This is a genomic window from Jeotgalibacillus terrae (genome assembly GCF_016908195.1).
Taxonomy (GTDB): domain Bacteria; phylum Bacillota; class Bacilli; order Bacillales; family Jeotgalibacillaceae; genus Jeotgalibacillus; species Jeotgalibacillus terrae.
Genome location: NZ_JAFBDK010000003.1, coordinates 57672 through 114330 on the forward strand (window position 1 = coordinate 57672; position 56659 = coordinate 114330).

The window sequence follows — 56659 nt, forward strand, 5'->3', positions numbered from 1 at the left end:
TACTGTTGCGCTGACAAGGTCGGCCTGTGCATTGATGTGCTCGCTTGTCCATAGTTCCTTGAACTGTGCTGCGCCTTCGTCACCATAGATTGAACCGATTGCTGCAGTAAATTCATCTGTGTTCATATCTTCAGCCCAAGTCGCAAAATCATACTCAGGTGCGCCTGTTACACCGTTTTGCATACTCATCGTTGCAAGTGCAAAGTGTTCAGCTGCAAGGTTATTCAGTGTAGATCTCAAATCAGCTGCCGGTGAATCTGCTGCAGATCCTTCAAAGTTATCCGGCATTTGCGTTACGATTGCGACTGATAATGCTTTACTAATGTCAAACATTCTGTCATAACCTTCCATGAAGTGAGTGAAATATGCTTCATAGTCACCTTCAACATAGCTGTCAAATGCACTGATAACATCCTGTTCGTGTGCAGTTAATACTTCTACAGCTGCTGCTTCCGGAAGATTACCTTCAGTTGCAGTTGCAAGGAAAGCGCCAAATTCATTCGTAAACTCTTCAACCTCTGCTTCTGCTGCTGCTCTCATGTCAGCGTCATCAGATTTTGCTGCTTCAACAAAGTCCGGTGAGTAATCATTATGATTGACGAAGATTTCTTCAAACTGCTGTGCACCTTCTGCACCGTAGATTGATTCAATTGCCGGTGTCATATCGAGTGCATTTTGATTAAGTGCTGCATAAGCCTGTTCTTCATCTGGTGCATCATTATAATCTTTCACCATTGCGTTCACTGCCAGTACATAGTGTTCTGACAGCAGCTGGTCAAGCGTTGAACGAAGATCTGAAGCCGGTGTAATCGCTGTGGCCTCCCCTGTTGCTGCAAGTCCTGTTGTTGGTGCGATTAATGAAAGTCCTAATACTGGTGCTGCAATTCTCTTAAGTAATTTTTTCTTTTGCATATTTAACTCTCCTTTTCGTTATGATTTATTTGATTTCAAACAGCTAACGAAGAGAGTTTAGTTTTGGATCACTTTTTTTAAAATAAGTTTTTTTATTTTTTCAAAGCACTACTTTTCTGTAAGGAAGGCTGCAATTTTGTACAATGATTTTTCACACCAGTATGCCTGTTAGCACTAGCACCACGCTTTTTTTCATCATCAATAGAAAAGAAGCCCCTCTCAAGGCTTCTCAAATTTCCTTATATAAAATACCTTTTTAACTTCGCCATCACTTTCCTCACATCAGCCGAACCGTCGTGGAAGCCGACGTGGCCATCGGGACGGATGAAAAGCGTACTCCCTTTACTCATACCCAGGTTCTTATCGAGATCCCGGTGGACGTCATAGATGATCGGGAGTTCGTCCCGCTCTGTAATCACTGTGCCGCCTCGGGCCACTAGGTATACTTTCAACATATCCGGAAAGGCCCTGTTTGCTTCTTCTGCAAAATCATATGCAAAATCAATCAGGTCCTGCTCATAGCAGTCAATATAGATCAGACAGACATATCCGAGCCGCTGAATGAGCGGGTAAAGGCGCTCATCCGTGGTACCTTCATTGAATAAAACCTGATCCGGCACCCGTTCACCAGCCTGGATTGCTTTGCGGGAAAGAGATTTATCTCTAAATGAACGATTAATCGGCGTTTTATCATAATCACTGTGCACATGGGAAAGTGCATTGGCAAAGATGGACTGGACCCATCCTTGCTTAAGAACTGCTTTTCCAGACCAGTTTCTCGCCTGGCCAAGCAGTCCTTTCATATGAATCATTTTAAGCTCCAGTGTCGTATTGCGTATTACTTCTCTTGCTACAGGTGCACGTTCTTCATGATACGTATCCAAAAACGGATTCCCTGCGTAGCCTTTTAAAACGGTATCGATCTTCCAGCAGAGATTTCCGACATCCTCAAGACCGATATTCATGCCCTGACCGCCGAGCGGATTATTCACATGGGCTGCATCACCTACAAAGAACACATTACCTACACGATAATTCGGTACCTGCCTGTGAGCTGTACCAAAATAGGCCAGCCACTTTGGATGCTGCACTTTATAAGAGCGGTCTAAAATCGTATCAAGCGTTGTCTGGAGCTCGTGCAGTTTCATTTCCTTTTTGCGCGGTCCGCCCTGTCTTGTCCGGTCAAAGCCGACAACACGGTAGGTTCCATCTTTATAAGGAAAGAACGCAGCGGCTCCTCTGTCATTCAAATGGAGATTAATATGAATTTCCTTCATGTCAGGGACCTCAACATCTCCCGTAAAAAATGTAATCCCTTCATCTTCACCGACAAATGGCACATCGAGCTCTTTCCGGATTTTACTGTGTGCCCCATCACATGCGAGGAGATACTTCGCAAAATAGGTTTTCGTGATGCCATGATGGACGGCTGTTACATAGACGCCATTGTCCTTTTGTGTGACATCAAGCACTTCATGCTCCCTGAAAATTTGTCCGCCTCTTGCATTGAGATGATCTTCAAGGATTTCCTCGATCTCATCCTGGGGAATAATCAATAAGTAAGGATATCTGCTTTTAATATGATACAGTTCAACGTATGATGGATGCTTTCCGGCGAGGTGAAGCTTCGCACCCGGACCGGGGTATCCTCTTTTCAAAAATGGTTTGTTTACTCCGAGAAATTCGAACAGTTCAAGAGATCTTGCCTGTATCCCTAATGCTTTTGATAACACTGAACGCCCCGGTTTTTTTTCAAGGCAGATATAGTCTACTCCGCGTTTTGTCATCACATTTGATGCCATGAGTCCTGCGGGTCCTGCTCCGATAATCAGTACATCTGTTTCGATCACAGCCATGAGACTAACTCCTTTCGTTCAACCTGTGCTGATCTTTCTCTAAAGTTAGCACATCATCAATCTGCTTCACCATTTTAAATACGGAATGGCTCCTATCATACCGATACCCTTATTCAGCGTCATCATGCATCAGGATTCTTCATTATATGGATTGATATGCACAAGCACCTGCTTTACATCTTCATGACGATCGAGCAGCCTGCGCTTCACATTTTTCCCGATACGATGCCCTTCTTCAACTGTCATGTAAGGATCAACACTAATTTTAATATCAATTACAATATAGTGTCCATGGGTTCTCGCGAGCAGTTCATCTACTCGCTCAACGCCTGGAATTGTCATCACAGTCTCGATAAATGGATTTGTTTTTTCAGCCCCAAGCACCTGCTCCATCATGACAGAACCTGCTTCTTTTGCGAGAGAGAAACCGATTTTAATAACAATCAGCGACACCACTAAACCCGCCACAGGATCAGCATAGAGTAAAAAGCTCAGTTCAAACCGCTCACCAATGATCGCACCAAGCACACCAAAGAATGCTGCTATTGAAGACAATGCATCTGACCGGTGATGCCAGGCTTCTGCCATCAAAGCAGAGCTGTCAATTCTTTTTGCAATACGCTTTTTATAATGAAACAGGATTTCTTTAATTAAAATGGAAAATACAATGACAGCAAGTGCAATACTGCCTGGTGCTTGAGGGATTTCACCAAAAAAAACGCCTGCTGAAGAGGAAGCGATCTCTACACCGACGACGACAAGTAAAATGGCGACAATGATCGTGGCGATATTCTCCGCTTTCCCATGGCCATACGGGTGATCTTCATCAGGCGGCTTCTTCGCTGTACGCAGCCCGGCAAGCACTGCCACTGATCCTGCCACGTCTGACGCTGAATGGGCAGCATCAGCGACAAGTGCCCGGCTGCCTGAGATATAGCCAAAGACACCTTTTAATATTGTTAACAGCGTATTTGCCACAATCCCAACCCACGTGGCAAATTCAGCTTCTTTAAACCGATTATTCATGTCCCAACACCACCTGTGCAAATTTGTTGCAGCTTCATTATCCTAACAGACTGCCCACGAGTGGGTCTATACAAACCTTTTTATAGTATGTCACGAGTTTTAGAATCGATAAATGAAGTAACAGGAAGGGAAATATGTTAGAGGCAGGCAAACTTAATGATGATGAAAAAAATAGCCATCCTTTTCACTTTTATTTGAAAAGGATGGCTATACTTCACTTATTTCTCCAAAGCAGCCCTGGTAGAAGCTGCTTTCGCTCTTGCAGTTAATTCCTTTTCCTTCTTCGTAGAATTCAAATACGTATACAGAACCCCAACGAAGAATGCACCTCCGACAATATTGCCGAGCGTAACAACCAGCACATTTTCAACTGCTGCCTGAAACGTGACAAGTGCTGTATGCGGAGCAGTCAGCGCAATTGAAAACAGTGCCATATTGGCAATGCTGTGCTCGTACCCTGAAATAAAGAATGTAAAAACAAATAAAATCATGAGTGCAATTTTTGCAATATCATCCTTTACCTGCAGCGGAATCCACACTGCGAGACAGACAAGCCAGTTGGCAAGAATCGCTCTGAAAAACATTTCAGAATAAGGCAGATTCATTTTCTTTTCTGCAGCTGTGATCAGATATGATTCTGAAGGATCCATTGTGGCAAATAAGCCGGTCATGATAATTAATCCGGTGAAGAATAAAATACCGACCAGGTTGCCCAAATAACATGCGCCCCATACACGCAGCGTATCCATCCAGTTTGTCGTTTTCTTCATCGCACCGACAACCATATACATTGTATTGGATGTAAACAGCTCAGTCTTTCCGTATAAAATCAAACAGAATGCAACACCAAAGAAAATTGCATTAATAAAATATGTTGCCGGTGACGCTGCTTCATAAAACGGCTGCGCCAGGCGAAACGCCATCACAACGGCCATTCCTACATACATACCCGCAAGCATTGCGCGAACGATATAGTGGTTCGGCTGTTCTCTCAGTAAATCTCTTTTTAAAGTGGCTGCGCCTAATAATTTCTCTATTGTAGACTGTTCCATCCTTCACCATCCTGCATTCTGTGTAAAATTTGTGATTCAATTCACAGATCAGTGTAAAGGGGTAAGCGCTGCCAGTACAATAGGGTTTATTATTTTCAGATTAGCAAGTTATTTCCGCTGTAAAACCTGTTTTACAGCGCGCTCAGCTGACCAGAGCGCTCCTTCTAAATGACCACCGGATGTAGCTGAGGTTTCAGTCCCGGCAAACATCAGCTTTTCATTCCATTCTCCATCTATTTGAATCGGCTGATACTGCGGAAAATCAGTCAGCGGCCGTCCATCCTGATCTGTCGCAGTATCAGCATCCAGAGACCAGTCCTTATATAATAAAGCTGCAGGCTGACCTGCCTCTTCACCATAAAGCCGTGTCAGCTGCTCAATGACTAGCAACCGTATTTTTTCCTGACCCAGCTCACGACGCTGATCTGCTGACAGGCTGAAAAAACCAAACAGCGCACCGGCTCCTGTCTCAGGTGAAGCATCATGAATTTCCTGAAGCGGTCCCACCCAGCTCATCGCCTGACCTGAAAGACCGGCTTCACGCCAGAACGGCTGGTCATACACTGCAACGACTTTTGCCTGCCCTGCCATCAAGGTTGGCAGATCGGGAATTTGTGGAAGATCAGGTGAAAATGAGATGTTATGGATCAGTCGGGGCGGCAGTGCCAGGATAACTGATTCAGCCTCAATAGAATGTGTGTCACCACTGCTTTTTACCGACGAAACTGTTATCGCACCTGCTTCATTTATAAGAATATTCGTCACACGCGTATTCAATTCAATTGTCTGATCAGGTATTGTACTTGCAATCGCCTCTATCAGTGATTGAACACCTCCAACAATCCGCTCAGATCTCTCGATTGAATTCGTGGGCAGTGAATGACGCTGAGCCGGATCAGATTTGGACTGTTCAAACAGCAGTTGACCCGTTGTGTGCTGCGGAAATGTCTTTAATCCAAGTTTCTTTGTCAGTTCAGTGATTATCGGCTCATGCTCCGGCCAGAACCATGTTGGGCCAAGATCAAACCCTGCACTCGCAGCCGTTTCAGTCAGCACTCTGCCACCTATTCTGTTTCTTGATTCAATGATTTGATAGTCAACGCCTGCAGCAGTCAGCAACGAGGCTGCATATAATCCGCTTAATCCTGCACCGATAATGATGACTGGTTTTTTCATATATTGAACTCCCGTCCTTATTCGTACAAATAATGATTTGTTTTGATGGCTTCATTTTACTGATACCACTTTTTATTCACAACGAAAAACACTTGACGAAAGCCTGCGACAGACATTTATCTGAAAATTATGTTAAAATTATCACAAACTTATAAATGGGGGCGCATAATGGGGAAAAGAATATTGCTGTTTATCATCACAAACCTGCTGGTCATAATCACGATTACAACTGTATGGTCTTTTATTGCTTCTGTTACAGATTTAAATTATTTATTCCAGACTGGAGAGCCCGGGCTTGGAATTGACCTTGTTGCACTGGGTGTGTTCAGCCTGCTTGTAGGCTTTATAGGATCATTTACTTCACTCGCCATGTCACGTTTGATTGCAAAATGGATGATGAAAGTAAAAGTCCTGGATCCTGCAGACAGCCTGACAGTCCAGGAACGCGAATTAATTGAAAAGGTCCACCGTTTCTCGCGGGCAGCCGGATTAACACATATGCCTCAGGTTGGAATCTATCCTTCTGCTGAGATCAATGCATTTGCTACCGGACCATCAAAGAAAAGGTCTCTTGTCGCAGTTTCGCAGGGATTACTTGATCAGCTTGATGAAGAAGCTGTAGAAGGTGTAATTGCTCATGAAGTCGCACACGTCTCAAACGGCGATATGGTCACGATGACGTTGCTTCAGGGAATAGTGAATACATTTGCTGTATTCTTCTCACGGATTGTCGCAATCGTATTAAGCCGTCTTGTACGTGAGGAGTTCCGGTTCTTCGTTCAATTTATCGCGGTAATTGTATTCCAGATTCTATTCTCAATCCTTGGAAGTCTTGTAGTAGCAGCCTATTCAAGACACCGTGAATTCCATGCTGACCGCGGTGGCGGGGACTTAGCCGGTAATGACAAAATGGCTCACGCACTGCGTTCATTAAAAGCAAAGGTAAACCGCACAAATGTCAAAGATCAAACAGATGACTCAGCTGTCGCAACGATGAAAATCAGCGGTAAAAGTAATGTTATGAAACTATTCTCTACTCACCCTGACCTTGATGAGCGGATTGCCCGTTTGGAACAGCGATAATTGATGTATGGAAAACTGCCTAAATGGCAGTTTTTTTAATTAGTGAGACGGCGTTATACTATACATGGCAAGCTGCTAAGCTGGAATTCCTTCAACCTAACTCATATTTCCTTCATCCAATCCGTCCTCCTCCACCACTTCCAACTATGGTAAAATATAGATACACTAATCAATTCTGATAAAAGGAGGTAACCTTCACATGCAGAAAAAGAACAAACAGGCACTGTTCTGGGCAGTACTTGCAGTTGTACTATTTGCAATTGGATTTTTCATACTCTAACAACGGAATATAAATGGAGCGTGATGTTGATTTGAATAACAGCAAATTGATCTTAGGGATTATTCTACTTATCCTTTCGATCTATATCATTATGACAGATGACTATCAATGGCTGCCTTTCACCCTCCTGCTACTCGGTATGATCGTTTTTATTAATGGTCTGATCGAGCTCAGACAAAATAAAAAGAGCAGAGCCGGCTATACATATATTGCAATCTTTCTAATCGTTCTTTATGTAGCGATTGATGGGATTTTGCTTCGATTCAGCAGTTAAGATGAGAGCGTGCTGCAGGTGCAGCACGCTTTTTGCATGCAATCCTTCTACTCCTCGCCCCAACCGCATATACTCTCCAGGTAATCTGAATCCACAGGAGGGACAGCTATGTCTCAACAGAATAACCCGTTCAGACGTTATTACCTTCCTTTCAGAGGAATGTTTGATCCATGCCCACCGCTCGGTCCGAAAGTCTTTGTCGTACCACCGAATTTACTAATTGGGTTTCAACCGCCTGACTTCCCTCAGTTTCCACCTTTGGAGGCATTACAAAAAGGCACATTGTGGGAACCGTTCTTCGACTATTATGAGAGCCCCTACCGTAAATAAAGGAGGTTCAACCGATGGAAAAACAGCTGCCAAAAGAATATTACACGAAGCTTGAAGCGATTCAGGCCATTGATTTTGTAATTTATGATCTGGTACTGTACCTCAATACCCACCCCGATGATGCCCAGGCAATCCAGCAGTACAATTACTATGCAGCTTACAGCAGCAGGCTGAAAACCGATTTTGAAGCGTGTTTTGGCCCTCTGCGATTTGGGATGCCTGTGCAAAATCATCAGGAATGGGAGTGGGCTGAAGCACCATGGCCGTGGCAGGTTTAAGCACTTTATCCAGCTTTAGCAGGCAGGTCTTCGAGTCATACGACATCTTGAGAAAATGGGAAAGGGCACCCATTTATCTCAAGCCGCCTTATGTTTGTCGGACCTGAACGCCTGCTTCCGCTTTTACTTTATCCAGCTTCAGGCGCTAGCTGCTCGAGTCATAAGCCACTGAACAATAAAGGGAAAGGTCGCCCTTTTTCGTTCTGTGTCTTATGCTTGTCGCAGCTGATCAAGCGCCTTCCGCTTTTACTTAAGGAGGAATGCGATTTGTGGAGTTATGAAAAAAAGCTGATGTATCCTGTAAAAGTCAGCACGTGTAACCCTACGCTTGCCAAGTATCTGATGGAGCAGTACGGCGGCGCAGACGGAGAACTTGCTGCCGCACTGCGCTATTTGAACCAGCGCTATACGATCCCTGACAAAGTAATCGGTGTATTAAATGATATTGGTACGGAGGAATTTGCTCATCTTGAGATGATCGCGACGATGATTTATAAACTCACAAAAGATGCCACACCTGATCAGCTCCGGGCAGCCGGTCTTGTTGAACACTACGTCAGCCATGACAGTGCGCTCTTTTACAATAACGCAGCTGGTGTCCCATTCACTGCGACCTATATTCAGGCTAAAGGCGATCCGATCGCTGACCTTTATGAAGATATCGCTGCGGAAGAAAAAGCACGGGCGACTTATCAGTGGATTATTGATCAGTCAGACGATCCTGATTTAAATGACGGACTCAGATTCCTGAGAGAACGGGAAATCATTCATGCCCAGCGGTTCAAGGAAGCTGTGATGCTGATTACAGAGGACCGTGAACAGAAGAAAGTATTTTAAAAATCATCATGATAAAAAACCGTACTCTCAGAGAGAATACGGTTTTTTATCATGAGACAGCTGATCAGGGAAGGAGCAGTATTTTCCCAAGCTTGCCTCTGTTTTTGAAATAGACCTGTGCTTCCCTGGCTTGTTCAAGTGGAAAGCGCTTATCAATCACAGGCCTGATCTTTCCATCTGAAATCGCCTGAAGCATATCTTTAAATTCTGGCCGTGTGCCGAGAACTGAGCCGTACATTGTAATATGCTTTAAATACAATGTCCTGAAATCCAGGTTCGTCTGCTGCCCGCCTGCAGATCCGGAAATACAGAATTTACCCCCCTTTTTCAACACTTGTAAGGAAGTCTCAAATAGTGCGTCCCCTACCACATCAAGTACTGAATCAACAGGTCCGCCATTTGCCTGTAAAATATCTTCTGCCAGTTGATCAGATTTATATGATACAACATGAGAAGCACCGAGCTTCTTCAATTGACCGGCATCTTTTAAGTCACCTGTCACTGCAATCACTTTTGCCCCAAAGACGTGCGCAGCAATCTGAATATTTAATGACCCGACACCGCCGTTCGCACCTGTTACAAGCACTGTCTCACCTGGCTTTGCCTGAATTTGATTGACCATATGCCAGGCTGTCAGGCCGCTGACTGAGAACACTGCACTTTCTGCAAAATCTTCAAGGGGCATATCAAAACAAAGCTCTGCCGGCCACACGACATATTCTGCGTACCCTCCGTCATACTCCGATCCGATAAAGGACATATCTTCTGAAATATGTTCAGACCCTTCTGCACCGCTTGATGTGAAAGGAAATAATACAACATGCTTCCCGACCAATGAATTTTCAACTGCGCTCCCCACGCTGACAATCTCACCCGTAATATCAGAACCCGGTATACGCGGGAATTGAACTCCTTCAGGACGCCAGCCCGACTCTTCATCTGTCCCATATGCACCTTCTCTCATCCAGATTTCTGTATTATTGATCGCACAGGCCCTCACCCTTACAAGCACTTCATTCGCTTTCGGTTCGGGAACAGGAATATCAACGACCTGCAACTGATTTTCATCACCATACCCAACAACTTGTACAGCTTTCATTTGCTCATCACCTCTCATGTTTGTCTGCTTTAACTATACATTTCCCTAATCTGCTCTGTATACAAACTTCAAGCGGCACAAGTGCACGCCGAAAGATTATCTCCGTCTGCTGTGATACGATATCTGTGGAAATCATTCGACACAGACAGGGGTATCTGACATGCAAGAAACAGCAAAACGGGGATATACCCTCTTTATACTTTTATATGTCATCATGCATTTTATTGTTTCATTGGCACAGGCAGATTCGCTCTCGACGCTGCTTTCGTTATTCGGTCTTGTGGCATTTGCAACCGGTTATTTCTTTCTGCCGGTAAAACAGGCATCAATCTCAATTTTTCTTTTAGTGATTGGCATTACGATTCACCTGACTTCCGGTACGTCTCTGGTAGAATCAAGTGTTTCAGGCTTTACGGTAATGAGCGGGCTGATTGCGCTTTTACTCATTGTCCCCATCATCAGCTGGGTGCTTGAAGAGAAACCGTATATAGAGTCTGTTATTCATTTTGCTCAAAGGCTGCTGAATACGAGCAGAAAGTTTTATTTCGGTATGATGATGATTACACAGGTTATTTCATATTTCTTATTATTTGGCGCAATTCCAATGGTATATGGTATGGTGAATAATTTCCTGAGTGATCAGAAGGGGGAAGCATGGGAAAATTATAAGGGTACTGCCCTGTTGCGTGCTTTTGCATTAACCACTATGTGGGTTGTCAGCATCCCGAGTTTTATATTTGCAGTAGATGCGCTTGATGCTTCATTAGGATTGTCTATCCTGCAGGGGTTTGTGATCTCGTTGGCAGGTGTGCTGCTGGCAGTGGGGTTATCCTATTTCCGTGAACGAAAATACGGAGTGGATCTGACAGCAGGCATTCAGGAAGAGCTTGCTAAAATTGCAGGAGATCAGAAGCCGGGTGGAAATAAAGATGTCATTGAATTTGTCTTCCTTTTCATTACGCTATTCGGCTCGATTTTTCTGATTAACTCAATCTGGGAAGCAAGTCTTCTCCTGATTATCCCGATCGTCATTATCGTTTGGGTAGTCCTGAACTTTGTCATTCGTAAAAAGCCTCACCACCTCCTTCGATATGGTAAGAATTATGCGAAGAACGGCATTCCAAATAAAGCGCAGCAATTCTCCATTCTGCTTGCGGCAGGATTTTTGATTGATGCGGTCAACCAGTCAGGCTACGGGGAATACATTGTAGATGGGCTGTTCCTGGTGTCAGATGCTGTGCCTTTTCTCAATTTCCTTTGGGTCCTGCCGTTTGTTGTTATTATTCTTGGCTTTATCGGTCTTGGTCCGTTGACAGTTATTGTACTGGTATCAGGGATTTTGCAAGGGGTTGAAGTGCCTTATCCGCCGGAAATTGTCTTACTTGGCATAACTTCCGGAAGCGTCATCTCAATTATGATATCTCCGCTGATTCTGCCTGCAATTGTGCTGAGTTCAGTGAATGGGATCAGTATTGTAAAAAACAGCTTTCTGTTTAATTATAAATTCGCCATTGCGTTTTATCTGATGGTGCAGGTATATTTGCAGGGTTATGTCTTACTTATCTTATAGGGGGTTACGATGAACGAAAAATCAAAGAAATATTGGGAAGAATATTGGCGTGCTCAGGGTAAAGATAAACCTTCATCCGTCACAGCATGGCAGTTCGGTGATGATCCCAACTACCTGGCTCAGCTGGTAATCGACGGTGTTAAAACAGCTACCTGTTCAGGACTCATTTTTTACGAACTTGAACATGAGCCGCTTCCAGCTGTAGATGATTACAGCATCATTTTGAGCAGTAAAGACGAGCCGTTAGCGATCATTCGAACCTCTCAGGTGGATATCATGCCGATGAATGAAGTGCCTGAAGAATTTGCGATTGCTGAAGGTGAGGGTGACAGAACATACCGTTACTGGAAAGAAGCTCATGAGCGCTTTTTTAAGAAGGAATTGAGTGAGGTTGGGCTTGAGTATACAGAGGATATGATGCTGGTGTGTGAGCGGTTTGAGCTGGTGGATGTGAAGAGATGATTGGGCAACAGGAACAGACCGGGTCTTCATAAACCCGATCACACCATTCTTAGACTGGACGAACTTCTGACATTTGAAGACGTCGTCTTTACCCGGACTCATGATTAGCCTGAGTCCGGGTACATTTTTTTAATACTTCATCCAGACTCATATCTTCCATTGAGTCAAGCCTCAGACTGATCCTATCATCAAATTCGAGCGACTTGGTCGTTGGATTGGGTACTGCTACACACGGTATTCCCGCTCTGATTGCTGCAAGTGAACCATTCGGGGAATCTTCAAAAACAATTGCCTCCTCCGGTCGAATACCAAAATGAGATAATACTTTCAGATAAAGGTCGGGTTCAGGCTTTACATGTTTTACATCATCAGCTGTACAGATAAAATCAAAATAATGCTGAAGATCAAGTTTCTCCATATACTTATCAATCCAACTCCTTGAAGAACTTGAAGCAAGTGCTACTTTCAAGCCAAGCTCTGTTGCCCGTGTTAAATACTTTTTGACACCGGCTCTTGGAGATTGGTCCTTCATCAGCGATTCATATAACTGAGCTCTTTCTCTCCTCAAATCTTCTCTTTTGATACCGGGAAGCTTTGATATCACCGGTTCATATGGATCAAAGGTTGAAGCACTCCCTATTCCTTCCATCCACTTCACGATAGGAAATACGACATCATATCTTTTATACAATTTATCAAAAGATTCAATCTCATATGTTTCCGTATCTAAAATCAATCCATCAAAATCTAAAATCATTAACCTGATCACATTTACCCCTCCTGACTGAATCTAGCCACATCTGTAATCATTTATGATAATATTAACATTTTATTCCTTCTCTGACTTGCAGAATAAATATGAACAGCTTGTTAATCTCCTTTACCTCTCCCATTCATTTTCACTTAAAAGGATCCTTTGACAATCTATTCTCTATTAACTTGGCTTTGTTAAAGGTAAATGTTGTTTTAGCACAGCTGGTGATTGTAGCGGAAGGGGACGACTCCAGCAGGAGAAGTCGGACAGGTGAGACCCCGCAAGCGCCTCGCGCTGAGGAGGTCCGGTTGAACCGGAGCCACAAGACGGCTCATGCGGAAAGCGTTCCCCTGGAGCGGAAATCAACAGCCAAACTTAACAAAGCCATTAACTTAAAAAGCAGGATACCAAATAGAATAATGGTTGATTCTATGAACAGTTTGAGATTCAAAATTCTTCTACATTAGAATGAACAGGGATGCGTGTAAGAATTATAATAGTTAAGTAGAAAATCATTTCATATAACTAGACACTTAACTATGCATATTTCTCTCCTCACCATACCCTATTAATATAGGAGTTGTTCCGTTCTCGAATGGCAGGGGTGCACAGTCTTATATCAGCGATACTTAACCTGAAATTGAAAAACCCATGAGATTATGTCTTCTTCTATAGTAAAGGAGGTGATAGATTGTGTCCCACAGAAGAAGACTCCGATGGCTTAAATTTTGTGTACTTCCGGGCTATCGTTGGTGCGGTCCAGGCTGCAGCGGACCAGGTGTCCCAATTAATGCAACGGATGCTGCATGCAAAGCCCATGACGAATGTTACAGAGATACGGGAAATTATTGTGCTTGTGACAAGGCGCTGATAAAAGACCTTTCCTCCATCCAAACACTCCACACAAAAGAAGGCCGTCACGCATGGCTGATTCTCTACTATATGAAGCTGCAAAGATTTTTCACCTGCTGAATTGATCCTGTCCCTGTATAGAATATAAAGCTCATATTTATATGAAAAATTCTGTGAGAGCTGTTTCTAATGCAGGGGCCTATTTTCATCTAACAGGTATAAAGAATTAATTTTATCTATCATATATGAGGTTTGAAACGTATAATTAAGGTACTCTTTACATAATATAAAGGGAATTTTTTCATTTTTAATCACTTTCAATTTAATCTTTAATTCAAGATTATGTTTATAGAAAGATTTTTTAGGTAATAAGACTTATATAATAGAGGAAAACGAGGGATATGTATGGGTGAATTGAGTATGCTATCAGAAAATAATGTCATGGGGGCGTTCAAGAAAAATCTGGCGATGATCCAGTTTGATCTTGATCGCAAAGTAACGTATGTAAATGATCTTTTTGCAGGAGCGGTTGGTTATCTTCCTGATGAATTAATTGGACGGCCTCATCAGGTGTTTTGTTTTGAAGAATTTTCATCTTCGCCTGATTATGAGCGCTTTTGGATAGACTTATCTGCTGGAATTCAATTTCAAGACAAAATTAAACGTAAAAAGCGTGATGGGTCAGTAATCTGGCTTGAAGCAACTTATATGCCAATCTTTGAAAACAGAACTGTCATTGGAGTTGTAAAGGTCGCAACTGATATTACAAACAGACAGCTTGGCGTATCTGAACTCGTGTCTTCCCTCTCAGATGTTTCTGGTAATATGACTGAGAAAGCTGAATATGGTGTGAAGCGCAGTGAGGAATTACGTGAAAGCATTGATCATACATTAGCTTATTCAAGGCAAAACCTTGAAACACTGACACAACTAATGGAGCAGGCTGAAAATATTCAGCAGCTGACATTCGCGATTAAAGAAATTGCCTCTCAGACAAATCTGCTTGCACTGAACGCAGCAATTGAAGCTGCACGCGCAGGCGAACATGGACGCGGCTTTGATGTTGTCGCAAAAGAAGTGAAAAAACTCGCTGCAAAAGTGGAAGAATCGATTCTAACTGTAAGAGGCTCCGCAGAGGGAATTAGTTCCGGGGTAAAAGAAATCAGCGCCGGGACTGAAAAAGTGGAGAAAGTTATTCAGGAAGGTTCTGAGCAGATCCGTGAAACAACCAGCGATTTTCAGGAGCTGAATGAAACGGCTGCCAAAATTGATGAATATGCAAACAGGCTGAAAATGAGTGTTTAATATAGAAGAGTACTGAATGGCGTTTTTAATACAGTACTCTTTTTTTATATGTATTCTATAGTTTTTTATCTTTTACTGACCACAAGTGCCCCTATTCCACTCACAATCATATAAGCTACCACAAACATCCACAGATACATAAGAGAAACCTGTTCATACCCTAAATAAGTAAGGGCTGATAAAGCAATAAATAGAATACCTATGAATACATTCGCAATGACTGCATAATACTTACGCATGTTCAGCATGATACGCTCATCCACTTCCGGCGTCTGATCTTTTTTAGATTTTACAAACACCAGATTAATGATAAAAATGATCACAAAAGCTGTGAAAGCCCCAAGAATCGCTGACCAGTCTGCGCCGCTGAATATAAACGTTCCAAGAATCATTCCTGCTAACCCACCCATTGCCGCAATGGTAAATCCCCATCTTTGCATCTTCTTCTTTTTCATCAAGACTCCTCCTCTTCCAAAATAAATACTTCCTCTATCGGCAGATCAAAATACTGCACAATCTTTAATGCCAGTTCCAGACTGGGATTATATTTATTTTTCTCAATAGCTGTAAATGTTTGCCTTGTAACCTGCAAGTCTTCAGCCATCTTAATTTGCTTAATCCCTCTTTCTTTTCGGATCTGTTGAATATTGTTTTTGACCGGCACCTGTGCTCACGACCTTCCGGATAAAATGTAAATATATCTTTACATTTATGATAAAAGAATAACTCCATAAAGTAAAGATATCTTTACATGTGTTACTTCATTTATTTTATAAACGTGCTGATGACTACAGTAATGAGGATTAGAATGCGTCAACAAACCCGTTATCATCAGATCAACATTAAAAAGCCACTCAGCACATGCTAAGTGGCTCTCTTTTCCTTATTATTGTTTATCATGCAACTTCTTTGGTTCCAGGCTTTTTAAATATGAAATAGACTGCTCCAATTAATAACAAAATACCAATCACTTTTTGTATATCAAGCGGAATAACCTCACTGCTGAATAAACCAAAATGATCAATGGCCACACTAGCTAAGAGTTGACCGATAATCACCATAATCATCGCATTTGTTACACCGATCACCGGTGCTACAAACGGCATAATCGACAGAAAAATCACTCCGAAAATAGCAGCAAGAAGTTGAACTGCAGGAGCATCAACAATACCAAGTATATTGCCCTGACCAAAGAAATTCACGATCAGCGTAAGTATAATTGCACCAGTGAAAAAAGTTAAAAATGCACTTTCAAGCGATCCAATTTTATTACCCAAAGTTCCATTAATAGCAGACTGAGTGCTTAGCCCAATTCCCGCTATCAATGGAATTAATATATATAATAATTCCATTGATAAGCCTCCTGTCAGATAAATACTAATGCAAGCAGCAATAGCCCAATTGCAATAACTCTATTTCTATCAATTGAAATCCGTTTTGTTCCAAGCCAGCCGAAGTGATCGACTACGATACTTGTGAATAACTGACCAATAATGACGACTGTAATTGAAAGTCCTACTCCAACAAAGGTGACACTGATAATCAACAATGATAAGTAAATAACCCCTAACGCTCCACCTGTCAATGTCCATTTTGGCACTTTAAACACTTGTGTCAGATCACCTTTTCCAAAGAATAAAACGCCTAAAAACAAACTCAAAGCACCTACAACAAAGATATAATAAGTACTTTCAAGTTTTCCTATATTCTCTCCAAGAGCACCACCTAATGCTGCTTCTATACTTAACGATATGCCTGCGATCAAAGCCAGCATATATATGGGAAGATTCTTCAAAACGTTCAACTCCTTTATTTGTATATCGATATATACCGAAATACAAATATAATGGAAAATAATAAAGTGGTCAACCGTTAAAGGTTAACCACTTTAGAAAACTTTAAAGCTGTTCTTCAAAAAACTGTATTAATTCAGCTATATTTTTTTCATTACGTCTGTAATATGTCCACTGTTCATAACGTTCCGACTCTAATAAACCAGCCTGCTGCATCATTGACAAATATTGAGATACGGTGGATTGAGACAGGTTAACTTTCGCCTGAATGTCGCCCACACAAACACCGCCTTTAATATTAACCTCCTTTGGCAAGTGAGCTTGCTGAACGGGAAAATATTTCTCAGGTTCTTTTAACCATTTCAGAATATTTAATCGGGTTTCGTTAGAAAGTGCTTTGAAAATACTAATAGGCTCCATAATATCATGTTATATCTGCCAGGATAAAAGTGTCAAGCACAGTGAACCTCCATTTATCCCGAACCATTCCGATCAATTGAAATTAAATATCCCGGCTGCTAGCCCACCCATTTTAAGATATGCAATGGTCCATGCATCGGTTGTTCATTTACATCAGAACCTCTCCCTTTTACACATGCTAATAAATTTCATTTTATAAAAAAGAATCATTCCTATTTACAAATCGTAATCGTTACGATATATTATTCATTGTAATTTATGAAGGAGGAAAACAATGAATAGAAAATGGTTTACTACATTAAGTTTATTAGGTGTGCTGGCATTGGTTGCATGCGGGGATGACAGCAGTAATGAGGGGCAGAGCGCATCAACGGATTCATCTGATCCTTTAACACTTTATACAACGGTATACCCTCTGCAATTTTTCGCAGAGCGTATTGCCGGAAATGAGGCTGAGGTTCAGTCTATCCTTCCGCCTGGGTCTGACTCTCATACATACGAGCCAACTTCAAAAGATATGATTGCGATCGCTGAAGCGGATGCATTCATCATGAACGGGGCAGGCCTTGAAGGATACGCTGACAGCATTGCTGAGGCAGTCGAGTCTGAGGACGTCACGATTGTGGAAGCGACTGAGGGGATTGAATTAAGTGAAGGTTCCCATGATCACGACCACGGGGACAGCCATGATCATGACCACGGCGACTATGATCCGCACGTATGGCTGGACCCGGTGCGTTCAATTGAGGTTGCTGAAAATATTAAAAATGTACTGACTGACATGAATCCGGAAGAAGAAGCATTTTTCAATGACAATTTTGAAGCACTGAAAGCTGATCTTGAAGTTTTGGATGAAGAGTTTTCATCTGAACTCAGTGCTGCTCCCGGCAATCATTTTATCGTCTCTCACGCTGCTTACGGCTACTGGGAAGAAGCTTATGGTGTTCATCAGATCGCTGTGACAGGACTCAACCCAACGCAGGAACCATCTCAGCGTGAGCTCCAGTCAATCGTTGAGACAGCTGAAGAATACGGGTTGAAGCATGTATTCTTTGAACAGAACATCACGACAAAAATTGCTGAAGTTGTAAAAGATGAAATCGGTGCTGAAACACTCAGACTGCATAACCTTTCTGTTTTAACAGAAGAAGATATTGCAAATGATGAAGATTATTTTACACTGATGAGACACAATCTTGAACAGCTGACTACTGCCCTTTATGCTGCACCTGCTGTGGAGCCGGAAGCGCATGATCACGAACACAGCCATGAGCTGGATGAGGAAACACAAAAAATTTACGACGGTTACTTTGAAGATGATCAGATTGAAGATCGCCCGCTCTCTGACTGGGAAGGTGACTGGCAATCAGTCTATCCGTACCTTCAGGACGGAACACTGGATGAAGTATTTGAGCATAAAGCTGAAGAAGGCGACAAAACAGCTGAAGAGTATAAGGAATATTACACAGAAGGTTATGTAACCGGTGTCGATCGTATCGTCATTGAAGATGATACATTTACTTTCTATGAAAATGGTGAAGAGTCATCTGGCGTATACACATATGATGGCTATGAAGTGCTGACATATGAAGCAGGAAACCGTGGCGTACGCTATATCTTTAAACTCGAAGAAGAACAGACTGGCACCATGCCTGGCTATATTCAGTTCAGTGATCACGGCATCTCACCAACAGATGCCCACCACTATCACCTATATTGGGGTGATGACCGTGCCGCGCTGCTTGAAGAAGTTGTGAACTGGCCGACGTATTATCCAACTGATATGAGCGGTGAAGAGATTGCACATGAGATGATGGCGCATTAAGGAGCAGACCCGGGGCTACCGGGTCTGTTTTTTTATGTAGGAAAAATGAAGATTAATATGGAATTGCGTATTGGTGGATGTACTGCACTTTTTCCTTCAGGCATCTTCAGTGCGTGCGGAATTTCTTCAGCCAGTGTAGGAATCCCATCAATCATTTTTCTATTCCCTTCACCTGTCCCATCCCCCACTCCACACACTTCTTAAGGAATTCTTCATTTTTACCCGCACTAATTGTTAAGATTTTCTTACTATACTTAAGTCACAGCCGGCTGCAGTGATATACTTCGGAAAGGGGGAATGCAAGATGACTAATCATACAGTTTTAGTAGTTGATGATGATAAAGAAATTAGAGATGGCATTGAAATTTATCTAAAAAATGAAGGCCTGCAGGTCATTCAGGCAAAGGACGGAATCGGGGCGATCGCAGCACTTGATGAGCATGAAATCCACTTGATTCTGCTTGATATTATGATGCCGCAAATGGATGGCATCACTGCCACTTTTAAAATAAGGGAGCAGCGTAATATCCCGATTATTATGCTAAGCGCAAAAAGTGAGGATACAGATAAAATTCTCGGGCTTCAGATCGGAGCAGATGATTATGTAACAAAGCCATTCAATCCGCTTGAACTGATTGCCCGTGTGAAGTCACAGCTTAGAAGATACGTGACTTTCGGCCAATTTGAAGAAGAAAGTGATACCGTACGCGTGAACGGACTGGTGCTGGATCAGGAGGCAAAACAGGTCACTGTTGACGGTGAACCGGTCAGGCTCACACCGATTGAATTAAAAATATTGTCACTGCTGATGATTCATGCGGGCCGCGTGTTTTCAATAGATGAGATCTATGAAAAAGTGTGGAAGGAACCTTCATTCAACGCAGAAAATACAGTCGCAGTACATATCAGAAAGATCAGAGAAAAAATTGAAATCAATCCGAAAAATCCGAGATATTTAAAGGTGGTATGGGGCATTGGATATAAAATTGAAAAATAAATCACTGCTGCTGGTCTGGCTATTGCTGCTGTCTTACGGTGCGGGGGGCATATTACACGCATGGAATCGTCTTTACTATTTTACAGAGCAGCCTTTCTATTACTGGATTTACCTTGGAGCGTGCCTGACAGCGCTGCTGACACTGTATGTATGGCAGAAGAACATCTATTTTGCTGATCTGCTTGCACCTGAGAAATGGCAGAAAAATTATAACCGGATACCACTCGATGCTGCTGCATTTGTGTTAATCATTTCTTTTTTCATCACAACAACACACTTGGAGTCACCATCATTTATTTCTGCGAGGTACTTTCCGGATATCATCTACTATTTAATAACCTATTCATTATTTGGCATTGTTGTAACAGGCATGACAGTTATACAGATTACATATCTTGTGAGACGGCTGAAGTACGGGTCTGATCTAAAAACTGATTTGCACGATACCATTCTTTTTCGGTCTTATCAGGTCATGAAAGAGGCATTTTTAAATAAACGCACCGGCACACAAGTTGTGCTGATTCTGGGATTTGTGTTTTTTTCCGGCGGCTCTACAGTTGCTGCTATCGTGGGGATTGGACTGAATATTTTCATACTGCCCGTTATCCTTTTACCTATTTTAACAACCGCCTTCATCCTGCTGTTAATCATTTTAAAAAGAACCGGAGACTTTAATAAGATCACTGCTGCAACAGCCGCTCTTTCTGAAGGCAGTGTGACTGAGGATTTGAAAGTCAAAGGGAAATCTGCGCTGGCAACACATGCAGCTCATATCAATCAGCTCAAGCAGGATGTGAATATTTCTAAAAGAGAGCAGGCGAAAAGTGAACGCCTGAAGACTGAACTGATCACAAATGTCAGCCATGACCTGCGCACACCGCTCACTTCTATCATGACGTACACCCAGCTGTTGAAAGATCAGATGCTGACAGATGAAGAACGTAATCAGTACGTTGGTATTATTGATCAGAAATCGAAACGGCTGAAAATGCTGATTGAGGATTTATTTGAAGCGTCAAAAATGGCCAGCGGGAGTATTGAGCTGAGCAAAACAAAGGTGGATCTGAATCAGCTGCTTGAACAATCACTTGCTGAACACAGCGAAGCCATCGAAGAAAGCACGCTTCAATTGCGGGTCACCAAGCCGGATCACCCTTTGCCCGCCCACGTTGACGGTCAGAAAATCTGGCGTGTATTTGATAACCTCATTAGCAATATGATGAAGTATTCTCTTCCAAACACCAGAGTGTATATTCATCTCGAACCTGCCGGCAGCATGAATGTCATCACATTCAGAAATATTTCAGCCTATGAATTAAATGGGAATATTGATGAGTTGTTTGAACGGTTCAAACGCGGGGATGAGTCACGGCACACTGAAGGCTCCGGTCTCGGTCTTGCTATCGCAAAATCTATCATTGATCTGCATGGCGGTGATTTTGACCTTGATGCTGACGGGGATTTATTCAAAGTGACGATCAGGCTCGCTGCCTGAAGTAAATAGAAAGACGGCACAGCGATTATATTCTGTGCCGCTTTTCTGTATCTATATGCCATTTTGCAAAATATAATTGATGAATCCCCTGCTTACTCCTCGTACGAACCCTCTGTTACGATTATCTGATCAATTGGCACAGACTCACCGTTCACCTGCACATCAAGCACTTCATGCTCAGGCTTTGTATTCAGGAGATATGTGTACTGTTGTTCAGCCTCTCCCTGCACTTCCGTTTCTTCAAACTGAATGAAAAGCGTATCATCTTCTGTTTAAAGTCCCGCTTCTACTGAACCAGCAGACCTGAAAGCAATGTAATACGCGTAAGCCTCCTCCTGAACAAACTGTATTCTTTCTTCAGACTGTACAGCTTCCTGAATATGGTCAGGTACGGATTCTACCTCGCTGATACTGAGTGTGGCCTCCTGCTGGCAGGCGGATAAAAAAAGCATAACAAAAAGAGCAGCAGATCCAACAATTTTCATATGACTACCTCCCTCAATGTTCAATACTATGTACTGAATTGCATCAGGTTAATCAAACCATGTAATCCCTTCATCTTCTTTCACCGCTGTATGATAGCTCAGCGCCACTGTTTCTTCATTCCCGTCCCATCTGACAATAAGATCAATCTCTTCAGTGATCCTGTCATCCTCACCTGTGTTAGCACTGATCAATTCTCTTAATTCACTGCTTTCTAGAACCTGAAGAGTTTCTGCATGCGGCTGAAACTTGATGCGCTCGCGGATATCAGTATCAACGACAAAGATCTCAGCCTCTCCTTTAGTGTCTTCCCCAATGTATGTTAACAGCAGTTTATCTTCAGGATGATCCCCTTCATGATTAGCCACATATTCAAGTTCAGCTCTCCAGCTGTCACTCTCCCCCTGAAAAATAAAGAGGGTATAGTAATCCGGATCACCGAAAGTACAGCCGGTTAATAAAAGCAGAGCAGTTAGTGCGAATGACAAGACATTTTTCATTTGAATCTCACCTACTTCTGAACGTTTTGGTCAAATGATCTATCCGTTATCTGACTTGCTATTTAATTCTTTTAATAGACGGAAAATCTCTACATTCTGACGATTATTTCCCTTCAGATATTTCTCAATTGTGATTGAGCTGATAAATAAAATAAGCACAATCGCTATCATTGCAAATGCAGACATCGTTTTTTCCTTCAATATCATTTTTATAAAAGTTCCTAAAAACCCAATTATTACATGTCTATTCTAACATTCGGTGAGCGCCTGCTGATCTCCTCTAAAAAATCATCTAAGGCTGCAGGTGAAATCTTCACACTGCCAAAAACCGCAGTTCGATAAAAAATTTCAATGCTGTCCGAGGACATTGTCAATCGATACCCTGTCACCAGATCATGTGTGCGCGCAATTTTAGTTATATCTTCATAACGGATCCTGCTTCGGAATGGACCCCCTTTAACCAGCAGATAGTCTTCAAATAAAATATATTTAATAGAAAATACTGTCCATAATAGGAAACAGACCGTGCCTACAAAGATTGAAATCAAAATGATGACACCAATTTGGTCAAGCTTATCATCAATGAATATTGGAAACAGTGTCGCTATACCTGTTATGAAGACTGCTATAAACATGAGTACTTTATATGATTGATCAATTTTCGATCGAAAAGTCATGATGCCTCCTCTAAAATACATGTCAATTTCTCCAATAAATTATTTGTTATATTTACTACGTAACAAGAGGCGGCAAGTTTCATCCTGTCTTGTTTATTTTTTAATATCCAGCATAATTCCTCCAGCCTATCTTCCCCATACGTCTTCACTCGTGATAATAGACCCTGATTTATTTATCAAGCGGCACAGGGTAGACGGAGCTTACTGTGCCTTCATAAGAACGTGAATAAAATAACACACTAAAAACCTCCCCTGGTGTGCCCGCTCATCAAAAAACAGATCCGGCACATTGACCGGATCTGTTCTTATAAAGAGTTCTCTCTGCTTTTCGCCTGTACAGCATATAGACCGGCTCTTTTTTTCGTTCTGAGGAATCGGTAAAGCATAATTGCTGCCAGTATCACGATCCCTGCAGTGATATATAATCCGCTAAAGCCGAGTGCGGAAGAAACAACTCCAAGCATGACTGAACCTGTTGCAATCCCAAGGTCATACATAATGAAAAAAGTCGATGTTGCATGACTTGTTCTACTTTTCGGTGCTGACTGAATGGCCATTGTCTGATAAGCAGGAAGCAGCGCTCCGTATCCAAGCCCAATCAATGCTGCTGCGATTAAGAGAAGAATGGCTGACTGAACAAAGCTGAGGAGGATCAACCCTGCAGCGAATAAAAACAGTGATGGATAGATCACGTAATCAGGTCCTCCACTGTCAAAGAGCCGTCCAGTGAAAGGCCTGGATACAATCATCACTACTGCAAATACAACAAAAAACAGGCCGACGTAATCAAACAGATCGAGTGCATTTGCATAGATCGTGATGAATGACATAATTGACGCATATGCAAAAGATGTTAAAAACCCAATCATCGCAATTGGCATCGCACGCAGTTCAATCAGGTCACTCCACTTTATTTTCCAATCAACAGTCACCGCTGAACTTTCTTCTTTTCTCACAAAAAATGAAGCTCCGAATGCGAGAAAGATCGCAGCGGCCAGCACGCCAAACAACTCAATATAATCAATAAATGAAAGCAGCCCAAGCGCTAAAAACGGTCCTGCGACAACAGCAACATTCATTGACATCGCAAAGTAACCTAGCCCCTCCCCTTTACGGTGATCCGGGACAATATCTGCTGCAATAACCATCAGGACAGTCGTTGTTAAACTGAACCAGATGCCATGAAAAAGCCTGAGAAATAATAATGACGTAAAATCTGTTGCCACCAGATAAAGCACGGTCGATATACTGAAAAAGAATACGCTTATCACAAGTGTCCGCTTCTTACCCAGTGCTTCAATGATTTTACCTGCAAAAGGACGCATAATGATTGCAGATACCAGAAACATCGTTGTCATCAGACCAGCTTCTGTTTCAGTTCTTTCAAGACGATCCACTGCAAAAACCGGCAGCACAGTCATCAATGAATAAAACACCATAAAAACTAAAAAATTATTAATCAATGCAATAAAAAAAGGCTTTGTCCAAATCGCCTCATTCGAAATATCTTTCAACCTAAACCCTTCTTTGCTAAAATAGTTTCTATACTAACTATATACTAAACAACTAATTTAATACTTTCAAGCAGGTGATTATATGTATAAAGAAAAAGATGAACATATCGGGATCTATACCAGTCACACCATTAAAGCCATCATCCGTTTTCTCACAACAGAACTGAAGCAATTCGACATCACCCCTGAACAGTGGATCGTGCTAAAGAGACTCGCTGCAAATGATGGCATCACCCAAAAAGAACTCGCCGTCCTCGCAGACAAAGACCGTCCATCCATCACAAGAATTCTGGATATCCTTGAACAAAAAGAACTTGCACGAAAAGAAAAACACCACACAGACAGAAGATCATTCAGCGTCTTTATCACACCAAGAGGAATCGAATTGAAAAACCAGCTCCTTCCCTTCCTCGAAGATGTGTATGAAGATCGGATTCTAAAAGACATTACTGATGAAGAACTTGAAGTATACAGAAGGGTTTTGGAGAAGATGAACAGGAATATTGAGGGCGTATGATATCCAAGTTGGGACAGAGATTATAGCACAGTGAAATATGCACTTCTGGAAGATGTTTTAACAATAAACTGTCCTCAATATGCACATCTCATATCATTTTTACTCCGTCCCCAAATTGACATAGCAGCACTAGAAAAAACGATGCTGTCCTAAAATAGTCAGCATCGTTTTTTTTATCATTATCAGTTTATCAACCAGAACACCACTGCAAACAAAACCCCCGCAAAAATAACGCCGAACAGCAGCTGCAAAAGACAGCTCCTGAATAGCACATCATCATTCCGGGCTTCTTGAGTATCTTTGAATAAGGATGCGAGTCCTGAGGTGAAAACGGCATCCCAAAACTTCCAGCTTTCTTTCCTCTTATCGAGCTTTGCACCTTTACTATCCACACACATCTCCGCCTTCCATACATAAAACGTCATGGTTAAAGGCTAATTCACATCAATTATAGCATGTAAAAAAATGCTATATCAGTCTTGTTCACCATTTTTTTACTGTTATGATAGTCTCTATATTGATCTTTGGAGGCTGATTATGGATTTTACAATCAGACAGAGAAATGGTTTTGATGGAAAGATTGGTGAACTTGTTTCAATGATGACCTATTCCAGAGATGTTCTGCTTGAGGACATTAAAGATTTGAGTCAGTCTGACCTGGATTTTATCGCTTATGAAGGCTCAAATTCGATCGGTTCACTGCTGATGCATATTACTTCAGTTGAATTTGTCCATCAGGTGATTACCCATGAAAATCGAGATCTGACTGATCGAGAAATGGCCCAGTGGAAAACAGCATTGTTTCTTGGTCCTGAAGCAAGTAAAGAGGTCAGCGGAAATCCCGTTGACTACTATATTAATCTACTGGCTGAAATGAGAGAAAAGACGTTATCAATTTTAAGCTCCAAGAATGAAGAATGGTTATTTGAAGAAGACATATGGGGTAACGGCGTTTCCAATAATAAATACTGGCTCTGGTACCACGTGATGGAAGACGAGATCAACCATCGCGGGCAGATCAGAGTAATTAAAAGAATGATGGTAAATAAGAATCAGTAATTGTGAAAGAATGGTGAGACAATTGAGGTTATTAAAAATTCTCTATATCCTGGCGACAGGAAGTACACTTTCATACTACTACAGTATGTACATGCCCAAGGATGGCGTTGTACAGGGCATCCTCTATATTACAGTGGAACTGGGTTTAGCGGTTCTTTATTATTTTGTTTATAGATGGATTTTTGGCCGGTTTGAGCGTCATGAACATGCTGGGGACGAAGGTTAAAGTGCGATAAGATGTGCATCTTAGGGACAGAGATGACTAAAAAGGTCAAGCCTGTCCCCTCCCTGCACATTTCATGCAACTCTAACCTCCGTCCCCAAAGTGCAAGTACCCATGCTAATACTAATACACTCAGCAGCCTACACCCGAATCAACCTGATCATCGTATTAAGCATGACAATCAATAAGACAAACGCCATGCCCGGTGCCAGCACAATCCACGGGGCTGTTACGATATCAAAGACGCTTTGACCGATCATACCGGCCCATTCTCCTGATTTTGATAGAAGTATTTCCTCGTCAAAACTGACTGACCCTTCTGCCTGTCCACCAATATAAATCCGGAACACGCCAAGATGAATCAGTAAAATTAATGAGGCGATGATCTGCTGCAGGAACACGATCGTGAACCGGTTTCTGAGAACAGGGAGCAAATGCCTGATGACAATATGCTTTTTGGTTGCGCCAAGCTGATAAGAGGCTTGAATATATTCATGTTTCAATCCGTCCTGAAATTCATTTGAAAACAGGAGTACTAATGAGGGGACGCCGACAGATGTCAGAATCACGAATTGAATGAAAATAAGCTGTAATCCTCCATCATCGGTTGGAACGGCGAAGAAAACATAAGCCAGAAAGTATACCAGGATAAATGCTGGTACATTGACGTAAGGTGTTAAAAACAGCTGCACGAAATCTTTTATCCGTTTCGGCATAAATGTCAGTAACGCCCCCAGCAACATACCCGCTATCATTCTGACCAATCCCACGCTAAGTACAAATAAAATCGTATACTTCGCCCCGTTCAATATTCTAAGCAGCAGGTCCTGCCCTTTCCTGTCTGTTCCAAGCGGATGATCAAATGAAGGTGGATAGGGATGAGTTAATATTTCTCCTGCCTCATTAGTCTGGTATGATGCAACTTCAGTATCTTCGTTAAAACCCCACTCATAGATAAAGCTTGCCGCGACCAGCAGGAAAAGTGCGGAGGGGATCAGGATCAGTATGTAGGATTTATTCTTCATCAGTCACTAACCTCCTGTGTAGCTTACTAAACAGCCAATTCAGGAGCAGGTAAGGAAGCAGGAATAGCAGGATGGCTACTGCCAGCAGTATACTATCGTTTACCTTATACAATATTAATGTAAAACCCTGAATAACAAATAAATACTCAATCATAATCAGGCTCGAAAGCATGATCCAATAAATGAGACTGAAGTGATTAGTAATAGAAAGCAGCATATTTCTGAGCATATGCACCAGAAATACGTTTGACCTGGTTACCCCTTTAGCATAAGCAAAATCGACGTACAATTTTTCAGACTCTTCATCCTTAATCGTCAACGACATTTTTAACAGCAGAATCGTTGGTGTAAGACTTAAACAAATGATTGGTAACAGATAGACGGGATCCCCGATTCCATACAATTGAAACAGCTTAAAACCAGTCGTCTGATACAAATAAATCACGCCAAGTTGAAACAGGACAATTAATAAAACGTCCGGGATGCAATCCAGCAAAACAAGCAGCCAATTAACCGCCTTTTTCATTCTCCCGCTCAGAAAATGATATCCATATAACATCACGAGAACGGCTGTAAATGAAATAAAAAGTGCGATCATCAATAATGACATTGAATATTGATACGCTTCTAGCAGATAATCAATATTAACCCGAATACCATCAAAGGTTGTTTCTTCGAGCACATAGAAATTGAATAAGCCGATCAATGTTGTACCGATTTCTTTGATATATTCAATGGGGTAAAATCCGAAAGAGTCACCTGCAGCGTTAAAACTTCCCACAAGATAAGGCAGAGAAGCAATGCTGCAAGTGCTGATTAATATAACAATTGTTTTTAATATAAAGCTCATGATTGAACCGGGTGCCTTTTTTAGTTGTGTGGCGATACTTATGTATAGTGGTTCATTTTCCGCCCTGATAGAGAGACGCCTCCTCTTACATCTATAAATTGTTCTCATGTTATAGTGATAGAATTTATTTAACCTTTATACTATAACATGCAATAAATGACTTCATTGCCCTTATTTTCTATTTAATCCTGTTGGATGATCAGCTTCTGTACTTGTCAGTTTCATCAAAAGACCTAAAAAACGGTACCCTTTTAAAAGGATACCGCCAGAAAAAATTATTGAGCTGACAATTCATCTTCTGCAAGCCATTTGTAATTCAGCACAGTCTCTTCACGATCTGTTAGAGAAAAGTCTACCATATAGACAGTTGCATCTTCCTGAACTGAATGAATCTCAGCCATGACACCATACATTCCATCAACTCGTTGTGCAGTGATTTCTACTTCAGCCCCTTCTTCATAAGGTGCTTGAAGTGAACTTGAAAAAGTTTCTTCATCAATTACCCAGTGATAGTCCTCAACCATGTCACCACCATCTGAAGGTTCATAGGAAATACTATATGCATTTGTCTGATAGGCACCAACTACTGTCCCTTCAGCACCTTCCATACCGGGGAAATGAGAAGCATTTATAGTGACTGTATCTCCCTCTGCAAAAGCAGGATCTTCAGCCATTTCTAGTCCCTCAGGAATTTCTCCATCACCGGTAATATCAATGTCGCTGAATGCTTCATTAGGCTGAGGATTTCCCGATTCAGCTGTCTCTACAATGTCTTCCTCGTCTGCTGAAGCTTCTTCGTCACTTCCGCTGCAGCCACTTAAAATCATTGCCGTACTCATCGTAAAAGCTGCTGTTAAGTATGAATATTTCTTCATCAAATCACCATCCAAATTAATCATTTATATTATGTCTTTACCCGCACAGCTGAAAAATATGATTAATTCGGCACATTTCCGCTCTATATCCAAATCAGCGTCTCATCCAGCCGACATCAAACGCCCCACAATTAAAACCAGCACTAGAAAAATCGATAAGGTCAGCGTTACTATAACAGTCAGCACACTTATTATAGGGTGAATTCATTTAGATGAAACTTTATCTCCACCGATACGTAAATGTAAATATAGTTACTACTCTTCAAAAAGGATGTTGGTATGATGAGCAAAATAGATATTCTCCTAATCATTCTTTTAACCCTGAATGCAGGCAGATACCTCACTTATTTGCTTCAGGGTTCAGCGTCTACTTATTACATAATCATGCTCGTATTGAATATTGTCGGTCTGCTCATAGTGGGGCTAACGTTTATGAAAAAAAGACGCCAGGAGACCTGACGTCAGAAGGAGTGAAGGTATGTTTATCACAATCACAGCGATCGTTTCAGCTCTAATCTGGTGTGCAGTATCATATGAACTGATCAAGCCTGTTAATGACAAAAAAATTCACAACAAGAAAAAAGTGTTTACATTAATGTCCGCCGGTTCTGTGACTACATTGATTTTGACGATTTCTTTACTACAAGGCAGCTGGTTTTAATCATAACCAGTCATGCCTTTTTTCGTGGGTTTATATTGTTCCAAGCAGAACATCTATTTCTTTATGTTACAAAAAAGGGGTATCCTCTATCTTCGTTTGCAACAAGGAACTGAAGAACTTTCTCCATGTTACAAACCACGAATCGGCCCTCCCATACTTTCAGAAAATAAGTTTTCATACAGGTCTAATTCACCTTTCAAACCCATAAAAAATAAAGTATGATTTTCTTTTCCAATTCATTACATCACTTTATGTTAAAAAGGAGATTGCACAGTATGAGTGCGTGGGAACTGTTTGTAGCTTTTTTACTTGGGTTAGTTGAAGGGTTAACGGAATTTGCGCCTGTTTCCTCAACCGGCCATATGATTGTGGTAGATGATTTGTGGCTGAGATCTTCTGAATTTTTAGGAAGTCCGGTGGCAAATACTTTTAAAATCGTGATTCAACTTGGTTCAATTCTCGCCGTAGTCGTCGTTTTTCGTCAACGTATTGCAGACTTACTTGGTTTACATACAAGCACGCGAGGCCGACAGAATAAACTGCGATTGTCACATGTGTTGATAGGACTGCTGCCAGCCGGAGTACTCGGGCTGCTGTTCGAGGATTATATTGATGAGCACTTATTTTCACTTGAGACCGTTCTGATCGGTTTGGTTGTTGGTGCCTTTTTAATGATAGCGGCTGATCTGGTCAGCGGGAAGAAAGTCAAAATTGAAACAATTGATCAGATTTCCTATCGTCAGGCATTTTCAATTGGGTTAATTCAGTGTTTATCGCTATGGCCTGGATTTTCACGCTCCGGGTCAACGATTTCAGGTGGTGTGCTGCTTGGACTCAGTCACAGAGCTGCTGCAGATTTCACTTTTATCATGGCTGTCCCGATTATGATGGGTGCAAGTGCGATTTCGTTATTGAGTAAATGGGAGTACTTCACGATCGATATGCTGCCATTTTTCACAATCGGTTTTATCAGCGCTTTCGTCTTTGCACTGATCTCAATCAAATTCTTTTTGAAGCTGATTAACCGGATCCGTCTGATTCCTTTTGCGATTTACAGAATTATTCTGGCCGCTGTTATTTATATACTCTACTTTTAATTGATTTACTTTCATCAAATGAACACCTGAAACATAGGGTGTTCACTTTTTTATACTTTCATCTCTTTTAAAAGCAGTTCTTCGTCTTCAGGATACATATGTTCCAACCGCTTAACATCAGTATAAGACTTCCATTCCGCTTTCTCTATCAGATTGTCAGGATCCTCAATCCCACAGCTGTTTCCAATCTTTTTAACTTTAAAATAATGAGTTTCTACATTTATTTCTTTAATCACTGTTTTTTTGACGAATAGATGATCAATGATTTCCACTTCATACCCTGTCTCTTCCATCACTTCTCTTATGCAGCACGCTTCAGGCGTTTCACCTGATTCGATCCCTCCTGAAGGTACTGCCCAGGCATTGGAATGGACACTTTTTACCATTAGCACTTCATTGTGTTCATTAAGACAGACAGCTGCTGCACCTGACCACTTCTTCATAAGACAACCCCATTCTATTGCACGTACTCAACGCCGCTTTCCGTATAAGATTCCAGCACAATCTTCCCGCTGCTTCTGTAATAATAGTAAGTTTTAGCATCATCCTTCAGCCTGATACTGACCATCCAGTTTTTATCACCAGGCAGATTTGCTATAAAAGATTCACTGAAGACGATTTGATTTTCCGGAATATTCTTTTCATTAATTAAATACTCAATCACACTTTTTTCAACACTTGCCTGCACCACTTTCATCGATCCAAAACCTGCTCCTGTCAATACTGCTAATATGAGTAAGATCATGAAAGCTTTTTTCATCAATGGACTCCTTTCTACATATCACACATGTAGGGTTCTATTATGAAAATATATGACCATTTATAGTAGCCCATGATTAGACCTGAGTTGTTTCGTTTTTAATACCCGATACTACTAAATCTCCGAATGTTCTAATATCCCTGATGTAATCAAATTTTTCAAGCTCATCAGTATATAAACTGTTATACATTCTGACAGCTACAACATTTAAATCCGGAATGACCGTACAGGAACATCCCGACGCACCCAGAATCTGATAAGAACCTTCCGGCAGATTCGAACCCAGTTCATCAAACTCATAAGAAACTTCATCATGCTTCACCCACCAGAAAAAACCATGCTTCGGTAAGTGATCAGGCATCGTATCAGGACTCTGAACCTTAACAGCCAGATCAAATACTTCTCTCGGCAAGATTTGTTTCCCTTCGATGAACCCTTTATGTAAATGCAGGTTCCCCCAGCATGCCAATTCTCTGGCACTCACATATAAGTTTCTTTCATCACCCTCATTTGACCCCAGTCTCAGCGAAGGGAAACTCTCAGGAGAATGAATGTCACATACCAGATTACGCTTGCTGTCAGTGACCCACTCTGTCTGAGTCATGTTCAACGGTTTAAATACGCTTTCTGTCAAAATGCCGTGTACTGTTCGGCCAGTCACTTTATGTATGATACGTGCCACAATATCGGGTTGCTTTCCTTCGATATTCGTTCCCGCTTCAAAAAGACGTTTTGCCGCATTGTTTTTTATTTTCAGACCAGTGCATCGCGTTAACAAATGCCTGAGCGTGCTTTCTCCAAGGACTTCATCATCAAGATCATCCAGATAAAAGCTGATTTTATCATCAAGGTTCAGATCACCATTGTGTACAGCAATCGCTGCTGCCAGACCTATGTACGTCACTCTGACTGAATACACATTGAATTGTGAAGCGGCATTGATGCTTTTAGCCCCTTCCTGAAAATGATGGGCACCTGCATACGATTCATGTACGATCCGATTATCTTTCATGATCAGTAATGCTGAACCGGACGCATGCATGTCCTGCCTGATTTTTTCTGTATAAGCTGTGATCTCTGTAAATGAGTCCTGTGTTGTAGTGATATTCATTAAAAAATCCGCCCCACTTTTTAAAATCTGTTGACTAACAGATTTCCCAATTAATATTCTTCTCTCAAAATAGAATACATCTTCCCATCCCAGTGCTTCCCTTTGATAAACAGACTTTTTCTCATCGTACCTTCATACGACATCCCCGCTTTTTGCATCACTCTTTCTGAGCCGGTGTTCTCTGGAAAACACCTCGCCTGAATACGGACGAGTGCCATCTTTTCAAAACCAAAAGCAATGATCCTCTTCACAGCCTCCGTTGCAATCCCCTGTCCCCAATAGTCCCGTGAAATAACATAACCAATTTCAGCAGTATGATTTCCAGGCTGCCAGGACACGTAATCCACTGTGCCAATCAGCTTTCCGTTATCTTTATGTTCAATTCCCCATGGGGCTACCTGTCCGTTTTCATATCGATTCAGAACAAACTCAATAAACGCTTTGCTGTCTGCTTTCGTCTGATGCGTATCCCACGTCACATACTTCGTCACTTCATCATTCGATCCATAATGAAACATATCCTCAAGATCATCTATCGTTAACCTTCTCAATACCAGCCGCTCAGTTTCAAGTGGTGGTAAATCACTAAAAATATCTTTGACTTCCATAAAAACAACTCCTGTTCATGTCATTCATTTGATATTCTCTTTTTGTGGTGTGAATTCCTTCATTTGTAAGTATGTTAGGGTGTGAAGGTAACGGTTTCTAACAAAACGAAACCTGATTACCTTTTCAACCGTATACATAGTTATCCAAACCAAGGAGGAATTTCAATGTCAAAGTATTCGATCAGACAGTTTGTACAGGAAACACAGCAGGAGGAAAGTGCGCGTGATTTTTTTGAGCTTGAGACTGACCGTATGCTTGAAGTGAACTTAAATGGTCGGGTCTGGGCGAAAGCCGGCTCTATGATTTCGTACGATGGAAATATCAAATTCGAACGGGAAGGCATGCTTGAGCATGGTCTGGGGAAGTTTGTCAAAAAAGCTTTCAGTGGCGAGGGTGCTCAGTTGATGAAAGCGAATGGTCAGGGCAGGCTTTATGTAGCTGATATGGGTAAAAAGATCACAGTTTTGGACCTTGAAGGCGAGAGTATTTTCATCAACGGGAATGATTTGCTTGCATTTCAGGATGGACTTGAGTGGGATATTAAACTGATGCGCCGCGTAGCGGGGATGATGGCTGGCGGATTGTTTAACGTACGTCTTGAAGGTCAGGGTCTTGTTGCTTTCACTTCCCATTACGAGCCGCTCACATTACACGTAACACCTGATAAGCCAGTATTCACTGACCCGAACGCAACAGTTGCATGGTCAGGTAACCTTGAGCCTGAATTCGTAACGGATGTTCAGTTAAAGAGCTTCTTCGGACGGGGCAGCGGAGAGTCTGTACAGATGAAATTTTCAGGTAACGGATTTGTTGTTGTTCAGCCTTATGAGGAAGTGTATCAGGCACAGCAGAGTTAGGTTATTTTATAAAGCCATCATACCATTGAAAAATCAGTGGTATGATGGCTTTTATTTTCTCTCCCCCCATGAATTTCTCTCTAATCACCACACCCCAACCAGCTGAATACCCTAAATAGAATATGTCACCGCCCTGCTAAGGAGTGAAAATATGCCGATTGTTAATGGTATGCACTATGTCTATACTGTTCAGCCCGGGGATACCCTGTATTCAATTGCGCTGCGATTGGGGAGCAGCGTTGCTGATATTGAGTCTGCTAATGCACTGTACCCGCCATTTACAGATCCGGGTCTGATCTTTCCCGGGCAGCTGCTCATCGTGACAACTCCCGGAACAACTCAGACAAACCACATCGTGGCACCGGGTGATAACCTCTATCGCCTCGCTCAGCGTTATTCCACCACTGTCGATTTACTGTTTGGCATTAACTCACAGCTGACTGACCCCGGATTGATCTATGTAAACCAAAGGCTTCTTGTTCCTGCATTTGTCTATCAGGTTGAACCCGGGGATACACTCAACCGGATTGCTGCCTGGTTCGGAACATCTCTGACTGCCCTGCTTCAGGCAAACGAACAGCGCCCCGGATTTTCACCGGATGTTATTTTTCCGGGATATCGTCTGCTGATCCCGCTTCCTTCATCTGGAAATATAGTTGTCTTCAGTCCATTCCCCGGAACGAGAATCCGCCAGGGAACGATTCTTTCCGGGTTTGCCCGCGCCTTTGAAGGAGCCATTCTCTACAAAATTGTTGATGCTGCCGGCACAACAGTAACCAATGAATCACCGATCCAGGCGTCTGCCGGAGGACCTGCATTCGGTTCTTACTCGATCCCGATTATATTCAACCGTAACCCTTCTGCTCAAACGGGGGAACTGTGGGTCTATGCAAGAAGTGCTAATGATGGAAGTATTGTGGATTTGGTGAAGGTCAGGGTGTTGTTTTAGGTAGAGGCGGGTCAGACCCTATTCTACGCTCAAACCGTAAAAAAGCAGATCCCACACTCAGGATCTGCTTTTACTTATTTCTGTCTTAACAATCTCATACTATTCAATATCACAATCAGTGCAACACCTGTATCACTCAGAACCGCCATCCAAAGCGTCAGCACGCCTGGAAAAATCAGGACAAGTGCTGCAAGCTTTGTGATGAGTGAAAACCAGATGTTCTGCTTAATGATTTTGATCGCCTTTCTGCTCAGGCGGATCGTGTGCGGCAGCTTTTCGAGGTTATCAGCCATCAGGACAATATCCGCTGTTTCCATGGCTGTATCAGTTCCGGCACCACCCATGGCAATCCCGAGATCAGCTGTTGCAAGAGCCGGCGCATCGTTAATACCGTCCCCAACCATCGCTACCTGCTTTCCTTCATCCTGAAGCTTCTTCACAGCGGTTACTTTATCTTCAGGCATCAACTCAGCAAAATAGCGGGTTACACCTGTTTCAGCAGCCATTTTCTTCGCTGTACCTTCATTATCACCTGTCAGCATAACCATTTCACCAATACCTGCCTGCTTTAGCTTTTCAATCGAATGAACAGTAATGTCACGCACTGTATCAGCTACTGCGATCAGTCCAAGGATGCGATCGCGTGTACCAACTGCAACCAGCGTATTCCCTTCACTTTGCATGACGTCAATCCGTTCATCAATGTCTGCTGTTGAAATACCCATTTCACTAAACAGCTTAGGTTTCCCTGCAAAATATTCAGTGCCGTCAATCACTGCCGTTGCACCTTTACCGGCGATCGCACTGAAATGACTTCCTGCTTGAGACGAAATATTTCTTTCATTCGCATAGCTGATCACAGCCTGTGCAATCGGATGAGTTGAATGCTCTTCAATCGTTTTTGCAATACTCACAAGCGCATCACTGTCATCCTGCAATGCGATAACCTGCGTGACTTTCGGTTTTCCTTCAGTCAGCGTACCCGTTTTATCAAAAGCGATGGCACTAATCGCGCCGGCTTTTTCAAGGAACGTGCCTCCTTTGATCAGCACACCATTACGCGCTGCATTGCCGATTGCTGATACGATTGCAACAGGTGTTGAGATTACCAGCGCACACGGACAGGCGACGACTAACAGCGTCAGACCTCTATAGAACCATTCACCCCACGCACCAAATCCTGCAAGCGGCGGCACGACCATAATGAGCAGTGCAAGAATAAAGACGATTGGTGTATACACAGCAGCGAAGCGGTCAATAAATGCCTGCGTCGGTGCTTTTTTCTCCTGCGCTTCTTCTACTAAATGAATAATCCGCGCAATTGTCGTATCCTCCGACAATCTCGTCACTTTCACTTCAAGTGAGCCGCTTTCATTCACCGTACCCGCGTATACTTTATCACCCGGCTCTTTATCAACCGGCAGGGACTCACCTGTAATCGGTGCCTGGTTCAGACTCGACATCCCCGCAACGATTTCACCGTCAAGCGGTATCTTCTCGCCGGGTTTAACAATCATGATTTCAGAAATAGTAATGTCCTCAACATCTCTTTTTACCGGGCCGTCTGCTGTTTTGATCACAGCTTCCGACGGTGTCAGGTTAATCAGACTGCGGATTGAATCTCTCGTACGCTCAATTGACCGGTTTTGCAGCGCATTCCCAAGCGCAAAGAGCCAGACAACCGTTGCCCCTTCAAACCATTCCCCAATAATCGCAGCCCCGATTGCTGCAGTGACCATCAGCACGTTCATATCAAGTGAGCGGCTTTTAACTGCATAAAAGGCACTTCTCGCGGGCTTATATCCGCCAATGATGATTGCTGCAGCGTAAAATGCAGTCACCAGCCATTCCGGAATCGCAGTGAAAGATCCTAAGAATCCCAGCGCTAAAAGAATACCGGAAATCGTTGTAACTGGAAGTTTTCTTACCGTCTTCTGATCTTCTTTCTTTTGATGACGAAGTGTCGCAGGCGTTGCATCAAAGCCTGATTTTTGCACTTCTTTGACCACCTGATCAGAAGTCAGCGTATGTGCAATATGCATTTTTCCGGTTGAAAAATTAACGCGGACACTTTGCACGCCGGGATTACCTGCAAGATGCTTTTCAAGTGTTGCCGCGCAGGAACTGCAGTCCATACCAGTCACTTTGTAAACATGTGGATCACTGGCAGACTTCTCAGGTTCAGCTTCAAAGCCGTACTTTTTTACATAACCGGGAACCGCATCATAGATCTCATCATTTTCAGCACCAACCGCCATTTTTCCTGAAGCGTAATTGACTTTCACTGATTGAATGCCATTTGTTTTTGACAAGCCTTTTTCAAGTGTCAGTGCACAGGATGGACAGTCCATTCCAGTCACTCTAAAAGTTTTTACACCTTGACCATTTTCATGAATGATATCTGAAGGCGATTCATGTTCTGTTACATTATTTGAACAGCACGATGCTGAAGTTTCACCCATATCTTTTGCGGTTTCAGTTGAACAGCTTGGTGTCTGTAATTCCTTTGTTTCCTGTTCAGTTTTTTGCAAGTCTTCCACCCCTATTCCTCATTCGCATGAACTAATGCAATAGATACCAGCTGACGAACATGATCATCAGCAAGCGAGTAAAATACCAGTTTTCCCTCTTTGCGGTATTTCGCAAGCTTCATATTCCTAAGCAGGCGCAGATGATGGGATGCAGTCGCTGTCGAACATCCGATGATATTTGCGATATCGCACACACAAAGCTCATCTTCTAGTGTGAGCGCATAAGCAATTTTCACTCGTGTTGCATCTGCAAGCGCCTTGAAGATCAGCTCCACACCTTCTGCTTCAGGGATTTTCGGCTGCACTCTGTTCACTACAGCTTCGTCATAACAATACGTTTCACATGTATCCTGGGATTGTTGGTTTGCTGATTTAACCATATTTGCACCTCATTCAAATAATTGTTTGATTGTTTAGTTATAGTGTATGCGTGATGATGAGAAGATGTCAACGATATATTCAAATGATTGTTTGAATGTTTGATTGTGACCTGGGATGTGACCTTAGATTGGGCAGATGCGACCATTATTGGCGTTTATACGACCAAAGCTGGGGTTGATACGACCATCACGGACGATTATACAACCAAAACTGGGGCAGATGCGACCATCGCGAAGCTGCATACGACCAAAACTGAGGCTGATGCGACCTTCACGAAGCTGCATACGACCTTCACGGGCGTGCATACGACCTCCAATTGAGTTGAAGTGACCTTCACGAGCGTGTATACGACATCCAAGAAACAAAAGCATGTCCAATTCACTTCTATTCTTCCAGCTATTTTTCAAGTATGATAACACTATCGTATGATCATTGAGGTGGTAAATCGTGTTGAATACAAGAACAAAGGGCCTGCTATTTGTGATCGCAGGAGCAATTTTCTGGGGAGTTGGCGGGACGGTTGCACAGAAGTTATTTCAGGATTTTTCAATCAATGTAAACTGGCTGGTGACCGTTCGTCTGCTTTTAGCCGGCACATTACTGTTGCTGCTTCAGGCAAGCAGAAAAAATGCTTCCCGTGTCTTCAGTGTGTGGCGTTCTAAAAAAAGCGCGATGCAGATGATTGTTTTCGGCTTAGCGGGTATGCTCGCCGTGCAATATACATATATGGCGTCAATCAATCATGGAAATGCCGCTGTTGCTACATTGCTTCAGTATCTGGCACCTGTCATGATTATAATCTATTTACTAACCCGCAGACTGACCGTTTTTACAAGGCAGGATGCTGTGACCTTTACCCTTGCGTTATCAGGAACATTTCTATTACTGACCAATGGCTCCCTGTCTCAATTATCTGTACCGGTTGCCGCGATCACCTGGGGTCTATTATCAGGTGTGGCACTCGCTTTTTATACGTTATATGCTGTTCCGTTACTAAAAGAATACGATTCCATTGTTGTTGTCGGATGGGCCATGATCATCGGCGGTCTTTCCATGGCATTCATCCACCCGCCGTGGCAGGCTGATTTTGCGGCCTTCACTCCTGAGATCTATGCCTATCTGTTGTTTGTTATACTTTTCGGGACAATGTTTGCATTCTGGTTTTATATCGAAAGCCTTCGTTACCTTGTTCCAAAAGAGACAAGCCTGATTGGCAACCTTGAACCGCTTTCAGCTGTATTAACGATGGTTGTGTGGCTGCAGGAACCATTTGGTGTATATCAATTTGTTGGGGTAGCGTGCATTATTTTAATGACGCTGTTTGTGGCATTCAGTCAAAAAAGCCCAATTAAAGCTCCACCAACAGCAAAAGCAGATCCACTCAGAGCTTAACTGCTCTGAGTGAATCTGCTTCATGATCTCCTTATACCATCAGGCAGCTTTTTCTACCCTCCACCCTGATGTTGAATATTTGTGCTTACTTCTCATCTGATCAAGCTTTTCTTTTTTTGTCTTCGTTTTTCTGACATGTGTGCTGATATCAGTTTGCGCGACACGCTTCATTTCTGCGTCAAACGCACCATTTCTTCTTGCATGCAGCCTCTGCTTTTTTGCTTTACTCTTACTCATCATGTTCTCTCCTCTAATTCGAATTCTTTTCCCGGGATAGAACGATCATCTTACATGAGGAACCACCCTATCCCAAAGCCCGCTTATTTCAAATATCCTTCCAGACGGTCCATCTGTGATGCAGTCCCCTCAACCATCCCCATCTCACTTAACTTTTCAAGTGACTCGACAGAATCAAAGAATGTTGTTGTGATCAGCTGCGTACCACCCTCTACTGGCACAAAAGCAACTTCAATATCCATCCCCGGCAGTTCAGGATTCACATTCCCTTCCTCATCCGAAAACATATCCTCATACAGGAAACGATCAGGTGCATGAATTTCCTTGAACTTTGCCAGACCCCAGGATTCCATGCCATAAAAATCACCCTGATTTTGGTCCTCACATTTCATGCAATAATGCCAATGGCCATCCGGTTCGAAATCAAATCGCTTATTTGTCGTCTTCCACCCTTTCGGACCCCACCATGCTTCTAATTCTGATGAAGTGGTGAAAGCCTCAAACAACCGCTCCTGTGACACAGAATATGTTTTCTCAATGATCAGTTTTGTCCCCTCTGTTCTCACGTTCATGATTTATCCTCCTCCATTATTTGAATACAGCCGATCTTATTGATTCTCCCACTGCTCACTTTGAATATAGCACGAATGGAATATTCTTCAATCATTATTTTAATTTCATTCTGGTTCTACTGTATCCCCTTACCACCAAGCGTCTTGAGCGACTGGATCCTCTCCATCCCGGTGATAATCGGTTTCGCACGACTGATCAGCCTCTGCGTTGCTTCAAGTGACAATGACGCCTGGTGAGCATCTTCGTCACGCCACGTTTCATATACATATACTGTATCTGCTTCACTTTCAGACACACTTACGATATAGACCTCACACGCTTCAAAATCCCGCATCGATTCAGCCGCCTCAAGCAGGATATCTGTAAGCAGATCCCGATTTTCCTCTTCTACCGTGAATTTACCAAACAAGCTGAACTTACTCATCGTGGTTCCTCCATTTCTTTAGAAGCTATTTTTAATTTGAGTCAATCGTAATTAAACACATGCCGCACTAATTCTTCTTCATTTCCCCCTTTCACAACAATTATGTACGATTCATCCTCAGGTATGTCACCCAGATTGATTAATGTCTGATTCGCAGCATAAATTAGTTCATTTAAGCTTTCTTCAACGCTTTGAGTAGATGGGCTAAACGATGTGTTCAAAATAAGTCTGGTTGGCTCAGGATTAAAATCAATTGTGACTCCATTGTATTGAGAAAACATACCCCCAAGCACTTCTTCAACCTGCGGGACCACTTCAAACCAATGTCTCTCTGGACTTACAGCCACAGGTTGAACCCCATTATTAACGTTATTCGATTGGATAACTAAAATAATCAGAATGCTGCAAATAACAGCGATCGCTTCAATTGAGTGCTGACTCATCCTTTTTTTACTTTTAATTGTTTTTCTATAATTCTGTTGTATGCTTCTGGCTTTAGAATCAGTTTTTAACAGGATGCCTGACACCTCCCCAATTTTTTAAAAAAGCTGATAATATTCATAATAATAAGAATATTTAAAAGGCGTCCATTCATGTACTTAGACAATTTAAGTTTACCATATATTTTTACACTTGGAAGTCAGTTTCCTGTTGTGATTGATTCATTCCCTCCCTTACTTCAACTACATCCTTTAAAACAGCCCATACAAAAAGGTTCCCGCTTAATAGCCTGGAACCTTTTTGTACATCATTTATTTTCAGGCAGGATCGCTCTCGCAGAAACCAGCTTTTTTTCCACCAGTTCATCCCAGAATCCTGCAGGAATCTCTGCTTTCAGCGCCTGCAGATCTTCTTTAATCCGGTCAGGTCTTGTTGAGCCGGTTACTACTGCTTTTACTGCCGGATGTGCGGTTGAAAACTGCAGTGCAGCATCCTTCAGCTTCACTCCATGATTTAATGCAACCTCATTGAATTTATCAACGCGCGCTTTGATTTCAGGCGTGATTTCCTGATAATCAAAGTGATCACCGCCAAGTAATGCGCCAGAGTTAAATGCCGACCCGATCACAAGTCCGCCTCCGCTTTTCTCAGCAAGTGGCATCATCCGTTCAAGTGCTCGCTCATGCTGCAATAGCGTATATTGAGTAGCCGATAAGCTGAGGTCAGGATGAGCTTCCTCAAGTTCAAGCGCGACTTCAATCGGGGTTGTCGTATTCACTCCAAGCCCCCATGCTTTAATCACACCTTCATCTCTCAGGCGATCCAGCACTTTGAACGCTCCATTACGCGCCTCATCAAACTTTGTAACCCACTCATCACCTAGGAAGTCCGGTGAAATATCATGTACATACACCATATCCAGGCGATCTGTCTTCAAACGTTTCAGGCTGTCCTCAATCGATCTGAGCGTCCCGTCCTCTGTGTAATCTGTCTGGATCTTATTTTTCCGGCCGTATTCGAACAGTCCTTCTTTCTCTTCCGTTTCATCCAATACAATCCGTCCCACTTTTGAGCTAAGCAGATACTCATCACGGTTATAAGATGACAGCACCTCGCCAAGTCTGATCTCAGCCAGTCCCGCTCCGTAAAATGGTGCAGTATCAAAATAACGGATGCCTTCATTCCACGCTGACTGGATCGTCTTCATCGCTTCCTCTTCAGGTACATCCCTGAACATATTGCCTAAGGGCGCAGTTCCAAGACCCAGTTTATGCTGTATTGTTAAGTCATTTTTCATGTTTGTACACCTCTTTCAGATAATTGATGGTTCAAAGAATATATGTAGATGTCTACCCGGTGTGAAACTGGTTAAACAGATGAACCATTACAAGCGGTTTGTGCACACATCGCATAAGTCTCTTTGGTTGATAATGAGTCTGATTCAGATTAGACTACAAAAACGGCTTTAAATGTGAGGGTCTTCAGGGAAAGTTTTTTAGTGAAGACGCAATAACTGACCACCTAAAGCCTGCAGATCGTTAGAGAAAAAATGAACAATAAGGATGATCAGTCCTTACACCACAAAATTTTGTTTAGGAGTGATTGTCGATGAAATTGCAATTAGCATTAGATTTAGTAGATATTCCACAGGCCATTGAATTGGTGAAGGAAGTAGAAGATTATGTAGATGTAGTAGAAATCGGTACGCCGGTTGTGATCAACGAAGGACTTAAAGCCGTTAAAGAAATGAAGGCTGCGTTCCCTGAGCTGACTGTTCTTGCTGACCTGAAAATCATGGATGCAGCAGGTTATGAAGTAAGCCAGGCATCTGCTGCAGGTGCTGATATTGTAACAATTCTTGGTGCTGCTGAAGACGCATCAATCAAAGGCGCCGTTGAAGAAGCAAAAAAACAGGGCAAGCAGATCCTTGTTGATATGATCGCTGTTAAAGATATTGCCACTCGAGCGAAAGAGCTTGATGAGCTTGGAGTTGATTATATCTGTGTTCACACTGGATATGACCTGCAGGCAGTCGGTCAGAATTCATTTGAAGACCTGGCAACGATTAAAAGCGTTGTGAAAAATGCTAAAACAGCAGTTGCAGGCGGTATCAAACTTGATACACTTCCGGAAGTTATTAAAGCTCAGCCGGATCTTGTGATCGTTGGCGGTGGCATTACAGGGCAGGACGACAAGCAGGCTGCAGCTTCTAAAATGAAAGAACTCATCACACAGGGTTAATCAGTCATGACGCAGACCACTCACTATTTTAAAAGTATTCTTGATGAGTTAAGTCGTGCAGCAGACTTACTTTCAGAAGAGCAGGCTGAAAAGCTCGTGAAACAACTCATTGCCACAAATAAAATCTTTGTGGCAGGAGCCGGCAGATCAGGTCTTATGGGCAAATCCTTTGTGATGCGCATGATGCATATGGGGCTCGATGCATATGTAGTTGGCGAGACAGTGACAGCGAACCTGGAACAGGACGATATCCTGATTATCGCTTCGGGATCAGGAGAGACGAAGAGCCTGGTCTCCATGGCTGAAAAGGCCAAAAGCCTGGGCGGAAAAGTGATTGCTGTCACGATAAATGCAGATTCAACAATTGGAAAACTTGCAGATCAGGTCATTAAAATGCCCGGTTCTCCTAAAGATCAATCGGAAAATGCATACGAAACCATTCAGCCGATGGGATCCCTTTTCGAACAAACCCTTCTATTATTCTTTGACGCAGTGATTCTGCGTTATATGGAGAAAAAAGGACTGGATTCTGATACGATGTATGGCAAACATGCGAACTTAGAATAAATCACACACATACAGAAAGACCGAAAGCGCTCAAAAGCGCTTCACGGTCTTTCTGTTTTTTGTATCATGAAGACCAGGGACTGTCCCGGGTCTTCAGCGTAGTACAGGGTCAGACCCTCTACTACGCACTACAACTTCACCCTCACTCTCTTCGTTGTCACCCGAATCACCCACAGGGAAATGCCAATTAACACAATTGATACCCCAAATGAAATGAATAGTGACAGATTTTCAGAGGCATCCAGCGACAACATACTGTGAAGCGGTGTGTCCAGCTGATTTGTCCAGAGAAGGTCCATCATAAAGATCAGTGCAAGTGCACCCGGAATATACAGGAGTAATCCCCAGCCACTGTAGCGGTAATTGCCCGCTCCGATCAGCCAGCCGGCCAGATAATAGACGAATATATTTAGTGTATAGACCAGGAAAATCAGAAACCATGAAGCACCCTCACCCAGATATGTCACAAAATTCACAGGGGCAATCAACTGCTCGATGCCGCCAATGATGACCGCGATAATCATAAAAATTGCTGAAAGCGTCAAAGCTGCAATGGCAGCGCCTGTGAAGTAATCTTTTCGCGTAATACCTGTTTTCACAAACCAGCTTAGAAACTTTGGCACTGACAGAATGCCGACAACCAGCATGAAAATTTTATAAGGGTTTTCAATAAAATGAATAAACCCCTGAAAAGCTGCTTCTTCATCGTTTAAGACAATTTTAAAATCTGTAAAGATCTGTAAACTAATGAATAGCAGCAGCACAATCCCGATCATCCAGGTTGACCACCCAAACTGCATAAAGGTCATGTCAAAAGCGATTTTTAAGTCCTTGCGTTTATTTTGCTCCATGCTGCCCCTCCTCCTTAGTGAGGTGAATAAACAGATCCTGAAGTGAAACAGGTCCGATCTCAAGCCCTGACTGTGCGGCGCGAACCAGCTGTTCTTCCGTAAGCGGGTCAATGACCATGACTGACTTCGTTCCACCGAGCTTTTGTGTGTGAATCTGATGCATACCGGCCACGAATTCATCCACCAGTTCAGCGGCGCCAGTTATGGATGCTCCTTTTTCAAGTACTGCATCAACCGGTTCATGTAAGAGCACTTTTCCCTTATGCAGGATCACTGCTTCTTCAAATAGGTAATCCATTTCAGAAACGAGGTGTGTAGATAAAATCATCGTCCTCGGGTAACGCGCGTGATCTTCCAGCACCTGCTGATAAAAGAGTTCACGCGTCGGTGCGTCCATCCCGGAGTATGTCTCATCAAAAATGGTGATAGGTGAGCGGGAAGCAAGCCCAATAATTGCGTTCAGGACTGACTGCATCCCTTTTGACAATTTATATACCGGCTTATTTAAAGGAAGATGAAAGAGTTCCACTAATTCCATTGCATAGTCAGTGTCATAATCCGGCTTATATTCTGCAATGGCTTCGAGGTAGGTTTTCACTTTTTCAGACTCATCATTGAGGGCTTTTTCATAGACACACGTCACTCGCTGCATCAGTTCAGCATTTTCAAAAAGCGGCTGTCCGTTCATCTGAATTGATCCTTCATCCGGCTTTGCAAAAGAGGCAAGCAGTGACAAAAGCGTTGTTTTTCCGGCACCATTGCGGCCAATCAGTCCGTATATCTTCTCTCCATCAAGCTTCAGCGATACACGGTCAAGCGCATGGAATTTTTTATATTTAACAGAAACCTGATCAATTACAATATCAGCTGTCACTGTTCACCCCGTCCTTTCATCTCTTTCATGATTTTTGTTAATTCGTCTTGTGATATGCCAAGCTTCTCTGCTTCCTGCAGCATGGGTAACATATATTGATCCACAAACCCCTTCTTTCTCTGTTCAATCAACATTTCTTTTGCCCCCTCTGCAACAAACATACCAACACCCCTTTTTTTATAGATGATCCCTGCATCCACCAGCAAATTGATGCCTTTTGCCACGGTTAAATGATTAATCTTATAAAACGTTACGAGCTGCGTCGTTGATGGAATCTGATCATGTTCTTTCAGCTGGTCATTCACAATCTGGTCTTCAATCCGATCTTTGATCTGCATAAAGATCGGCTTACTGTCATTCAGTGAGTGGCTCAATCGTACATCACCGCCTTTTGTTTTATGGTTATATAGTTATGTATATAAGTATATGTCTAACCCTTATTTTGTGCAATAGATCTTTTTAATTTTCACTAAAAAACCCTTTAGCATCGTTCAACCAAAGGGTTTCTGTTCCAGTATATTTTATTTACGACGACATAACCTGCCCACCATTCACATGGATACACTGTCCAGTCATATAAGAACCGTCATCAGAACCAAGTAACACGTACGGTGCCACCAGTTCAGCCGGCTGACCCGGGCGGCCCATGAGTGTATCTGTACCGAATTCTTCTACTTTTTCTTCGTCAAATGTAGATGGAATCAGCGGTGTCCAGATCGGTCCAGGCGCTACCATGTTTACCCGGATTCCTCTATCAGCAAGGTTCGCTGCCATACTGCGCGTGAAACCTACAATCGCACCTTTTGTGGAAGTGTAGTCAATCAGCTGCGGATTTCCTTTATAAGGATTCACTGACGTTGTATTAATAATCGCACTGCCCTCTTTTAAATGACGCAATGCAAACTTCGTCATATGGAAGACTGAATAGATATTTGTCTTGAAGGTTTTATCCCACTGTTCAAATGAAATGTCCTCAAGATTTGAAGTTGGGTACTGAACAGCTGAATTATTTATTAAAATATCAAGCTGTCCAAAGTGCTCCACCGTTTGTTCGACTATCGCCTTACACGTTTCTTCTTTAGACACATCGCCAGGAATTAATAAGCAATTTACGCCCGCTTCCTCAACCAGCTTCTTCGTTTCATCTGCATCACTCTGCTCTTCCTTCAGATAGTTAATTGCAAGATGTGCACCTTCGCGCGCATAAGCAATTGCGACAGCCCGGCCGATTCCGCTGTCTCCACCAGTAATCAATGCGACGCGGTCAGTCAGCTTTTCACTGCCTTTATAGTTAAGCGGCTGAAGTGGACGCGGATCCATCTTCGACTCAATTCCAGGCTGCTCTGCCTGCGTTTGTCCCGGTTGGCCACCCTTTTGTCTATGTTGAATATCCATTTCATCCAGCTCCTTTATTAATCATATACCAATCTTTTCCTCAAACAATTTTTTGTAAACATCTTTCAGATTCGTCTAAAAGAATGACCCCTCTCCCATCCCTTGATTTGAAGGTATTCAGATGGAATGTAATTTTCTAAGAAATTCTCGCTTACCGGTTGCACACAACTCTCTTAAAAAAGATAGCCTGTTTTTTCATATCAGCTTTCCCTACAATGAACATATTAATCAATTGAAAGAGGTCATATCGATGAAACTGGATTCACCAAAAATCCCCACCGAACTTCCTGAAAGAAAATTTGAAGACATTTTTTATGAAGATTATCCCGAACTCGACCGCTGTCTGATTAGCGATGCTGACTTTGAAAATGAAGAGCTGCACCGTGTGAATCTGTCTGCAATGGTCATTAAAAACTCCCGGTTCAATGGCACAGGTTTCACCTCTATCAGCATGACAGACGTACAGTTTGAAAACTGTGATTTCTCAAATGCCAACCTGAGTAAATCTTCTATTCACAGAGTCAGCTTTATTAACTGTAAGTTCACTGGTACAGACCTGACTGACTCAAGACTGGGTAACGTATCAGTGGAAGAATCTATTCTGAACCTTTCTGCGTTTGGAAGCTCAAAGCTTGAGAAAGTATTGTTTAAGCAATCTTCACTGGAGAGCTCGGACTTTTTTGAATGCATTCTGAAGAAAGTTGAGTTTGACACGTGCAATCTGAACAGCTCAAACTTTGAAAGGACCCCGCTGAAGACAGTCGATATCAGCACTTCTACGTTTGAATCACTTATTCTCTCACTTGAAGACCTGAGGGGATGTAAAGTGTCCACCCATCAGGCGATTCAGTTCGCGGCACTGATTGGGTTAGTGATTGTAGATTGATAGACATAAAAAAAGCCGCTTTGTAAGTGCTCAAAGTGGCTTTTTAATGATTAATAATCGTTTAGTTAGACTCAAATATACCTACAAACACAATAGAAACTCCCATGCTAATTAACAATGTCATTCCCCAGTCAAGTTTACTTGTAGTTTTCAAAAGAATATTAAGACTGGCCCCAATCAGGAACATAACGACAAATGTTAAAATCAAAGCAACCGCACTATATGACATTGCCCATTTCTCCTCTTCATTATTATTGTGTATCACTGATTTTTTTGAAACCGATAAAATATATCGCCAATATAATAGGGATGATTAATGGGATCAAAATAAATACTGAGGCTGTCCAGACACTATTCAGTACAAGCATCGCATCACTGCAGCCATCCGTTCCGCACACTGTCATACGAAACCCTCTTGAATTGATCTCAGATATATAGCCGATTAATCTAAAACCGACAAAGAAGAACCATACGATAACGATCAGGACAATAAAAGCCAGCATTCTGCGCCTCTTACTCATATAATGACCTCCCCACCAATTACTTAAAAGATTTATGACCCCAGTATACAGATCTAACAGAAAAAGTAAGATCATTCGAATTGAGTATAGCATAACCATACAATTTTTCCCTATTATTATTTTGACAAATAAAAAAAGACTGCTGTGAACAGTCTTTCAATCATCTTATAGCTCAGTTCTTCTCATTCTCCAATTCTTCAATTGCCTCATCCAACTTCTCTCTGTCCTCGTCTGAGATCTCAGGGAATTGTGGATCTATTTTCTCCAGACAGTCAACCATTACCTCTGTAATGATATAGCGTGAATACCATTCGTCGTCGGCCGGAAGCACATACCATGGAGCGAATTCGGTTGATGTATTGCTCAGCATATCCTCAAAGACTTCCTGATACTGATCCCAGTGACGGCGTTCTTTTACATCATTGAATGAAAACTCCCAGTTCTTTTCAGGATCTTTCATACGTTCAAGTAACCGCTCTCTCTGTTCCTCTTTGGACATATTGAAGAAAAACTTAATGACCTTGAAACCATTTTCAGACAGATGCTTTTCAAAATCATTAATCTGTCTGTAGCGCATCGGCCATACTTCATCTTTATCCATACCCTCTGGATACATTTCATCCTTCAGTGCATCGTCATGAATCCTCGGCGCAATGACTTCCTCGTAATGCGACCGGTTTAAAATCCCAATCTGTCCTCTCGCCGGAAGTCCTTCACGGATACGCCACAGGTAATCATGTTTCATTTCTGTCTCTGAAGGCTTCTGGAAGGAAGCAGTCGTCAGTCCCTGCGCTGTTAAATTTGAGAAGATATAGCTGATGGCTTCATCTTTTCCGGCAGCATCCATTGCCTGCAGTACGACTACAATCCCTTTTTTCTCTTCAGCGTGAAGGCGCCAGTGCAAATCCTTCAGCTTTTCGATACTTTTGGGCAGGTGCTCCTCAAGAAATTCTTTTTCATCAAAATGATCTTTTTCTGTTGTAGCATAATCTTTTAGCGATACTTTTTTATTGCAATCAACCAAATACTTTTTAATATCCATTTATTTTTCACGTACCTTTCCTGAAATAGGTGGCCTTCAAGCCTGATGATGTCTCCAATTTATACCCCTGTTTCAATAATGGTAAACGACAAAGCAAATTGCCACAGTAGTTAAATTTGATAGGAAAAAAGTAATATTATATACTGAGTCTAATATGACAAAAGAAGGTGTCACGGTGTTATCAAAATATCATTTACCCAGGTGGATCATTTATATCATCCTGGTCGGATCAGGTGCAGCAAGTTTTTATTATATCCCGACTTTATTTGGTATAGATTTCTTAATCGGATCTTTTTTAACCTTTCTTTTATACAGATTGTTCGGCTTCAGGGTTGCTTTGATTCACTCAATCATTTTTGCGTACGCAACCTTCTATATCTGGGGTCATATATACGGCTCTACAGCAATGCTGCTCGAGTTTTTGACAGTCGTCTTTCTTTATAAGAAATTCAGACAGTCTCTTATTATGGCTGATATGATCTACTGGCTGCTTTTCGGTATTCCTTTTATATTTTTGACTTACTTCTATTTACTTGATCTTTCGCTGATAGACTCACTGATCGTAGCACTGAAGGATACTGTGAACGGCGTTGTCAATATACTGCTTGCAAACTTACTGCTATTTACAATCAGTTACTTTCTCCTTAAAAAGCACCGCCAGAAAGTATATCTTGAGGATATTATTTTCCATACGATATTAATCTTTTTTCTCATTCCGTCACTGGCATTGCTGCTGTTTGAAATGTCGAGTGATTCTGCTGATATGCAAAGACAGATTCAAAGTGATTCACAGGAAGGATATGAGGAGGCCCAGAATCAGTTAAATATCTGGCTGAATGAAGTAACAACCGTTCTATCCTCACAGGGAAATTTCATTTATTCAGCAGACCGCTTTGAAAATGATGATTACCTTGGCATGCTTACTGAAGCTGTTTGGGGAGCTGAGGAAGTCGTTCTCCTCGACAATGCGATGAATGTCGTTGCAAGTTATCCTGAAAACCGGAAACATACAATGGACATGTCAGATTATCCTGAACTGAACCCTGATCAGGCCCGATATTCACCTTTTTATTATGATGAAGCAGACGAACCTTATGTCATCGTGACAGTGCCTTTATCAAAATCAGATGAGAATGCTGATGAAGAATCACTTTATTTTGCCGCCAGTATTGATATGAATGAATGGAGACAGCTGTACAGTAATGATCATACCACTGTGTTTGATCAGACAGGGAAGCAGATGAACGAAATTGTGGATGCAGATGATAATCAATTCTATCAATCTATTCAGCGCACATTCGCACAGGGGAATAATGAAGAATTGTCATTTCTATGGATGCCTTCCGATGAAGGGACAAAAATCTCAAACTGGAAGAATGCAACGTATGTGACAATGGGGGTTAATGAATATGCTCCCTGGACTGTGACCTCAACAATCAGCACAAGTCCTTACCATATGGGCCTGTTTACTCAGCACCTTTACAGACTGATCTTCATATCATTCATTCTGGCTTTAAGTATCTTTCTATCAACAGTCATTACGAAAAAGATTCTCCGTCCGATTCGTGAGCTCGAACTGATTACAAAAAACCTGCCGGAAAGAGTAAGAAACAATCAAACCATTACCTGGCCAAAAACGCGTCTTATTGATATTCAGCTGCTGATCATTAATTTCCGCAGGATGACGAACAAATTGGGAGATGCATTCGATGAAGTATCTGATCAAAAAAGCAGGCTGGCACAACTGGCAAAGTATGACCCGTTAACAAACCTCCAAAACAGGCTTGGAATTGAAGAAAGTTACCTTGCTTATATAGAAGACGGATCATCATTAAGTGCTGCTTTTATGGACCTGGATCACTTTAAGGATATCAATGATACGCTTGGTCACGGCATTGGGGATCAGGTATTAACAGAAGTGGCAAACAGATTAAAGAAAGTCTCACCAGAAGGAGCAACCCCCGGGAGACTTGGAGGAGATGAATTTATTGTACTGTTGCCGGAGACAAATGAAGAAAAACTGCGTAAATTTGGTGAAAGAGTACTCAAAGCTTTTGAAGCGCCGGTGATCATTGAAGGACATACAATCCATCTGACCCCAAGCATTGGTCTCGCACCGGTACCCGCACAAGGGAACGATTTTAAAACACTTGTCCAGCACGCTGATACTGCGATGTATGAATCCAAGCGAAATGGGAAGAATCAGGCAACGGTTTTTGGAAATTAATAAAAACACGGCAGTCTTGGCCTCAGCCAGACTGCCGTGTTTTTTGTGTAGATCCGCGTCCACTTTTTAATACTTGTACGATTGTCCGCCATCAATCGGAATAACAGCTGCATTGATAAATCCAGCTTGATCAGATAGAAGAAACGCAACCAGATAGCCGATTTCCTCAGGCTTACCGAAACGCTTCATCGGATTGGCTTTAACAAATTCCTCCCCTGCAGCTTCCCAGTCATCGCCGCCCATTTGTTTGAGAGAGCCTTCTACCATCGGAGTCATAATTGCACCTGGTGCAATTGCCTTAATGCTGACGCCGTATTGACCATACTCAACGCCTGAGTTTCGTGTCAGACCAACTACACCGTGCTTACTTGCTGAGTAACCTGACTGATTCCCAACGCCGCGGATTCCGCCGACAGATGCTGTATTTACAACAGAGCCATGCTCCTGCTCTTTCATCACTTTCAGCACATGCTTCATTCCGTAAAATACACCATTCAGGTTAATCGCTACGACTTTTTCGAACTCATCTGATCCATAGTTTTCAGTTTCATTCTGTTTACCTTCGATACCAGCGTTATTGAAAAAGCTATCGATTTTTTTATAAGCTGATACAGTTTCTTTCACATAGTTCTTCACAGCTTCTTCATCTGCTACATCAGCTGTAATCGTCAGAATCTCCGCATCAGGTACTTCAGCTAAGATATCATTCTTCGCCTTTTCAAGTGCTTCACCATTCAAATCCACTAATGACAGCTTGGCACCTTCTTTAGCCACCTGTAGTGCAGAAGCATAACCAAGTCCTGACGCTCCACCTGTAATTAATACCACTTTGTCTTCAAATCGTTTCATTTTCATTCACTCCTCTTTGAAAGTAATGTTAAAATCAAAACTACACGGTGAATCCGTTTACCCTTCAATTGTAAAACCGCTCTGATTTCGATTCAATCAGTAATACATTCAGTAGTGTTGACTGATCCAACACTTTTATGAAAAATGTTGTCTGAAAGGAAAAAATAATGAAACCTCATAATATGAATCAGCAGACTGCACGTACAAAATCCCACCTGAAACAGGCATTTATCTCACTGGTTTCACAAAAAGGCTATCAGCACGTCACCGTCACTGATATCGTAGACAGCGCACAGTATAACCGTACGACGTTTTATCATTACTATCTTGATAAAGAAGACCTTGCAGATGAACTGCGAAAAGAAATGTTTGAAGCAATCATTAATATGAGTATAAATAAATACTCTGTTGGAACTGTTATTAAAACTGAGGAATTGAATGCACATTCCTATGATCTGATTTATTTTATTAAGAATAATCAGGCCTATTTCAACCTGCTTCTCGTGTCAGACACAGTACCAGGCATTCATCACGATCTGCCTGACGCAATCTATGAAGTACTGGAAAAACAATTTGAATTTACATCTGAAAATAGTGATGCCGCCAATACAGCAGCCTATAAAAAATATATGGCTCACGGCACCGCCGGCCTCATTACCGAATGGATTCGCAATGATTACGACCTGTCCCCTGAAGCACTTTCACTCCAGTTTATTAAAATATTGCAGACAATGGTGAAAGGATTTGTGATTCGGAAGGTATAAAACTGAAACACGTTGAAAAAACCCTCCTGAATGCAGAAAACCCGGTTACTCAATATGAACTTTGAGTAACCGGGCTTTCTGATTTTTATAACTGAATACTCGACTTCCTTCTCTCTACTTCCATTATACCACCGCTCACAATAAATTTGCAGACTACTCTTTCTCAAAATTCTGTCCTATACTGTACGATACAAAGCCGAAAACACAGGAGGCAGAACTGTATGGATAATATAAAAAACGTGCTGGACCGTGGTCCTTTCTTTCATGGCACGAAAGCCGAACTGAAAATTGGAGACCTGTTAGAACCGCAGCATCCATCAAACTATCAGAATAAAAAATCCAACCATATCTATTTCACCGCTACATTAGAAGCCGCTAAATGGGGTGCTGAACTGGCAGCTTCTGAATCACAAGAAAGAATCTATCTCGTTGAACCGCTCGGTGACTTTGAGAATGATCCCAACGTAACTGACAAAAGATTTTCTGGCAACCCCACCCGCTCTTACAGATCAAAGTCACCTCTGAAAATCATTGCTGAATTAGGTTCCTGGGAACGACACTCAGATGAACAGATTCAACATATGCTAACCTCCCTGCAGACACTGCGTGAACAGGGAAAAGATATCATTTATGATTAAGATTTTCTTATTTCCACTTCTATCTTCATTTCAATATTGATGCAAACAGAAAACCCGGCATGCTGAGTTGATCAACTCAGCATGCCGGGTTTTTTATATGCGTACTGATCCTCCCGATGATCTCATATGAATCTGATCATCCTTCATAAAAATTTATCATCCCTGAAAACTGCGGCACGTAAGTAAATAAAGTGTAATTATAGATTTTTTATCCAATAAGTAATGTTTAATGTGATTACTTTCAAGGAAACACACCTAATACCATTTTTTGAGAATAAGAAAAATTTAATGTATGCATTAAAAATCATTACATGTCACGTGAACTATAAAGTATTTACTTCAATGCTGACTTTCAGGAGGGGTACAATGAGATTTTCAGGTGTGGGATTAGTTGTCCTGGCTGCTGTATGCTGGGGGATTAGCGGCGGGATTGCAGATATTTTAATGGAAAAAGGCTGGGATCCGATTATCATTTCCTTTTATAGAGGCGCTGTCGGTTTTGTCTGCTTTTTGATTTGGTTCCTTTTACACGCCAGACAAAACCTTTCAACCTCCAGATGGTTTTACATCTGGTCATTACTGGCAGGGGTAGGAGTAGCCGGGAACTTCACTTTTTACTTTTTCAGTATTGAGCACTCAAGTATGGCGATAGCTGCTACTTTAATGTACACAGCACCTGTATTTGTGTTTTTAATTTCTTTTATTTTTAAGATTGAACGGTCCACTTGGTTTAAATGGGGCAGTATCGGTGGAGTGCTGATCGGTATTGTGTTACTGACAGGTGCGTATCAAATTGACTCACTCTCAGTAAGTCTAATTGGAGCGATCACCGGGCTTGCTGCCGGCCTTTCATATGCATGTTTTATTTTCGGTTTTAAGAATGCTTCTTCGAAGGGAAAACCGCAAACCGCTTTAACTACTGCCTTTTTAGCATTCTGTATTATTCTTTTTTCGATCAGTGATAAGCAGGAAATTGTGGATGCAACCACTTCAAGTGATATCGGCTGGTTTCTATTATTAGGGATGATCGGGGCAGGCATTTCGTTTATCGTTTATGTCATTGGTATACGCCGTACCACAGCATCCACTGCATCAATGGTCGCAATGGTCGAACCGGTAACAGCTTCATTATTTGGTGTGCTGCTGTTAGGCGATCATCTAAATCTTGTTCAAATGATTGGAATGGTGATTATTTTAGCAACTGTTACAATACTGAGTGTAAAACAGAAAGATTAAAAAAACCGGCATCTACTTATGTCTAAAAGTAGATGCCGCAGTTCTATTTATAAGACATTAAGCGTCATAAAACTTCTAAATCACAACTACTTCAGTACAGCACCTGCTCTAAACCAGATGGTGAGTTGCGTGATCAGAAGAAATAATACTACCCATCCAATTATCGGCAGAAGTGCTACCTGAATTGTATCAATTGTATGGGCAGGAGCACTTTTTGTGATGGCAGCAGCAGTAAAGACAAAAAACATACCAAAAGTAAAATTTCTCGACCACTGAGTAACGTGATAGGAAAACAGCCCTTTACTGAACCCATAAGCAGCTACACGTTTTTTTGCACGAGTGATTTCAATAACTTCTATTCCAATAAATATAATCAGCACAATCAGCCAGAATGCATCGATTAAACCGGCAGACAATGTATCTGCATATGCACAAGCAACTCCTGTAATAGATAAAGCACCGTGCACAATACAATTTGTATTAGTCCAGTCATCTATCAGGTTCCAATCTTCCCTTAAAAGATATCTTTCTCCAATTAATAATACTCCTGAGGCATAGAATACCAGACCGATCAATTGCATTAGTACAGTCATCCAGGAATAAGAAGTGCCTAAAAGCTGCACCCACAAAATAACGAGTGATTGCATTCCCACTGCTGACAACAGTACCACTCCATGCACAGGAATACGCTTTTGATATAACTTTACAAAACTGATGATATAAACCGGCAGCAGGCTCAGGTAAAAAACAAAATTGATGAATGCGACCGGTTTAATCATATGCTCAATGAATGAAAACTGTTCAATTAGAACGTTACACATCACGGCGATCCCCGCTATCCATGCTCCACTGACAAAAACATTCATTGGATTCCTGAAAAAAGACTGCCGGAAAGTCCGGTCTGTCAACTGCCATGCCAGCTTGCCATAAATAATGAAAAAAAGGAGAAGCAATAGAACAGTCAGTATGTCTGCTGATTGATTTATGATCTTAAATTCTTTTGATGCACCAAATAGAAAAATGCCGATTGCCATTACAATCGCGGCAGCGGCAGGATTGATAACTTTCATGTGATCGCTTCTTTCAAGACAAAATTTACTTCGTTGATACTAAAGAAAGATGAACGGTCTGTAAGCGTAAGTCAGA

68 protein-coding genes and 2 pseudogenes (1 of these 70 running past the window's edge) are annotated in these 56659 nt (G+C 42.1%); 28 read left to right on the forward strand and 42 right to left on the reverse strand.

Annotated features, from left to right (window positions below; all coding sequences use genetic code 11):
• From JOD21_RS03350 to JOD21_RS03370, 5 genes are all read right to left on the reverse strand, one after another.
• A protein-coding gene (locus JOD21_RS03350; protein ID WP_204728252.1) for a copper amine oxidase crosses the window boundary here: on the reverse strand, positions 1 to 912 show its 5' portion. The gene continues 432 nt to the left of window position 1, outside the view; only the first 912 of its 1344 coding nucleotides appear in the window; its start codon is at positions 910 to 912; the stop codon falls past the left edge of the window.
• A 239-nt stretch (positions 913 to 1151) separates the two neighbouring features.
• On the reverse strand, positions 1152 to 2768 hold the full coding sequence (locus tag JOD21_RS03355) for an FAD-dependent monooxygenase (protein ID WP_204728253.1): 1617 nt from the start codon (positions 2766 to 2768) through the stop codon (positions 1152 to 1154).
• A 129-nt stretch (positions 2769 to 2897) separates the two neighbouring features.
• The gene (locus JOD21_RS03360; RefSeq protein WP_204728254.1) at positions 2898 to 3794 is read right to left on the reverse strand and encodes a cation diffusion facilitator family transporter; all 897 of its coding nucleotides are present in this window, start codon (positions 3792 to 3794) and stop codon (positions 2898 to 2900) included.
• A gap of 218 nt (positions 3795 to 4012) precedes the next feature.
• Positions 4013 to 4846 carry a formate/nitrite transporter family protein gene (locus JOD21_RS03365; RefSeq protein ID WP_204728255.1) on the reverse strand — a complete coding sequence of 278 codons (834 nt, stop codon included), beginning with the start codon at positions 4844 to 4846 and terminating at the stop codon, positions 4013 to 4015.
• A 108-nt stretch (positions 4847 to 4954) separates the two neighbouring features.
• Positions 4955 to 6022 (reverse strand): flavin monoamine oxidase family protein, encoded by a 1068-nt coding sequence (locus tag JOD21_RS03370; protein WP_204728256.1) that lies wholly within the window; start codon positions 6020 to 6022, stop codon positions 4955 to 4957.
• Positions 6023 to 6190: 168 nt separating this feature from the next.
• On the opposite strand from JOD21_RS03370, the gene htpX reads away from it, so the two are divergent.
• The 5 genes from htpX to JOD21_RS03395 all read left to right on the forward strand — a co-directional run bounded on the left by htpX (position 6191) and on the right by JOD21_RS03395 (position 9104).
• The gene (htpX, locus tag JOD21_RS03375; RefSeq protein ID WP_204728257.1) at positions 6191 to 7105 is read left to right on the forward strand and encodes a protease HtpX; all 915 of its coding nucleotides are present in this window, start codon (positions 6191 to 6193) and stop codon (positions 7103 to 7105) included.
• Positions 7106 to 7416: 311 nt separating this feature from the next.
• The gene (locus JOD21_RS03380; RefSeq protein ID WP_204728258.1) at positions 7417 to 7659 is read left to right on the forward strand and encodes a DUF3953 domain-containing protein; all 243 of its coding nucleotides are present in this window, start codon (positions 7417 to 7419) and stop codon (positions 7657 to 7659) included.
• 108 nt (positions 7660 to 7767) lie between these two features.
• On the forward strand, positions 7768 to 7989 hold the full coding sequence (locus JOD21_RS03385; protein ID WP_204728259.1) for a spore coat associated protein CotJA: 222 nt from the start codon (positions 7768 to 7770) through the stop codon (positions 7987 to 7989).
• Positions 7990 to 8003: 14 nt separating this feature from the next.
• On the forward strand, positions 8004 to 8267 hold the full coding sequence (locus JOD21_RS03390; protein ID WP_204728260.1) for a spore coat protein CotJB: 264 nt from the start codon (positions 8004 to 8006) through the stop codon (positions 8265 to 8267).
• Between the two features lie 267 nt (positions 8268 to 8534).
• Positions 8535 to 9104, forward strand: a complete 570-nt coding sequence (locus JOD21_RS03395; RefSeq protein WP_204728261.1) for a manganese catalase family protein — start codon at positions 8535 to 8537, stop codon at positions 9102 to 9104.
• 64 nt (positions 9105 to 9168) lie between these two features.
• Here the strand turns inward: JOD21_RS03395 and JOD21_RS03400 are convergent, their stop codons facing one another.
• On the reverse strand, positions 9169 to 10203 hold the full coding sequence (locus JOD21_RS03400) for a zinc-binding dehydrogenase (protein ID WP_204728262.1): 1035 nt from the start codon (positions 10201 to 10203) through the stop codon (positions 9169 to 9171).
• Between the two features lie 160 nt (positions 10204 to 10363).
• Between JOD21_RS03400 and JOD21_RS03405 the strand changes: the two genes are divergently transcribed.
• The gene (locus JOD21_RS03405; RefSeq protein WP_204728263.1) at positions 10364 to 11773 is read left to right on the forward strand and encodes a hypothetical protein; all 1410 of its coding nucleotides are present in this window, start codon (positions 10364 to 10366) and stop codon (positions 11771 to 11773) included.
• Positions 11774 to 11782: 9 nt separating this feature from the next.
• The gene (locus tag JOD21_RS03410; RefSeq protein ID WP_204728264.1) at positions 11783 to 12235 is read left to right on the forward strand and encodes an ASCH domain-containing protein; all 453 of its coding nucleotides are present in this window, start codon (positions 11783 to 11785) and stop codon (positions 12233 to 12235) included.
• Positions 12236 to 12323: 88 nt separating this feature from the next.
• On the opposite strand, the gene JOD21_RS03415 is transcribed toward JOD21_RS03410, so the two are convergent.
• Entirely contained in the window at positions 12324 to 13004 is a 681-nt protein-coding gene (locus JOD21_RS03415; protein ID WP_204728265.1) for an HAD-IA family hydrolase, read from the reverse strand.
• A gap of 678 nt (positions 13005 to 13682) precedes the next feature.
• Between JOD21_RS03415 and JOD21_RS19255 the strand changes: the two genes are divergently transcribed.
• From JOD21_RS19255 to JOD21_RS19615, 3 genes and pseudogenes are all read left to right on the forward strand, one after another.
• Positions 13683 to 13961 carry a phospholipase gene (locus JOD21_RS19255; protein WP_204728266.1) on the forward strand — a complete coding sequence of 93 codons (279 nt, stop codon included), beginning with the start codon at positions 13683 to 13685 and terminating at the stop codon, positions 13959 to 13961.
• A gap of 348 nt (positions 13962 to 14309) precedes the next feature.
• Positions 14310 to 14606 (forward strand): annotated as a pseudogene (locus tag JOD21_RS19610) (PAS domain-containing protein); the annotation flags it as partial.
• Between the two features lie 153 nt (positions 14607 to 14759).
• Positions 14760 to 15146, forward strand: a pseudogene (locus JOD21_RS19615) (methyl-accepting chemotaxis protein); the annotation flags it as partial.
• A 65-nt stretch (positions 15147 to 15211) separates the two neighbouring features.
• On the opposite strand, the gene JOD21_RS03430 reads toward JOD21_RS19615, so the two are convergent.
• From JOD21_RS03430 to JOD21_RS03450, 5 genes are all read right to left on the reverse strand, one after another.
• A complete protein-coding gene (locus tag JOD21_RS03430; RefSeq protein ID WP_204728268.1) occupies positions 15212 to 15601 on the reverse strand; it encodes a hypothetical protein in 390 nt (129 codons plus the stop codon).
• Entirely contained in the window at positions 15601 to 15810 is a 210-nt protein-coding gene (locus JOD21_RS03435; RefSeq protein ID WP_204728269.1) for a helix-turn-helix domain-containing protein, read from the reverse strand. The genes JOD21_RS03430 and JOD21_RS03435 overlap by 1 nt, the downstream gene beginning before the upstream one ends.
• Before the next feature lie 232 nt (positions 15811 to 16042).
• Positions 16043 to 16498, reverse strand: a complete 456-nt coding sequence (locus tag JOD21_RS03440; RefSeq protein WP_204728270.1) for a DMT family transporter — start codon at positions 16496 to 16498, stop codon at positions 16043 to 16045.
• Between the two features lie 14 nt (positions 16499 to 16512).
• On the reverse strand, positions 16513 to 16941 hold the full coding sequence (locus JOD21_RS03445) for a DMT family transporter (RefSeq protein ID WP_338032865.1): 429 nt from the start codon (positions 16939 to 16941) through the stop codon (positions 16513 to 16515).
• 103 nt (positions 16942 to 17044) lie between these two features.
• Positions 17045 to 17359, reverse strand: a complete 315-nt coding sequence (locus tag JOD21_RS03450; RefSeq protein WP_204728271.1) for an ArsR/SmtB family transcription factor — start codon at positions 17357 to 17359, stop codon at positions 17045 to 17047.
• Positions 17360 to 17633: 274 nt separating this feature from the next.
• On the opposite strand from JOD21_RS03450, the gene JOD21_RS03455 reads away from it, so the two are divergent.
• A complete protein-coding gene (locus JOD21_RS03455; protein WP_204728272.1) occupies positions 17634 to 19184 on the forward strand; it encodes a metal ABC transporter solute-binding protein, Zn/Mn family in 1551 nt (516 codons plus the stop codon).
• Between the two features lie 32 nt (positions 19185 to 19216).
• Here JOD21_RS03455 and JOD21_RS03460 read toward each other — a convergent pair whose 3' ends face one another.
• Complete coding sequence (locus JOD21_RS03460) at positions 19217 to 19372, reverse strand: hypothetical protein (RefSeq protein ID WP_204728273.1); 156 nt, start codon at positions 19370 to 19372, stop codon at positions 19217 to 19219.
• 116 nt (positions 19373 to 19488) lie between these two features.
• Between JOD21_RS03460 and JOD21_RS03465 the strand changes: the two genes are divergently transcribed.
• Positions 19489 to 20181, forward strand: coding sequence for a response regulator transcription factor (locus JOD21_RS03465; protein ID WP_204728274.1), 693 nt, complete (start codon positions 19489 to 19491; stop codon positions 20179 to 20181).
• Positions 20159 to 21676: a sensor histidine kinase gene (locus tag JOD21_RS03470; protein WP_204728275.1), complete on the forward strand. Its 1518-nt coding sequence runs from the start codon at positions 20159 to 20161 to the stop codon at positions 21674 to 21676. Before JOD21_RS03465 ends, JOD21_RS03470 begins: the two co-directional genes overlap by 23 nt.
• Before the next feature lie 92 nt (positions 21677 to 21768).
• Here the strand turns inward: JOD21_RS03470 and JOD21_RS03475 are convergent, their stop codons facing one another.
• The 6 genes from JOD21_RS03475 to JOD21_RS03500 all read right to left on the reverse strand — a co-directional run bounded on the left by JOD21_RS03475 (position 21769) and on the right by JOD21_RS03500 (position 24850).
• A complete protein-coding gene (locus JOD21_RS03475) occupies positions 21769 to 21906 on the reverse strand; it encodes a hypothetical protein (protein ID WP_204728276.1) in 138 nt (45 codons plus the stop codon).
• Between the two features lie 42 nt (positions 21907 to 21948).
• The gene (locus JOD21_RS03480; protein ID WP_204728277.1) at positions 21949 to 22161 is read right to left on the reverse strand and encodes a hypothetical protein; all 213 of its coding nucleotides are present in this window, start codon (positions 22159 to 22161) and stop codon (positions 21949 to 21951) included.
• 48 nt (positions 22162 to 22209) lie between these two features.
• The gene (locus tag JOD21_RS03485) at positions 22210 to 22659 is read right to left on the reverse strand and encodes a hypothetical protein (RefSeq protein WP_204728278.1); all 450 of its coding nucleotides are present in this window, start codon (positions 22657 to 22659) and stop codon (positions 22210 to 22212) included.
• Between the two features lie 39 nt (positions 22660 to 22698).
• Positions 22699 to 22845, reverse strand: a complete 147-nt coding sequence (locus JOD21_RS03490) for a hypothetical protein (protein ID WP_204728279.1) — start codon at positions 22843 to 22845, stop codon at positions 22699 to 22701.
• 50 nt (positions 22846 to 22895) lie between these two features.
• The gene (locus tag JOD21_RS03495; protein WP_204728280.1) at positions 22896 to 23336 is read right to left on the reverse strand and encodes a PH domain-containing protein; all 441 of its coding nucleotides are present in this window, start codon (positions 23334 to 23336) and stop codon (positions 22896 to 22898) included.
• Positions 23337 to 23641: 305 nt separating this feature from the next.
• Positions 23642 to 24850, reverse strand: coding sequence for an MFS transporter (locus JOD21_RS03500; protein ID WP_239581353.1), 1209 nt, complete (start codon positions 24848 to 24850; stop codon positions 23642 to 23644).
• An 82-nt stretch (positions 24851 to 24932) separates the two neighbouring features.
• On the opposite strand from JOD21_RS03500, the gene JOD21_RS03505 reads away from it, so the two are divergent.
• Positions 24933 to 25367: a MarR family winged helix-turn-helix transcriptional regulator gene (locus tag JOD21_RS03505; RefSeq protein WP_204728281.1), complete on the forward strand. Its 435-nt coding sequence runs from the start codon at positions 24933 to 24935 to the stop codon at positions 25365 to 25367.
• Between the two features lie 182 nt (positions 25368 to 25549).
• Here the strand turns inward: JOD21_RS03505 and JOD21_RS03510 are convergent, their stop codons facing one another.
• Positions 25550 to 25759 (reverse strand): hypothetical protein, encoded by a 210-nt coding sequence (locus tag JOD21_RS03510; RefSeq protein ID WP_235420676.1) that lies wholly within the window; start codon positions 25757 to 25759, stop codon positions 25550 to 25552.
• A 142-nt stretch (positions 25760 to 25901) separates the two neighbouring features.
• Here JOD21_RS03510 and JOD21_RS03515 point away from each other — a divergent pair, with 142 nt between their 5' ends.
• Complete coding sequence (locus JOD21_RS03515) at positions 25902 to 26426, forward strand: DinB family protein (RefSeq protein ID WP_041121903.1); 525 nt, start codon at positions 25902 to 25904, stop codon at positions 26424 to 26426.
• 22 nt (positions 26427 to 26448) lie between these two features.
• Entirely contained in the window at positions 26449 to 26652 is a 204-nt protein-coding gene (locus tag JOD21_RS03520; protein ID WP_204728282.1) for a hypothetical protein, read from the forward strand.
• Positions 26653 to 26789: 137 nt separating this feature from the next.
• Here JOD21_RS03520 and JOD21_RS03525 read toward each other — a convergent pair whose 3' ends face one another.
• The 3 genes from JOD21_RS03525 to JOD21_RS03535 all read right to left on the reverse strand — a co-directional run bounded on the left by JOD21_RS03525 (position 26790) and on the right by JOD21_RS03535 (position 29399).
• Positions 26790 to 27674, reverse strand: a complete 885-nt coding sequence (locus tag JOD21_RS03525; protein ID WP_204728283.1) for an ABC transporter permease subunit — start codon at positions 27672 to 27674, stop codon at positions 26790 to 26792.
• Positions 27664 to 28524: an ABC transporter permease subunit gene (locus JOD21_RS03530; RefSeq protein ID WP_204728284.1), complete on the reverse strand. Its 861-nt coding sequence runs from the start codon at positions 28522 to 28524 to the stop codon at positions 27664 to 27666. Before JOD21_RS03530 ends, JOD21_RS03525 begins: the two co-directional genes overlap by 11 nt.
• A gap of 275 nt (positions 28525 to 28799) precedes the next feature.
• Complete coding sequence (locus JOD21_RS03535; protein ID WP_204728285.1) at positions 28800 to 29399, reverse strand: YdhK family protein; 600 nt, start codon at positions 29397 to 29399, stop codon at positions 28800 to 28802.
• A 478-nt stretch (positions 29400 to 29877) separates the two neighbouring features.
• On the opposite strand from JOD21_RS03535, the gene JOD21_RS03540 reads away from it, so the two are divergent.
• The gene (locus JOD21_RS03540) at positions 29878 to 30060 is read left to right on the forward strand and encodes a hypothetical protein (protein WP_041121755.1); all 183 of its coding nucleotides are present in this window, start codon (positions 29878 to 29880) and stop codon (positions 30058 to 30060) included.
• A gap of 275 nt (positions 30061 to 30335) precedes the next feature.
• Entirely contained in the window at positions 30336 to 31157 is an 822-nt protein-coding gene (locus JOD21_RS03545) for an undecaprenyl-diphosphate phosphatase (RefSeq protein ID WP_204728286.1), read from the forward strand.
• A 50-nt stretch (positions 31158 to 31207) separates the two neighbouring features.
• Here JOD21_RS03545 and JOD21_RS03550 read toward each other — a convergent pair whose 3' ends face one another.
• The 4 genes from JOD21_RS03550 to JOD21_RS03565 all read right to left on the reverse strand — a co-directional run bounded on the left by JOD21_RS03550 (position 31208) and on the right by JOD21_RS03565 (position 33636).
• A complete protein-coding gene (locus JOD21_RS03550; RefSeq protein WP_204728287.1) occupies positions 31208 to 31600 on the reverse strand; it encodes an NUDIX hydrolase in 393 nt (130 codons plus the stop codon).
• A gap of 14 nt (positions 31601 to 31614) precedes the next feature.
• Positions 31615 to 31917 carry a hypothetical protein gene (locus JOD21_RS03555; RefSeq protein ID WP_204728288.1) on the reverse strand — a complete coding sequence of 101 codons (303 nt, stop codon included), beginning with the start codon at positions 31915 to 31917 and terminating at the stop codon, positions 31615 to 31617.
• A gap of 76 nt (positions 31918 to 31993) precedes the next feature.
• Positions 31994 to 33028 carry a serine hydrolase domain-containing protein gene (locus tag JOD21_RS03560; protein WP_204728289.1) on the reverse strand — a complete coding sequence of 345 codons (1035 nt, stop codon included), beginning with the start codon at positions 33026 to 33028 and terminating at the stop codon, positions 31994 to 31996.
• Between the two features lie 50 nt (positions 33029 to 33078).
• Positions 33079 to 33636, reverse strand: coding sequence for a GNAT family N-acetyltransferase (locus JOD21_RS03565; RefSeq protein ID WP_204728290.1), 558 nt, complete (start codon positions 33634 to 33636; stop codon positions 33079 to 33081).
• Between the two features lie 165 nt (positions 33637 to 33801).
• Here JOD21_RS03565 and JOD21_RS03570 point away from each other — a divergent pair, with 165 nt between their 5' ends.
• On the forward strand, positions 33802 to 34494 hold the full coding sequence (locus JOD21_RS03570) for an AIM24 family protein (RefSeq protein ID WP_204728291.1): 693 nt from the start codon (positions 33802 to 33804) through the stop codon (positions 34492 to 34494).
• Positions 34495 to 34645: 151 nt separating this feature from the next.
• A complete protein-coding gene (locus JOD21_RS03575) occupies positions 34646 to 35443 on the forward strand; it encodes a LysM peptidoglycan-binding domain-containing protein (RefSeq protein WP_204728292.1) in 798 nt (265 codons plus the stop codon).
• Positions 35444 to 35517: 74 nt separating this feature from the next.
• On the opposite strand, the gene JOD21_RS03580 is transcribed toward JOD21_RS03575, so the two are convergent.
• Positions 35518 to 37905 (reverse strand): heavy metal translocating P-type ATPase, encoded by a 2388-nt coding sequence (locus tag JOD21_RS03580; RefSeq protein WP_204728469.1) that lies wholly within the window; start codon positions 37903 to 37905, stop codon positions 35518 to 35520.
• A gap of 80 nt (positions 37906 to 37985) precedes the next feature.
• Entirely contained in the window at positions 37986 to 38354 is a 369-nt protein-coding gene (locus JOD21_RS03585; protein WP_204728293.1) for an ArsR/SmtB family transcription factor, read from the reverse strand.
• A 445-nt stretch (positions 38355 to 38799) separates the two neighbouring features.
• On the opposite strand from JOD21_RS03585, the gene JOD21_RS03590 reads away from it, so the two are divergent.
• A complete protein-coding gene (locus JOD21_RS03590) occupies positions 38800 to 39747 on the forward strand; it encodes an EamA family transporter (protein WP_380269991.1) in 948 nt (315 codons plus the stop codon).
• A gap of 39 nt (positions 39748 to 39786) precedes the next feature.
• Here the strand turns inward: JOD21_RS03590 and JOD21_RS03595 are convergent, their stop codons facing one another.
• From JOD21_RS03595 to JOD21_RS03615, 5 genes are all read right to left on the reverse strand, one after another.
• Positions 39787 to 39984, reverse strand: a complete 198-nt coding sequence (locus tag JOD21_RS03595; protein ID WP_204728295.1) for a hypothetical protein — start codon at positions 39982 to 39984, stop codon at positions 39787 to 39789.
• A gap of 83 nt (positions 39985 to 40067) precedes the next feature.
• The gene (locus tag JOD21_RS03600; protein WP_204728296.1) at positions 40068 to 40556 is read right to left on the reverse strand and encodes an SRPBCC family protein; all 489 of its coding nucleotides are present in this window, start codon (positions 40554 to 40556) and stop codon (positions 40068 to 40070) included.
• A 116-nt stretch (positions 40557 to 40672) separates the two neighbouring features.
• Positions 40673 to 40981 carry a putative quinol monooxygenase gene (locus JOD21_RS03605; RefSeq protein WP_204728297.1) on the reverse strand — a complete coding sequence of 103 codons (309 nt, stop codon included), beginning with the start codon at positions 40979 to 40981 and terminating at the stop codon, positions 40673 to 40675.
• Between the two features lie 41 nt (positions 40982 to 41022).
• Positions 41023 to 41328 carry a hypothetical protein gene (locus tag JOD21_RS03610; protein ID WP_204728298.1) on the reverse strand — a complete coding sequence of 102 codons (306 nt, stop codon included), beginning with the start codon at positions 41326 to 41328 and terminating at the stop codon, positions 41023 to 41025.
• 401 nt (positions 41329 to 41729) lie between these two features.
• Positions 41730 to 42719, reverse strand: a complete 990-nt coding sequence (locus tag JOD21_RS03615; RefSeq protein ID WP_204728299.1) for an aldo/keto reductase — start codon at positions 42717 to 42719, stop codon at positions 41730 to 41732.
• Between the two features lie 311 nt (positions 42720 to 43030).
• Between JOD21_RS03615 and hxlA the strand changes: the two genes are divergently transcribed.
• Positions 43031 to 43663 carry a 3-hexulose-6-phosphate synthase gene (gene hxlA, locus JOD21_RS03620; protein WP_204728300.1) on the forward strand — a complete coding sequence of 211 codons (633 nt, stop codon included), beginning with the start codon at positions 43031 to 43033 and terminating at the stop codon, positions 43661 to 43663.
• Positions 43664 to 43669: 6 nt separating this feature from the next.
• A complete protein-coding gene (gene hxlB, locus JOD21_RS03625; protein ID WP_204728301.1) occupies positions 43670 to 44230 on the forward strand; it encodes a 6-phospho-3-hexuloisomerase in 561 nt (186 codons plus the stop codon).
• Between the two features lie 128 nt (positions 44231 to 44358).
• Here hxlB and JOD21_RS03630 read toward each other — a convergent pair whose 3' ends face one another.
• The 4 genes from JOD21_RS03630 to JOD21_RS03645 all read right to left on the reverse strand — a co-directional run bounded on the left by JOD21_RS03630 (position 44359) and on the right by JOD21_RS03645 (position 47350).
• Positions 44359 to 45081 carry a hypothetical protein gene (locus JOD21_RS03630; RefSeq protein WP_204728302.1) on the reverse strand — a complete coding sequence of 241 codons (723 nt, stop codon included), beginning with the start codon at positions 45079 to 45081 and terminating at the stop codon, positions 44359 to 44361.
• The gene (locus JOD21_RS03635; protein WP_204728303.1) at positions 45068 to 45955 is read right to left on the reverse strand and encodes an ATP-binding cassette domain-containing protein; all 888 of its coding nucleotides are present in this window, start codon (positions 45953 to 45955) and stop codon (positions 45068 to 45070) included. Before JOD21_RS03635 ends, JOD21_RS03630 begins: the two co-directional genes overlap by 14 nt.
• On the reverse strand, positions 45952 to 46329 hold the full coding sequence (locus JOD21_RS03640) for a GntR family transcriptional regulator (protein WP_204728304.1): 378 nt from the start codon (positions 46327 to 46329) through the stop codon (positions 45952 to 45954). Before JOD21_RS03640 ends, JOD21_RS03635 begins: the two co-directional genes overlap by 4 nt.
• Positions 46330 to 46480: 151 nt before the next feature.
• Positions 46481 to 47350, reverse strand: coding sequence for an SDR family oxidoreductase (locus JOD21_RS03645; protein WP_204728305.1), 870 nt, complete (start codon positions 47348 to 47350; stop codon positions 46481 to 46483).
• Between the two features lie 250 nt (positions 47351 to 47600).
• On the opposite strand from JOD21_RS03645, the gene JOD21_RS03650 reads away from it, so the two are divergent.
• Positions 47601 to 48236: a pentapeptide repeat-containing protein gene (locus tag JOD21_RS03650; protein ID WP_204728306.1), complete on the forward strand. Its 636-nt coding sequence runs from the start codon at positions 47601 to 47603 to the stop codon at positions 48234 to 48236.
• A 251-nt stretch (positions 48237 to 48487) separates the two neighbouring features.
• On the opposite strand, the gene JOD21_RS03655 is transcribed toward JOD21_RS03650, so the two are convergent.
• A complete protein-coding gene (locus JOD21_RS03655) occupies positions 48488 to 48757 on the reverse strand; it encodes a hypothetical protein (protein ID WP_204728307.1) in 270 nt (89 codons plus the stop codon).
• 172 nt (positions 48758 to 48929) lie between these two features.
• Positions 48930 to 49799, reverse strand: coding sequence for a PPK2 family polyphosphate kinase (locus tag JOD21_RS03660; RefSeq protein WP_204728308.1), 870 nt, complete (start codon positions 49797 to 49799; stop codon positions 48930 to 48932).
• A gap of 175 nt (positions 49800 to 49974) precedes the next feature.
• Here JOD21_RS03660 and JOD21_RS19535 point away from each other — a divergent pair, with 175 nt between their 5' ends.
• Positions 49975 to 52026, forward strand: coding sequence for a diguanylate cyclase domain-containing protein (locus JOD21_RS19535; protein ID WP_204728309.1), 2052 nt, complete (start codon positions 49975 to 49977; stop codon positions 52024 to 52026).
• A 66-nt stretch (positions 52027 to 52092) separates the two neighbouring features.
• Here JOD21_RS19535 and JOD21_RS03670 read toward each other — a convergent pair whose 3' ends face one another.
• Positions 52093 to 52875, reverse strand: coding sequence for an SDR family oxidoreductase (locus JOD21_RS03670; RefSeq protein ID WP_204728310.1), 783 nt, complete (start codon positions 52873 to 52875; stop codon positions 52093 to 52095).
• Positions 52876 to 53042: 167 nt separating this feature from the next.
• Here JOD21_RS03670 and JOD21_RS03675 point away from each other — a divergent pair, with 167 nt between their 5' ends.
• The 3 genes from JOD21_RS03675 to JOD21_RS03685 all read left to right on the forward strand — a co-directional run bounded on the left by JOD21_RS03675 (position 53043) and on the right by JOD21_RS03685 (position 55513).
• The gene (locus tag JOD21_RS03675) at positions 53043 to 53639 is read left to right on the forward strand and encodes a TetR/AcrR family transcriptional regulator (protein ID WP_204728311.1); all 597 of its coding nucleotides are present in this window, start codon (positions 53043 to 53045) and stop codon (positions 53637 to 53639) included.
• 221 nt (positions 53640 to 53860) lie between these two features.
• On the forward strand, positions 53861 to 54277 hold the full coding sequence (gene arr, locus JOD21_RS03680) for an NAD(+)--rifampin ADP-ribosyltransferase (protein WP_204728312.1): 417 nt from the start codon (positions 53861 to 53863) through the stop codon (positions 54275 to 54277).
• Between the two features lie 366 nt (positions 54278 to 54643).
• A complete protein-coding gene (locus JOD21_RS03685; RefSeq protein WP_204728313.1) occupies positions 54644 to 55513 on the forward strand; it encodes a DMT family transporter in 870 nt (289 codons plus the stop codon).
• 86 nt (positions 55514 to 55599) lie between these two features.
• Here the strand turns inward: JOD21_RS03685 and JOD21_RS03690 are convergent, their stop codons facing one another.
• Positions 55600 to 56583, reverse strand: coding sequence for a TDT family transporter (locus tag JOD21_RS03690; protein ID WP_204728314.1), 984 nt, complete (start codon positions 56581 to 56583; stop codon positions 55600 to 55602).
• Positions 56584 to 56659 lie beyond the last annotated feature (76 nt).

Coding starts and splice junctions, on each gene's coding strand:
- JOD21_RS03355 (WP_204728253.1), bottom strand. CDS start 2,768: ATGGCTGTGATCGAAACAGATGTACTGATTATCGGAGCAGGACCCGCA.
- JOD21_RS03360 (WP_204728254.1), bottom strand. CDS start 3,794: ATGAATAATCGGTTTAAAGAAGCTGAATTTGCCACGTGGGTTGGGATT.
- JOD21_RS03365 (WP_204728255.1), bottom strand. CDS start 4,846: ATGGAACAGTCTACAATAGAGAAATTATTAGGCGCAGCCACTTTAAAA.
- JOD21_RS03370 (WP_204728256.1), bottom strand. CDS start 6,022: ATGAAAAAACCAGTCATCATTATCGGTGCAGGATTAAGCGGATTATAT.
- htpX (WP_204728257.1), top strand. CDS start 6,191: ATGGGGAAAAGAATATTGCTGTTTATCATCACAAACCTGCTGGTCATA.
- JOD21_RS03385 (WP_204728259.1), top strand. CDS start 7,768: ATGTCTCAACAGAATAACCCGTTCAGACGTTATTACCTTCCTTTCAGA.
- JOD21_RS03390 (WP_204728260.1), top strand. CDS start 8,004: ATGGAAAAACAGCTGCCAAAAGAATATTACACGAAGCTTGAAGCGATT.
- JOD21_RS03400 (WP_204728262.1), bottom strand. CDS start 10,203: ATGAAAGCTGTACAAGTTGTTGGGTATGGTGATGAAAATCAGTTGCAG.
- JOD21_RS03405 (WP_204728263.1), top strand. CDS start 10,364: ATGCAAGAAACAGCAAAACGGGGATATACCCTCTTTATACTTTTATAT.
- JOD21_RS03410 (WP_204728264.1), top strand. CDS start 11,783: ATGAACGAAAAATCAAAGAAATATTGGGAAGAATATTGGCGTGCTCAG.
- JOD21_RS03430 (WP_204728268.1), bottom strand. CDS start 15,601: ATGAAAAAGAAGAAGATGCAAAGATGGGGATTTACCATTGCGGCAATG.
- JOD21_RS03440 (WP_204728270.1), bottom strand. CDS start 16,498: ATGGAATTATTATATATATTAATTCCATTGATAGCGGGAATTGGGCTA.
- JOD21_RS03450 (WP_204728271.1), bottom strand. CDS start 17,359: ATGGAGCCTATTAGTATTTTCAAAGCACTTTCTAACGAAACCCGATTA.
- JOD21_RS03455 (WP_204728272.1), top strand. CDS start 17,634: ATGAATAGAAAATGGTTTACTACATTAAGTTTATTAGGTGTGCTGGCA.
- JOD21_RS03465 (WP_204728274.1), top strand. CDS start 19,489: ATGACTAATCATACAGTTTTAGTAGTTGATGATGATAAAGAAATTAGA.
- JOD21_RS03480 (WP_204728277.1), bottom strand. CDS start 22,161: ATGAAAATTGTTGGATCTGCTGCTCTTTTTGTTATGCTTTTTTTATCC.
- JOD21_RS03485 (WP_204728278.1), bottom strand. CDS start 22,659: ATGAAAAATGTCTTGTCATTCGCACTAACTGCTCTGCTTTTATTAACC.
- JOD21_RS03490 (WP_204728279.1), bottom strand. CDS start 22,845: ATGTCTGCATTTGCAATGATAGCGATTGTGCTTATTTTATTTATCAGC.
- JOD21_RS03495 (WP_204728280.1), bottom strand. CDS start 23,336: ATGACTTTTCGATCGAAAATTGATCAATCATATAAAGTACTCATGTTT.
- JOD21_RS03505 (WP_204728281.1), top strand. CDS start 24,933: ATGTATAAAGAAAAAGATGAACATATCGGGATCTATACCAGTCACACC.
- JOD21_RS03525 (WP_204728283.1), bottom strand. CDS start 27,674: ATGAAGAATAAATCCTACATACTGATCCTGATCCCCTCCGCACTTTTC.
- JOD21_RS03530 (WP_204728284.1), bottom strand. CDS start 28,524: ATGAGCTTTATATTAAAAACAATTGTTATATTAATCAGCACTTGCAGC.
- JOD21_RS03535 (WP_204728285.1), bottom strand. CDS start 29,399: ATGAAGAAATATTCATACTTAACAGCAGCTTTTACGATGAGTACGGCA.
- JOD21_RS03540 (WP_041121755.1), top strand. CDS start 29,878: ATGTTTATCACAATCACAGCGATCGTTTCAGCTCTAATCTGGTGTGCA.
- JOD21_RS03545 (WP_204728286.1), top strand. CDS start 30,336: ATGAGTGCGTGGGAACTGTTTGTAGCTTTTTTACTTGGGTTAGTTGAA.
- JOD21_RS03550 (WP_204728287.1), bottom strand. CDS start 31,600: ATGAAGAAGTGGTCAGGTGCAGCAGCTGTCTGTCTTAATGAACACAAT.
- JOD21_RS03555 (WP_204728288.1), bottom strand. CDS start 31,917: ATGAAAAAAGCTTTCATGATCTTACTCATATTAGCAGTATTGACAGGA.
- JOD21_RS03560 (WP_204728289.1), bottom strand. CDS start 33,028: ATGAATATCACTACAACACAGGACTCATTTACAGAGATCACAGCTTAT.
- JOD21_RS03565 (WP_204728290.1), bottom strand. CDS start 33,636: ATGGAAGTCAAAGATATTTTTAGTGATTTACCACCACTTGAAACTGAG.
- JOD21_RS03570 (WP_204728291.1), top strand. CDS start 33,802: ATGTCAAAGTATTCGATCAGACAGTTTGTACAGGAAACACAGCAGGAG.
- JOD21_RS03575 (WP_204728292.1), top strand. CDS start 34,646: ATGCCGATTGTTAATGGTATGCACTATGTCTATACTGTTCAGCCCGGG.
- JOD21_RS03580 (WP_204728469.1), bottom strand. CDS start 37,905: ATGGGTGAAACTTCAGCATCGTGCTGTTCAAATAATGTAACAGAACAT.
- JOD21_RS03585 (WP_204728293.1), bottom strand. CDS start 38,354: ATGGTTAAATCAGCAAACCAACAATCCCAGGATACATGTGAAACGTAT.
- JOD21_RS03595 (WP_204728295.1), bottom strand. CDS start 39,984: ATGAGTAAGAGTAAAGCAAAAAAGCAGAGGCTGCATGCAAGAAGAAAT.
- JOD21_RS03600 (WP_204728296.1), bottom strand. CDS start 40,556: ATGAACGTGAGAACAGAGGGGACAAAACTGATCATTGAGAAAACATAT.
- JOD21_RS03605 (WP_204728297.1), bottom strand. CDS start 40,981: ATGAGTAAGTTCAGCTTGTTTGGTAAATTCACGGTAGAAGAGGAAAAT.
- JOD21_RS03615 (WP_204728299.1), bottom strand. CDS start 42,719: ATGAAAAATGACTTAACAATACAGCATAAACTGGGTCTTGGAACTGCG.
- hxlA (WP_204728300.1), top strand. CDS start 43,031: ATGAAATTGCAATTAGCATTAGATTTAGTAGATATTCCACAGGCCATT.
- hxlB (WP_204728301.1), top strand. CDS start 43,670: ATGACGCAGACCACTCACTATTTTAAAAGTATTCTTGATGAGTTAAGT.
- JOD21_RS03630 (WP_204728302.1), bottom strand. CDS start 45,081: ATGGAGCAAAATAAACGCAAGGACTTAAAAATCGCTTTTGACATGACC.
- JOD21_RS03645 (WP_204728305.1), bottom strand. CDS start 47,350: ATGGATATTCAACATAGACAAAAGGGTGGCCAACCGGGACAAACGCAG.
- JOD21_RS03650 (WP_204728306.1), top strand. CDS start 47,601: ATGAAACTGGATTCACCAAAAATCCCCACCGAACTTCCTGAAAGAAAA.
- JOD21_RS03655 (WP_204728307.1), bottom strand. CDS start 48,757: ATGAGTAAGAGGCGCAGAATGCTGGCTTTTATTGTCCTGATCGTTATC.
- JOD21_RS03660 (WP_204728308.1), bottom strand. CDS start 49,799: ATGGATATTAAAAAGTATTTGGTTGATTGCAATAAAAAAGTATCGCTA.
- JOD21_RS03670 (WP_204728310.1), bottom strand. CDS start 52,875: ATGAAACGATTTGAAGACAAAGTGGTATTAATTACAGGTGGAGCGTCA.
- JOD21_RS03675 (WP_204728311.1), top strand. CDS start 53,043: ATGAAACCTCATAATATGAATCAGCAGACTGCACGTACAAAATCCCAC.
- arr (WP_204728312.1), top strand. CDS start 53,861: ATGGATAATATAAAAAACGTGCTGGACCGTGGTCCTTTCTTTCATGGC.
- JOD21_RS03685 (WP_204728313.1), top strand. CDS start 54,644: ATGAGATTTTCAGGTGTGGGATTAGTTGTCCTGGCTGCTGTATGCTGG.
- JOD21_RS03690 (WP_204728314.1), bottom strand. CDS start 56,583: ATGAAAGTTATCAATCCTGCCGCTGCCGCGATTGTAATGGCAATCGGC.